We start from the raw sequence: 54,973 nt of genomic DNA, 5'->3' as shown, positions 1-54,973 counted from the left end.
CGAGGGTCGTCGAGATCGGGAGTTTCACGAAGATTGGTTCCCCTGGTGCGGCGTTCTTTCCAGCCCAGAATGGCTCTGGTTTGACCGAGATCAAGGTGAAACACCCTGCCCTTCCGCGATGGTGCGCGCCAAGGCCCGGACGGCGACGTTCGGGCGCCCGTCTGTCACGGCAGCATCACCCAGGGGATTTCCATGGCCTCAATCGGCGCATCTCCGGTCGCTCCCGGCAAGAGGATGACGCTCGGCGAAGGGGGAAGCGCGCTCGCGTTCGCGGCGCTCGCGCTTCTGTCCATCGTCGTCGCCGCCAAAGCCTACGAAGCGGCCTACGCCTTCCACGCCTACCTGTTCGCGGCGGGGTCCGTCGCGGCGGTGTTCGCGATCATGAACCGCTACAACGATCGCCCCGCGTCGCTGCCGCCGCAGGAGATCGCCGGCAAGCCCAACTACAACATGGGCCCCGTCAAGTTCGCCACCGTCGCCGCCATGGTCTGGGGCATCGCCGGCTTCACGGTCGGCGTGCTGATCGCGTTCCAGCTCGCCTTCCCCGCGCTGAACTTCGATCTGGCGTGGGTGAACTTCGGCCGGATGCGCCCGCTGCACACCTCCGCGGTGATCTTCGCCTTCGGCGGCAACGTGCTGCTCGCGACCTCGCTCTACGTGGTGCAGCGCACGAGCCGGGCGCGGCTCGCCGGCGACATCACCCCCTGGTTCGTGGTGATCGGCTACAACTTCTTCATCCTGATCGCCGGCACGGGCTACCTCCTCGGCATCACCCAGTCGAAGGAATACGCCGAGCCCGAGTGGTACGCCGACCTGTTCCTGACGGTCGTCTGGGTCGCCTACCTGCTGCTGTTCCTGCTGACGCTCAAGAAGCGCAAGGAGCCGCACATCTACGTGGCGAACTGGTTCTATCTCGCCTTCATCGTCACGATCGCCATCCTGCATCTGGGCAACAACGCCGTGCTGCCGGTGTCGCTGTTCTCGGCCAAGTCCTACCAGGTCTGGTCGGGCGTGCAGGACGCGATGGTGCAATGGTGGTACGGCCACAACGCGGTCGGCTTCTTCCTCACCGCCGGCTTCCTGGCGATCATGTACTACTTCGTGCCCAAGCGGGCCGAGCGGCCGGTCTATTCCTACCGGCTGTCGATCATCCACTTCTGGGCGCTGATCTTCCTCTACATCTGGGCCGGCCCGCACCACCTGCACTACACGGCGCTGCCGGACTGGACGCAGACGCTGGGCATGGTCTTCTCGATCATGCTGTGGATGCCCTCCTGGGGCGGCATGATCAACGGCCTGATGACGCTCTCGGGCGCCTGGGACAAGCTGCGTACCGATCCGGTCCTGCGTCTCATGGTCGTGTCCATCGCCTTCTACGGCATGTCGACCTTCGAGGGCCCGATGATGTCGATCAAGGTCGTGAACTCGCTCTCGCACTACACCGACTGGACCGTCGGCCACGTGCATTCGGGCGCGCTCGGCTGGGTCGCCTACATCTCCTTCGGCGCGATCTACTGCCTGGTGCCCTGGCTGTGGAACCGCGAGCGGCTCTACTCGCTCAAGCTGGTCAACTGGCACTTCTGGATCTCGACGCTCGGCATCGTGCTGTACATCTCGTCCATGTGGGTCGCCGGCATCATGCAGGGCCTCATGTGGCGCGCCTACACCGCGCTGGGCTTCCTCGAGTACTCGTTCATCGAGACCACCGAGGCGATGCATCCCTACTACGTGATCCGCGGCCTCGGAGGGCTTCTGTTCCTCGCCGGCGCCCTGATCATGGTCTACAACCTGGTCATGACCGTTCGCGCGGTGAAGCCGGTCGCAGAGGCCGAGCCGAAGTCGCCGCTGGTCGCGGCCGAGTAAGGGGGGGGGCGAACCATGTCTCTCTGGAACAAGCACGCGATCTTCGAGAAGAACTCGGTCGTCCTCGTGGCCGGCATCGTCGGCGTGGTCTCCATCGGAGGCCTCGTCGAGATCGCCCCGCTCTTCTACCTGCAGAACACGATCGAGAAGGTGGAGGGCATGCGGCCCTACAGCCCCCTCGAGCTGGCGGGGCGCAACATCTACGTCCGCGAGGGCTGCTACAATTGCCACAGCCAGATGGTGCGGCCGCTGCGCGACGAGGTGGAGCGCTACGGTCACTACTCGCTGGCGGCGGAATCCATGTACGACAAGCCCTTCCAGTGGGGCTCGAAGCGCACGGGGCCCGACCTCGCGCGCGTCGGCGGCAAGTATTCCGACGCCTGGCACGTGGCGCATCTCGTCGATCCGCGCTCCCTGGTGCCGTCCTCGATCATGCCGGGCTACCCCTTCCTGTTCGAGACGCCGCTCTCCTTCGCGACGATCGAGCAGGACCTGAAGGTGCAGGCCGCGATGGGCGTGCCCTACACGGAGGAGATGATCCTCAACGCCCGCTCCGACGTCGTCGCCCAGGCGACCACGGACGACCCGGGCCAGGCGGATCTGCTCGCGCGCTACCCCAAGGCCCAGGCCCGGTCCTTCTCGGGCCGCACCGACGGGGTCGTCACCGAGGGCGACGCCCTCGTCGCCTACCTGCAGACGCTGGGCACGCTGGTCGACTTCTCGACCTACGACGGCCAGGCGAACGTGCGCTGAGGAGGGGAGAGCATCATGTACGAGACACTCGCCTCCTTCGCCCAGACGGGCGGGCTCCTGATCTTCGTGTTCGGGTTCCTGCTCGTGCTCGTCTACGCGCTCCTGCCGTCCAACCGCTCGACCTTCGACAAGGCCGCGCGGACGCCCATCGAAGAGGATTGAGGCCATGGCCCAGAACAAGCAGGACATCGACAAGGTGACCGGTGTCTCGACGACCGGGCACGAATGGGACGGCATCCGGGAGCTCAACAACCCGCTCCCGCGCTGGTGGCTGTGGCTGTTCTACGTCACGATCGCCTTCTCGGTGATCTACGTGCTGCTCTATCCGGCGATCCCCCTCGTCAACACGGCGACGGGCGGCATCCTCGGCTGGAACTCGCGCTCCGCCGTCGTGAACGATCTCGAGCGGCTCGACGCCTCCCGCGGCGGCGACATCGCCGCGCTGCGCGACATCGAGCTCGCCTCGATCGAGGAGGACCCGCAGCTCCTCGCCTTCGCCCAGGCCTACGGCCGCGCGGCGTTCGGCGACAATTGCTCGGCCTGCCACGGCGCCGGCGGCGGCGGGGCGACGGGCTTTCCAAACCTCGTCGACGACGATTGGCTGTGGGGCGGCTCGATGGAGGCGATCCAGCACACGATCACCTACGGCATCCGCTCGACGCCGATGGACACCCGCATCGGCGACATGCCCGCCTTCGTCCGCGACGGCTGGTTCGGCCGCGAGGAGGCGCTCGTGCTCACCGACTACGTGCGCTCGCTCTCCGGCCTCGAGACCCCGGCGGGCTTCGACCCGGCGCAGGGCGCCGAGCTCTACGCGATGAACTGCGCCGCCTGCCACGGCGAGACCGGCGAGGGCATCCGGGAGATGGGCGCGCCGAACCTGACGGACGGCATCTGGCTCTACGGCTCGGACCGCGAGGTCGTCCTCGAGGGCCTGGTCAACGGCCGCGGCGGCATGATGCCTCATTTCGGCGAGCGCCTCGACGAGGCGACCGTGAAGGCGCTGGCGGTCTACGTCCACACGCTCGGCGGCGGCGAGTGAGCCGCGCCCGAAAGGCGGGATGAGACGGGAGACGGCGGGTCCTGCAGGGCCCGCCGTTTTCGTTCGCGCAGCCGCGCCGGCCGGCGCTACCGGACGAGCCGGACCGCGACGCCGGCACGCGCACGATCGCGGCAGCCGTGTCCTCGACGAGCATCTCCCCTCCCGTCGCCGGCCCTCGGCGGCCTCGGAAGTCCGCGGGCCGGCCGAGGCTGCCCCATGCCGTTGTCCTCTCACGCGCCGTCATGGTTCCGGCCCTCGATCGCGGCTCGTTGCGGCGACATGGCAGGCGAGCCCCGGAGGGCGGCTCCGGCGGATCCGGGGACTCACTCCTGCACCGGCACGAGCCACCCGTCCGAAGGCCCGCCCTCCTCCTCGCCGCCCTCGCTCGCCTCGGCGAGGGAGGCGACGCTGACGCTCTCGGGCTCGGCCCTCTCCTCGCGCAGCTTCGGCGCGCGCGGCTGCCAGCCCTTGAGATGCTGTCCCACCCGCTCGTAGAAGCTCGGCACCGCCGCCTCGAGCTCCGAGACGAACTTGTTGCGCTGGGCGAACCTCGCCGCGAGATCCCGGACCAGCAGGATTTCCATGGAGACGAGCTCCGGCGCATCGCGCCCGCCGGCGATCTCCTCCGCGTCCACGCGCGCCTCGGCGAGGCTCGCCTGCCGAGACGGGGCGCGACCGATGTAATGCAGGCGCACGTGGAGGCCGTCCGCCTCGCTCGCCTCGATCTGCCGCAGCAGCCAGCCGAGCCGCGCCTTGTTGCTCTTGCGATCCTCCGGCGCGCGCACCTTCATCGAGACGAGGAGGCTGCGCCCGCGCAGGTCGGCGCGGATCTCGATCGGCGCGGCCGCGTCGGGGACGAGCAGGCTGGCGCCCAGGCAGTGCTCCGCCGTGAGCCGCTCGGCGTCCGCCTTGACGCGCGCCTCCGGGTCTCCCCGGTGCGCGCGCGGGATGGCCGGGTGCACCTCCGTCGTGAGCTGGCGGCTGAGGATGAGGGAGAGATCGCGCACTTCCTGGTGCCAGGCGCCGACGACCTCGCGCACCGATTCGTCGCCGGCGGAGATCGGCGCGCCCGCCTGCGCCTTCGCCACCAGATCGGGCCAGGCGGGCGGCATGCGGTCGAAGCCCTTCACACCGGTGCTGGGATGAGCGAGGAAGCGGACGAGCTCGGACAGGACGAAGGCCTGATCCGTGTCCGCGACGCCCTCGCCGTCGATCAGCAGCGTCGCCTGGGTCAGCACGTTCATCCAGGACCAGTGGTAGACCGCCACCTTCCGGCGCGCGGCGGTCGAGAGCGCCACCGGGTGATGCGCCGGCAGCGCGGCGAACTGGTTCGAGAGCGTCACGACCGCGTCGAGGCCGTACCGGCGCGCCACCTCGCAATAAGTCTCGACCTGCGTCGCATCGAGATCGGCCGCGCCGACCTTGGCCTCGACGAGCGCCGTCCAGGTCCGCGATCCGATGCGCAGCACGAGCAGCCCGTCCGGGCGCGCGGCCTTCTCGCCGCGCCCCATCGGGAAGCTCACCTCCGTGTAGGCGGCGATCTGCGCGCGGCTGCCGACCCGTTGCCCGAGGCTGCCGAGCATCACGCGGCCGAATTCGGAGACGCTGGCGAGACAGGCGAGCAGAATCGAGGTGGCGCGCCCTTCCTTCGAGGTCTCCGCGAGCACGGGAAACAGCCGCGCCCGGTGACTTTCCTTGATGACGCTGTCGAGATCCGCCATTCCCGCCCCCTGCGTGCACGCACGGCACCTAGGGCGTCAGGATTGCAGATTCATCAGGTCGCGATCAAGTCGTGCGCAGGCGCGATCTCGCCGCAGCCGATCGCGCCGCCTCGGCGGCCGCACCGCGGTCGGTACGGCCGCGGCGCAGGCTCACTCCTCCAGATCCGTCTCCAGGATCGCCATCTGGAACTGATACGAGCGGTCTTCGTCCTCGTCGTCGAGGAAGAGTACGCCGATGAACTCGTCGCCGATATAGACCTCGGCCGAATCGTCCTTCTTCGGGCGGGCGCGGATGCTGATGGAATGGTTCGCGAAGGTGCGGCGCAGATAGCGCTCCACCTTGGCCAGCTCGGTCTTGTTCACCGGATTCCTTTCTCGTGTCGTCTGCGTCGTCGTCGCGGGCGCGACGACGAGGGCGAGGGCCCGGGATGCCACGGCGCGGACGCTACGGCAACCCGGCGGGCGCTCAGGCGGGCGAGAGGCTCTCGGCGAGGATCTGGTCCATCGTGCGCGCCGGCTCGGCGCAGCCGGCCTCGCCGACGACCTTGGCCGGGACGCCTGCGACGGTGGTCTTCGGCGGCACGTCCTTGAGCACGACGGAGCCCGCGGCGACGCGGGCGCAGCGCCCGACCTCGATGTTGCCGAGGATCTTCGCCCCCGCCCCGATCAGCACGCCGCGGCGGATCTTCGGATGGCGGTCGCCGCCCTCCTTGCCGGTGCCGCCGAGCGTCACCCCCTGGAGGAGCGACACCTCGTCCTCGATCACCGCCGTCGAGCCCACGACGAGCCCCGTCGCGTGATCGAGAAAAACGCCGCGCCCGACCCGCGCGGCCGGGTGGATGTCCGTCTGGAACACCTCGGAGGAGAGGCTCTGCAGGTAGAGCGCGAAATCGCCGCGGCCGTGGCTCCACAGCCAATGCGCCAGACGATGCGTCTGGATGGCGTGGAAGCCTTTGAAGTAGAGCATCGGCTCGATCACCCGGTTGCAGGCCGGGTCGCGGTCGGCCACCGCGAGGATGTCGGCGCGGAAGGCGTGGCCGATCTCCGGGTCCTGCCGCAACACCTCGCGATAGGTCTGCTCGATCAGCGTCGCCGAGACCGCCGGATGCGCGAGCCGCGCCGCGACGCGGTGGATCACCGCGTCCTCCAGAGAGGCGTGGTTGAGGATGTTCGTCAGGATGAAGTTGGTCAGCGAGGGCTCGGCTCGCACCACCGCCTCGGCCTCCCGCCGGGCGCGCGCCCAGACCGGATCCACCGTGCCCACGACGGGATCGATCTCGTTGGTCTTCTCGCGCAGCTGCGTCACGGGCTGGCTCATGGGTCGCACCCTCTCGATGGCGGTCCCCCAGAGATAGGAACCGCGCCGCCGGGGAGAACCCCGCACGGCGCGATCATGCCAAAGGCGGCGCGCTTCGTCGACCCGAGCGAGCCGATCCGCGCCGTCCCGGATCGCCTTGGGCGTCCGGGACGAGGGGAAGCGCACTTAACGATCGACGACGACCCTCAATCGTCGTCCTCCTGCTCCGCCGTCGACGACACCTGGCGCGACACGTACAGCTGGTCGCCCATCAGCTCCATGAGGTCGAACTGGGTCTCGACGAAGTCGATGTGCTCCTCCTCGTCCTTGAGGATCGAGCGGAACAGGTCGAAGGTGCCGAGGTCGCCGGCGTCGCGGGCCTCGCGGGCGGCCTTGTCGTAGTAGTCGCGCGCCTCGTTCTCCATGCGCAGCTGGGTATCGAACATCTCGCGGATGGTGCTGTCGGGCTTGATCGGATCGAGGTCGTGCACGTTGGCCTCGCCCTCGAGGAACAGCATGCGGTCGAGGAAGCGGTGGAAGTGGCCGCGCTCCTCCTCGACCTCCTCGGCCATGCGGTCGGCGAGCTGGTCGACGCCCCAGTCGCGAAGCTTGGCGGCCTGGAGCTCGTAGGTGTTGATGGTCGTCAGCTCCATCGTGATGGCGCGCTGCAGGTGGGTCAGGGAAACTTGGGGGCCCTTCATGAAGGTCTCTCCTCGCGTTCGTGTGGTTCGCGAGGGGAACCCGAGGCCGGCTCACGCGGTTCCGGGCGCCCCGGTGGGCGCGACGTCGCGCCCCGGCTCAGGCGCCCGCCCGCTCCTCCTCCCGCGCGCCCTCGGCGGGCGCGTCCCCGGCCTCGTCCGCCGCCGCGTCGCCCGCCTCGGCGGCCGGCGACTCCGCCCCGTCCTCGCCTGCTCCCTCAGCCTCCGCCTCCGCCTCGCCGAAGTCGAACTCCCCCTGGATCTCGCGCAGCTCGGCCTCCGCCGCCTGCGCGGCGTGGGCCTCCACCGCCTCCAGCGTCTCGGCGGCGTAGCCGTGCGAGACGGTGGGCACGGTCTCCACGATCTCCTCGCCGCGCGGATCGAGGGGCGCGGCGACCGGCGTGGTGCGGGGCAGCGTCTGGAACTTCATCTGCTGGTCGGCCGGCACCGGCGGGCGCGCCTTGAGGCGCCAGGCGGCGAAGCCGATGGAGACGACGCCGATCACGCCGGAGAAGACGAAGAGCCCGCTCGGGCCGACGGCGCTCATCACCGCCGCGGCCACCGGCGGGCCCACGGTCGCCCCCGCGGAATAGGTGAGGACGAGGCCGCCGGAGGCGCCCACGCGCTCCTCGCGCTCGAGGTGGTCGTTGGTGTGCGCGACGCAGAGCGGATAGATCGCGAAGCCGATCCCGCCGAACAGGGCGGCGACGACGAGCAGCACGGGAAAGCCGAGCGCCGGCAGGGGCAGCATCAGGAAGCTCACGACGGCGCCCGCGATCATGGTCCCCACGATGACGAGACGCCGGTCGTAGATGTCCGACAGGCGCCCCAGCGGCCATTGCAGCAGCACGCCGCCGAAGATGATGGCGGACATGAAGGTCGCCGTGTCGGAGAGGTCGAAGCCGAGGCCGGAGGCGTAGACCGGCGCGAGGCCGTAGACCGAGCCGAGGATCAGCCCCGAGGAGACGCAGCCGAAGATGCCGAGCGGCGAGGCGATCCACAGCCGCTTGAAGCTCAAGGACGACACGTTCGGGATCATCGGCGGGGCGCGCGGCGTCATGGCCACCGGCACCACGGCGAGAATCATCACGATGGCGATGAGGGTGAAGATCAGGTAGCCCGTCTCGTCGGGCACCGTCAGCACGAACTGCCCGCCGCCCTGCGCGAAATAGAGGCAGGTCATGTAGATCGCGAGGATGGTGCCCCGGTTCTCGGGCGTGGCCGAATCGTTCAGCCAGCTCTCGATGCACACGAACAGGCCCGCGGCGCAGAAGCCCTGCGTGAGCCGGTAGACCGCCCAGAGCGATTCGTCGACGACGAGCGGGTAGGCCAGCGTCGCCGCCGCCATCACCGCCGCGAACGCGGCGAAGGCGCGCACGTGGCCGACGCGCGTCACCACATGGAACGCGAACAGCGCCCCGAGCGTCAGGCCCAGGAAGTTCGCCGCCATCACGAGGCCGATGACGAGGGTGGACGCCTGCGCCTGCTCCAGGCGCACGCTGACCACCGTGCCCAGCGGGCCGGATCCCGCCATGAAGAGGATGACGGCGAGGAGAAGGGCGAGGACGGGCTGTACGGCGCGGGGCATGAGACCTTGGTCGAGTCTGGTGCGTGGAAAGGCGGTCCGGTTGTAAGCGGCCCCTATACGACGGGGCTGCGCGCACTATATCCTGTTATGAGGCGCCGAGATGACGGACGGGGATGAGCGCCCCGCGCGCGTCGCCCTCCGCGCATCGGGTACGTGTCTTGCTTGCTACGGCGAGCGCTCGCCGCGCACCGCGGCCAAATGATCGCATCCGGCTCAGCGCGGATAGGCGCGCCGAGCGGGACCCGTCAGACTGGCCTCGGCGCCTGCGAGAGGAGAGCGGTCGAACGATTAGAAGGGGATAGCGCCGCGTGCGACGCGATGCCCATCTGTCCGCCGACCGATTCTCCCGGCAACCTTCGACGCGGGTCGGGGGTTAAAGTCAAGATGATGCCAGGATGGGGCGAGCGATCATGTATCCGAACGACGACCTGTTCACCTCCTTCGCGCAGATGTACGACCAGCGGCGCGAGACCGAGATGTCCCTCATGGACTATCTCGAGGGATGCAAGTCGGACCCGATGATGTTCGCGAGCGCGCCCGAGCGCATCCTCGCGGCGATCGGCGAGCCGGAGATGGTGGACACGGCCAAGGATCCACGGCTGGGCCGGATCTTCATGAACCGGACGATCCGGGTGTATCCGGCCTTCGAGGAGTTCTACGGCATGGAGGAGACGATCGAGCGGATCGTCTCCTTCTTTCGTCATGCGGCCCAGGGGCTGGAGGAGCGCAAGCAGATCCTCTACCTGCTGGGCCCCGTGGGCGGCGGCAAGTCCTCCCTCGCCGAGCGCCTGAAGGCGTTGATGGAGGTGCACCCGATCTACGTCCTCAAGGCCGGGGGCGAGATGAGCCCGGTCTTCGAGAGCCCGCTCGGCCTGTTCGATCCCGAGCGCATGGGCGACATGATCGAGGACCGCTACGGCATCCCGCGCCGGCGGCTCACGGGGCTGCTCAGCCCCTGGGCGCTCAAGCGCCTCGACGAGTTCGGCGGCGACATCTCGCGCTTCAAGGTCGTGAAGGTGAACCCCTCGCGCCTGCGTCAGATCGGCATCGCCAAGACCGAGCCGGGCGACGAGAACAACCAGGACATCTCCTCGCTGGTCGGCAAGGTCGACATCCGCAAGCTCGAGACCCTCTCGCAGAACGATCCGGACGCCTATTCCTACTCGGGCGGCCTGAACCGCGCGAACCAGGGCGTGCTCGAGTTCGTCGAGATGTTCAAGGCGCCGATCAAGATGCTCCACCCGCTGCTGACGGCGACGCAGGAGGGCAACTACGTCGGCACCGAGAACATCGGCGCGATCCCCTATCAGGGCATCATCCTCGCTCACTCGAACGAGGCGGAGTGGCAGTCCTTCCGCTCCAACAAGAACAACGAGGCCTTCATCGACCGCATCTACGTGATCAAGGTGCCCTATTGCCTGCGGGTCACGGAGGAGCAGAAGATCTACGACAAGCTGATCCGCACGTCCGAGCTGGCCGACGCGCCCTGCGCGCCCGGTACGCTCGACATGCTGGCGCGGTTCGCGGTGCTCTCGCGGCTGCGCGAGCACGAGAACTCGAACGTCTATTCCAAGATGCGGGTCTACGACGGCGAGAGCCTCAAGGAGGTCGACCCGCGCGCCCGCTCCATCCAGGAATATCGCGACGCCGCCGGCGTCGACGAGGGCATGGACGGGATCTCGACGCGCTTCGCCTTCAAGGTGCTCGCCGCCACCTTCAACCACGACACGATCGAGATCGCGGCCGACCCCGTGCACCTGATGTACGTGCTCGAGCAGACCGTGCGGCGCGAGCAGCTGCCGGACGAGCAGGAGAAGCGCTACATCGAGTTCATCAAGGCCGAGCTGGGCCCGCGCTATGCCGAGTTCATCGGCAACGAGATCCAGAAGGCCTATCTCGAGAGCTACCACGATTATGGCCAGAACCTGTTCGACCGCTACGTGGACTACGCGGACGCGTGGATCGAGGACCAGGACTTCAAGGATCCCGACACCGGCCAGCTGCTCAACCGCGAGCTCCTGAACCAGGAGCTGACCAAGATCGAGAAGCCGGCCGGCATCGCCAACCCGAAGGATTTCCGCAACGAGGTGGTGAAGTTCGCCCTGCGCTCGCGGGCGAGCCACGGCGGCAGGAACCCGTCCTGGACCTCCTACGAGAAGATCCGCGAGGTCATCGAGCGGCGGATGTTCAGCCAGGTGGAGGAGCTCCTGCCGGTGATCAGCTTCGGGTCCAAGAAGGATTCCGATACCGAGAAGAAGCATTCCGACTTCGTCGACCGCATGACCGAGCGGGGCTATACCGAGCGGCAGGTGAGACGTCTGGTCGAATGGTACATGCGCGTGAAGCAGGCGGGCTGAGAGAGGCCCGCGGACGAGAGGCGCTTTGATGCATATCGTCGACCGCCGCCTCAATCCTGGCGGCAAGAGCCTCGCCAACCGGCAGCGCTTCCTGCGCCGTGCGAAAGCGTTGGTGAAGCGCGCGGTGCGCGACTCCTCCAAGGAGCGCAGCATCAAGGACCTCGAGGCCGGCGGGGAGGTGTCCATTCCCCTCGACGGAGTGCGGGAGCCGCGGCTGCGGCGCTCCTCGGAGGGCGGCGTGCGGGACTACCTGCTGCCGGGCAACAAGGACTACGTGGAGGGCGAGCGCATTCCGCGCCCGCCCCGGGGGGGCGGAGGCGGCGGCTCCCAGGGCTCCCCCGGCGGGGAGGGCGAGGACGACTTCCGCTTCGCGCTCTCCCACGAGGAGTTCGTCGATCTCTTCCTCGAGGACCTCGAGCTGCCCGATCTCGCCAAGCGCAAGCTCGCGACGACGGAGCAGCTGAGCTGGCGGCGCGCCGGCTTCTCGGTGACGGGCTCGCCGGCGAACCTCGCGCTGACGCGGACGATGCGCAACTCCCTGTCGCGGCGCATCGCCCTGCGCCGGCCGCGGCCCGACGCGATCGCCGCGCTCCAGGCCGAGATCGAGGAGCTCGAGCGCACCCACGACGACCCGATCCGGCTCGAGGAGGCGCGCGAGGAGCTCGCCCGGATGCGCAAGCGCACCAAGGCGATCCCCTGGATCGACCCGATCGACCTGCGCTACCGCCGCTCCGAGGCGACGCCCCGCCCCATCGCCCAGGCGGTGATGTTCTGCCTGATGGACGTCTCCGGCTCGATGACGGAGCACATGAAGGACCTGGCGAAGCGGTTCTTCACCCTGCTCTACCTCTTCCTCAAGCGCCGCTACAAGCACGTGGAGATCGTCTTCATCCGCCACACCCACGAGGCGTCGGAGGTGGACGAGGAGACCTTCTTCTACTCGCCCGAAACCGGCGGCACGGTGGTCTCCACCGCGCTCGAGGAAATGATCCGTGTGATGCACGAGCGCTACCGGCCGGAGGACTGGAACATCTACGCCGCCCAGGCCTCGGACGGCGACAACACCTCCTCCGACAACGCCAAGACGGCGGCGCTGCTCACGGACCAGATCCTGCCAGCCTGCCAGTACTTTGCCTATCTCGAGGTCGGCCGCGAGGACGACAGCCCGATGGGCTTCGGCTACCGCCAGAGCGACCTGTGGCGCACCTACGACCTCGCGCGCAGCGCGGGCGCGCAGATCGCCATGCGCAAGGTCCGCCATCGCAGGGACATCTATCCGGTCTTCCGCGAGCTCTTCGCCAAGAAGGGCGAGCAGAAGACCGCATGAGGACACGAACCGTCGTGGAGACACGCGCATGAGCCTCGCCGACCTGACGGCGCGCAAGACCGCCGGCCCCCTGCCCGAGGGGCTCCTGTTCGAAGGCGCGGACTGGGATTTCGGGACGATCCAGCGGGTCTTCGACGCGATCGAGGACATCGCGGTCGGCGAGCTCGGGCTGGACGTCTACCCCAACCAGATCGAGGTGATCACGGCCGAGCAGATGCTCGACGCCTATTCCTCCATCGGCATGCCGCTGTTCTACAAGCACTGGTCCTTCGGCAAGCATTTCGCCGCGCACGAGGCGAGCTATCGCAAGGGCATGCGCGGCCTCGCCTACGAGATCGTCATCAATTCCAACCCGTGCATCTCCTACGTCATGGAGGAGAACACGGCGACGATGCAGGCGCTGGTGATCGCCCACGCGGCGTTCGGGCACAACCACTTTTTCAAGAACAACTACCTGTTCAAGCAGTGGACCGACGCCGACGGCATCCTGGACTATCTCGAATTCGCCAAGGGCTTCATCTCGGACTGCGAGGAGCGCTACGGCCACGCGCAGGTGGAGATGGTGCTCGACGCCGCCCACGCGCTGATGGGCCAGGCGGTGCATCGCTATCCGCGCAAGATGCGCCCGGACCTGCGTTCCGAGGAGAAGCGCGAGCACGATCGCCGCCTCCACGAGGAGCGGATGTACAACGACCTCTGGCGCACCGTGCCCACCAAGGAGCGCGGCGCGCCGGACGACGGCGACCTCCTGCGCCGGCGCGCGCTGCTCCAGCTGCCGCAGGAGAACATCCTCTACTTCCTCGAGAAGACCGCCCCGAAGCTCGCCCCGTGGCAGCGCGAGGTGCTGCGCATCGTCCGCCTCATCGCGCAGTACTTCTACCCGCAGGGCCAGACCAAGGTCATGAACGAGGGCTGCGCCACCTACGTGCACTACAAGATCATGACCCGCCTGCACGAGACGGGGAAGATCTCCGACGGCGCCATGCTGGAATTTCTGCGCTCGCACACGAACGTGGTCTACCAGCCGCAATTCGACGAACCGCATTACGGCGGCATCAACCCCTACGCGCTCGGCTTCGCCATGATGCAGGACATCGAGCGCATCTGCGAGGACCCCTCCGACGAGGACCGGGAGTGGTTCCCCGACATCGCCGGCCGCGGCGACCACATGGCCGTCCTGCGCGACGTCTGGGCGAACTACCGTGACGAGAGCTTCATCCTGCAGTTCCTGTCGCCGCACCTGATGCGCCAGCTGAAGTTCTTCCACGTGGTCGACGACGAGGACGAGCCGGATCTCGAGGTGAAGGCGATCCACGACGAGCGCGGCTATCGCAAGCTGCGCCGCGCCCTGGCCCGCCAGTACGACATCGCCCACACCGACGCCGACATCCAGATCGTCGACGTCGACCTCGCCGGCGACCGGCGGCTGATCCTCCAGCATTCCATGCTCAACCGCATCACGCTGGAGGAAAGCGACACGCGCCGCACGCTCCAGCACCTCGCCGACCTCTGGGGCTACGACGTGCTGATGCGCGAGGTCGACCCGGAGACGGACATGGTCGTGCGCGAGCACACCGCGAGCGCGCGGCGCCGGCTCGTCTGAGCGCGCCGCGTTCGCGCGCGCGCCGCCTCGCGGGGCCGCCGCCCCGTATCCCGGCAATCCCTCGCGCGCCGAGCTCTCGCGCCGCGGCGCGGGGGCAGGCGCAGCCGTGGGATTGAAAAAGTTAAGTCATTCTGAACGGCGACTCTGGACAAATCCCGAGAGTGCGATTCTATTGTTAGCGATTCGGGTAGATGCGGCACGTCTCCCCGGACGAGACGTCAACGGAATTCGAGGGGGAGTCTGCATATGGCGGGTGCAGACACCGCGTGCGCGTCTGCGCGCGCTGGAACGATACTGGGCGTCGCGCGGTCGCTGGGGCATCCGGCGCTCGGGAGACTGGACAGGGCCGACCCCTGGCTGCGCCTGGCCGTCCCCATCCTGCTGACCCTCTTCCTGCTCGCGCTGGTCACCAGCGCCTGGATGCAGACGCGCGACGGGCGCGCGGAAGCCCTCGCCAAGGCCGCGACCGAGATCGACGTCGTCGGCAGCTTCGCCGCCCTCGACCTCGCCCGGCTCGGCGCCGACGTCGGCCCGGCGCGCCTCGACGGCGCGCTCGCCGCCGTCGCCCGGGACCTGCCCGAGGGCACCCTCTCCCGCGGCCGCGTGCTCTACGCAGCCGACGAGTCCGGCGCCGTGCTCGCCGCCCATCCGCCGCAGGCCGCCCTGCCGAGGACGCTGATCGACCTCCTCGGGGAAGCGCAGCCCCTCTCCGCCTTCGCCGATCGGGCCGGGGTGATGACCATCGCCCGGCCCGACGGCTCCGAGGCGATCGCCACCGTGCGCGTCGTCGAGGGCCCGGGGCTGCGGATCGCCCTCGTCCAGCCCGTGGAGTCCGTGCTCGCCCCGTGGCGGGCGCGCGCCAGCGGGCAGATGACGCTGCTCGCCGCCACCATCGTGGTGCTGATCGGGCTGGGCGCCGCCTATTTCCTCCAGGCGAACCGGGCGCGGGCCGCGGACCACGTCTGCGAGAAGGTCTCGCGGCGCATCGATTCCGCGCTCTCGCGGGGCCGCTGCGGCCTGTGGGACTGGGACATCGCCCGCGGGCGCATCTACTGGTCGGATTCGATGTACGAGCTCCTCGGTTTCAAGCGGGCCGACGAGTTCATGTCCTTCGGCGACGTCAACGCCATGGTCCATCCGGACGATTCGGACTTCTACGCGTTGGCCGACGAGCTCGCCGCCTCGCGGGCGAGCGTCGTCGACCACGAGTTCCGCATCAAGGACGTCGACGGCCAGTGGGTCTGGCTGCGCGCCCGCGCCGAGCTCGTGCAGGACAAGGACGACGACGGCTGCCACCTCGTGGGCATCGCGGTGGACATCACCGAGCAGCGCCGCCTCGCCGAGGCCACCGCGGCCGCCGACATGCGCCTGCGCGACGCGGTCGACGCCATCTCCGAGGCCTTCGTGCTCTGGGACGCCGACAACCGGCTCGTCCTGTGCAATTCGAAATTCCGCCGCCTGCACGACCTCTCGCCGGACGCCGCCGTTCCGGGGCGCTCCTACGCCGAGGTGATGCGCTCCGGGCGCCAGCCCATGGTCAATCAGGAATTCCTGCGCGAGGAACGCCCCGAGACCGGCGCGCGCACCTTCGAGGCCGAGCTCGCCGACGGGCGCTGGCTGCAGATCTCCGAGCGCCGCACCGACGACGGCGGCTACGTCTCGGTCGGCACCGACATCACCACCCTCAAGCGTCACGAGGAGCGCCTGCTCGAGAGCGAGCGGCGCCTCAAGCAGACGGTCGCCGACCTGCGCGTCTCGCGCCAGAAGCTCGAGGCCCAGGCCCAGCAGCTCGCCGATCTCGCCGAGCGCTATCTCGAGCAGAAGGCCGAAGCCGAGGGCGCGAGCCGGGCCAAGTCCGAGTTCCTCGCCAACATGAGCCACGAGCTGCGCACGCCGCTCAACGCCATCATCGGCTTCGCCGAGGTGATGGAGGCGGGCGTCTTCGGCGAGCTCGGCAGCCCGCGCTACACGGAGTACAGCCGCGACATCCGCTCGTCCGGCGAGTACCTGCTCTCGGTCATCAACGACATCCTCGACATGTCGCGGATCGAGGCCGGGCGGATCACGCTGGAGAAGCGCGAGGTGCATCTCGGCGAGGTGGTCACCCGCGCGACGCGCATGGTCGGCGAGCTCGCCCGCGCCAAGGGCCTCGCGCTCAGCGTGGACGAGCAGGCGGACGCGACGCTTCTCGCCGACGAGCGGGCGATCCAGCAGATCCTGGTCAATCTCCTGCAGAACGCCGTGAAGTTCACGCCCGAGAACGGCCGCATCGCCGTGCGCACCCGCCTCGTCGCGGGGGCGGTGAACATCTACGTGGAAGACACCGGCATCGGCATCCCGCGCGAGGCGATGAAGCGCATCGGGCGGCCCTTCGAGCAGGTCGAGACGGAATATTCCAAGACCTACCAGGGCTCGGGGCTGGGCCTCGCCATCGCCAAGTCGCTCGCCGAGCTGCACGGCGGCAGCCTGCGCATCCGCTCCCAGGTCGCGGTGGGAACGGTGGTGATGATCCACCTGCCGCTGCGCGGCGCCCAGGCGCTGTCGAACGCGGCCTGAGGGCCGGCCGCCCTCCCCGCTCGCTGGAGGGCAGGGAAAGCCACCCTGGCGCCGCGAGACGTGATAGGCTCCGCCATCCGCATTCGCCGCCGCATGGGAGCCCCCGATGGCCGTCGCCGAGCCGTTGCCGATGTCCGCCGACGCGTTCCTCGCCTGGATCGTGGGCGAGAGCGAGCGCTGGGAGCTCGTCGACGGCGTGCCGCTGCGGATGATGGCGGGGGCGAAGCGGAGCCACAATGTGGTCGCGAGCAACATTCTCGTCGCCCTCGCGCCTGCGGCGAAGCGGCGGGGCTGCCGCACCACCGCGAGCGACACCGCCGTGCGCACCGGGCCGGTGAACGTGCGCTTCCCGGACGTCGTGGTCGATTGCGGCCCGCCCGACCCCGCGGCCCGCGAGGCCGCGAGCCCCACCCTGGTCGTCGAGGTGGCCTCGCCCGGCACCTCCGTCGTAGACCTCACCGACAAGCTCGACGAATACCGCCGTCACGAGGCGATCCGCCTGATCCTGCTCGTCGAGCCGGACGTGGTCGCCGCCAAGCTCTACCGCCGCGACGCCGCCGGCGGCTGGACCATGGAACGCCACGACGACCCCGCCGCGCGCATCGCCCTCCCCGAGATCGGCGCGGAGCTGGCGCTGGGGGACGTGTACGACACGCTGGAGCCGGGGCGGCGGTGGCGGGTGGTGGGGGATGAGGGGGCGGGGTGATGCGGGGGCGATCTTCGGGCGTCCCGCGCTACGCATGGTGCGTCGCCCGATCTGGACACGCGTGAGCTGCACGCCTAGGCTCGACACCGCCATGCCCACGCTCGCCAAGGGCGCCAACGCCCCGCTTCCCGCCACGGCCGCGACGGTCCGCATCCGCTGGACCTCCGCCACGCTCGCCGATGTCGACGTGTCCGCATTCCTGCTCGCCTCCGGCGGCAGGGTGCGCGGGGACGACGACATGGTCTTCTACGGCCAGCCCGCCCCTGGCCGCGAGCGGGTGCGGCAGACCGCGCTGGCGCGATCCCTCGGCGCGGCGCGGGAGACGGTTTTCGCCGTCGACCTCGCCGGCATGGAACCCGAGGTCGAGACCGTCGCCTTCGCCGCCGTGGTTCCGGCGGAGGCGCCCGGCCGTCGGCTGGCCGATCTGGCCTCCCTCGAGGCGCTGGTCGAGGCCGAGGGAGCCACCCTGTCCTTCGCCGTCGATCTCGCCGGCGCGAGCGAGGCGGCGATGACGCTCGTCACGCTCTATCGACGCGACGGCGCGTGGAAGATCCGCGCCGTGGGACAGGGCTTCGACGGCGGGCTGAAGCCGCTGGCCGAGAGCTACGGCGTCGCGGTCGAGGACGAGCCCGCGGCGCCGCCGGCGCCGAGCCCGGAAGACACCCGCGTCGTCGACCTGCGCAAGCGCCTCGTCGATCTCGCGAAGCGTGATCCCGCGCTCGCGGCCTCTGCCGAGACGGCGCTCGTCAGCCTGGAGAAGCGCGGCGTCGCCGGCCTGCGCGGCAAGGTCGCCCTCGTCCTCGACATCTCCGGCTCGATGCGGGACATGTTCAAGGACGGGCGCGTCGGCGACCTCGTCCGCCGCGTGCTGGCAACCGCGCTGCCCATCGACGACGACGGCGAGATCGACGTCTTCCTCTTCGGCGTCGGCGCGCACGCCCACGGGCCGGTGACGGAGCGCAGCTACCGCCTCTTTCCCGAGGAATGCCAGCGCCGCTACGGCTTCGAGCCCGGCACCAAGTACGGCGAGGCGATCGAGCTCGTGCGCGCGACATACCGCCCGCGTTTCGGCGACGGCCTGCCGGTCTACGTCGTCTTCGTCACCGACGGCGGAACGCAGGACGTCCGCAAGTCCAAGGACGCCATCACCGCGGCGGCGGCCGAGCCGATCTTCTGGCAATTCGTCGCCATCGGCGAGCACGAGGGCAAGGCCCCCGCCAAGATCGGCCGCACGCTGCCGCGCGGCTTCGACTTCCTCGCCATGCTCGACACGATGCCCGGCCGCGTCGTCGACAATGCCGGCTTCTTCGCGGTCCCCGACCCCTCCGCGCCGACGGACGCGGAACTCTACGACATGATGTTCGAGGAATTCCCCGATTGGCTGCGCGAGGCGCGCCGCGCGGGGGTCCTGCGCGGCTAAGGCGCGGGGGCCGCACCGCGCCATCCCCGCAGGGGATGGAGTCGGCCCGCAGCGCCAGCGGGTGGGGAGAGCCGTTCGGCGAAGATTTTCCTTCCCTGTAGGGGAAGGTGGACGGGCGGCGCAGCCGACCGGACGGATGGGGCGCGGCGCGAAGCGGCGCGTTCGGCGAAGCCGAATCCCTCCGGTTCCGGCCGGCCGCCGCCGTCCCCTTCGGCTTCGCCGAACGCGCGTGCCGCGCGCCCCATCCGTCTCGCCGCTGCGCGGCGATCCACCTTCCCCTACAGGGAAGGAACCCGCGCGGTGGAGGGGTGACCCGCCGGCCGCGCGCGGTACGGGGCGCGCGCACGTTTCCGCCGAGGATACGCTTCAACGCCATGTCCGACCCTCCGGACGCGAAGGTGCGCGGATCGCCGAGGGCTGGGAAGGCCGGCAGAATGCGCGTTTCGCGGGGACTTTCCGTTCACCGTCGTGCGGGGCCAAGGAAACGTCGCGGCCCACCCCCGCCGCCCCCCGGTCATTCCCGGCCGGAGCGCGCTCGCGCGCGGAGGGATAAGGGGGGCCCAGCACGACTCGCCCGCCGCGAAAGCGGCGTCCGCATGGCGGCGACCAGCCGCCTGGTCGGCGGCCTATAGCGCGCCTTCGGCGCGACATTTTGCGCTGGGTTCCCTTCCCCTGCGCCGCTTCGCGGCTCCGGCCGGGAATGACAGCGGTGCGCGTCCCCCAACCGAGCGCCTATCCCCCCGCCGCCTCCAACTCCCCCGATACCGCGAGCCATTCCTCTTCCGCCGCGGCCAGAGCATGCGCCGCCTCGGCGCGCTTCCTGGCGAGGTCCGAGGCCTTCGCCGCGTCCTTCTGGAAGGCCGTGCCGTCGGCGAGCGCCGCGTCGATCTTCTCGATCAGGCCCGTCATCTTCTCGATGCGCGCCTCGAGCGCGTCGCGCTGCTTGCGCAGGGGTCCGAGCGCGACGCGGCGCTCGGCGGCGGCGCGGCGCTCGCCCTGGCGGGCGGCCTTCTCGGCGCGCTCGACGGCGTCGCGGGCGGGGTCGCGCGCGGGGTCGAGGCCGCCGGAGAGGACGAGGCGGCGATACTCGTCCATGTCCCCGTCGAAGGGCTTCACCGTGCCGTCGGCGACGACCCAGAGCCGATCGGCGCAGGCCTCGATCAGGAAGCGATCGTGGCTCACGAGAATGACCGCCCCCTCGTAGTCGTTGATCGCCTCGATCAGGGCCTGGCGCGATTCGATGTCGAGATGGTTCGTCGGCTCGTCGAGGATGAGGAGGTGCGGCCCGTCGAAGGCGGCGAGGCCGAGCAGCAGCCGCGCCTTCTCGCCGCCCGAGAGCTTCGCCACCGGCGTGTCCGCCTTCGCGCCGGAAAAGCCGAAGCGGGCGGCGCGGGCGCGGATCCTCGCCTCGGGCGCCTCGCGCATGCGCTCGGCGACGTGGCCGTAGGGCGTGTCCTGGAGGCGCAGCTCGTCGAGCTGATGCTGGGCGAAATAGGCGACGTCGAGCTTCGGCGAGGCGACGACCCGGCCGTCGAGCGGGTCGAGGCGGCGGCCGACGAGCTTGCAGAAGGTGGACTTGCCGTTGCCGTTGGCGCCGAGCAGCGCGATGCGGTCGTCGGGCAGGACGGTGAGGTCGAGGCGCTTGAGGACGACGCGCTCGCCGTAGCCGGCCTGCACCTTGTCGACGCGCACCAGCGGCGGGGAGAGGGGCTTGTCCGGGCTCGGCAGGTCGAAGGGAAGCGTCGTCTCCTCGATCACGCCGGCGATCGGCGTCATCTTCTCCAGGCGCTTGAGGCGCGACTGCGCCTGGCGCGCCTTCGAGGCCTTGGCGCGGAAGCGGTCGACGAAGGCCTGGAGGTGCTTGGCCTCCGCCTCCTGCTTCGCCTTCGCCTTGGCCTGGAGCGCGGCCTGCTCGGCGCGCTGGCGGGCGAAGGAGGTATAGCCGCCGCGATAGAGCGTGAGCTTCGCCTCGCCGAGGTAGAGGATATGGTCCACCGCCTCGTCGAGGAGCTCGCGGTCGTGGCTGATGACGAGCGCGGTGTGCGGGTAGCGCGCGAGGTAGTCGTAGAGCCAGAGCGTGCCCTCGAGATCGAGATAGTTCGTCGGCTCGTCGAGCAGCAGCAGGTCCGGCTCGGTGAAGAGCACGGCGGCGAGCGCGACGCGCATGCGCCAGCCGCCGGAGAAGTCCGCGCAGGGCCGCGCCTGGGCGGCCGAATCGAAGCCGAGCCCGTGCAGGATCGCGGCGGCGCGGGCGGGGGCGGCGTGGGCGCCGATGTCGGTGAGCCGCGTCTCGATCTCGGCCCGGCGCATGCCGTCGGCGTGCTCGGCCTCGGCGAGGAGGCGGGCGCGCTCGGTGTCGGCGGCGAGCACCACGTCGATCAGGCTCTCCGGCCCGCCGGGCGCCTCCTGCGCCACCGCGCCGATGCGCACGCCCTTGGGCATGCCGATCGTGCCGCTCTCGGGCGCGACCTCGCCCATCAGGATGCGGAACAGCGTGGTCTTGCCGGCGCCGTTGCGGCCGACGATGCCGACGCGCGCCCCGTCGGGCACGGCGAAGGAGGCCTTGTCGAGGAGGACGCGTTCGCCCAGCCGGTAGGTGAGATCGTTGACGTGCAGCATGGCGCCCTATCTCCCCCAGACCGCGCGTGTTGACAAGCGATGTGGAGAGTGGGGACAGGCGCGAGGAAACGTGACGACTGCCCTGAAACCGCCGCATTCGCGCCCTCGCGCGGCCACGAGGGGCCGGCTTTCATTCACAAGCTAACAAAGGTGATTCGCGTAGCCCCATGACCGACACCGCCCGCCACTTCTGCATCACCGCCATCATCGTCGCGCTGGCGACGCTCATCGCCGGTATCGCCGTCGCCGTCGACGCCATCGCGGCCTCGCGTCGCTGCGCGCCGCCGCCGGCCGTGTCCGTATCCTGCGCACCGCCGGCGCCGCTCGTCGAGATCGACCTCAAGCGGCCGTGATCGGTCGCACGGTGGCGCCGCCGCGCCCGGTCTCGCGGTGATAGAGAATCAGATCGAAGGACGGCGCCGTGCCCGCGAGCCGGGTGAGCAGCGCATGCGCCTGGCCGCGATGGTGTGTCTGGTGATTGAAGAAGTGGTCGAGCGCCGGGGCCAGCGGCTGGGTGACGACGGCCGGGCTCGAGTTCGTCCGGTAGCTGAACGGTCGATCGAGCGCCGCCGTGTCGAGACCCTCCACGAAGGCGACGATGCGCGCGTCCATGGCGTCGCGCGCGGCCCGCAGCGCGGGGAGCTCGTCGTGCGGCACGGCGTCGAGCGCGAGCTTCGGCGCGTCGTCGCCGGTGAAGCGCGCCATCCAGATCGTGTCCCCGACGAGGAGGTGGTTGAGCGTGCGATGCAGCGAGCCGAAGAAGGCGCCCTCGTCCGCGCGATAGAGCGCGTCGGGCAGTCCCGCCGCGGCGTCGTAGAGGCGCGCGTTGGCCCAGGCGTTGTAGCCGGCGAGATCGCGATAGCGCTGCATCGCGGACATGTTCTCTCTCCCGCTCGTGGTCCGCGCGACGCGGCCGCCTGCGGCGAGGCGTCGCCGGGGCCATGCATAAGCGCCCGTGGGCGCAGACCGCAAGCGTATGGCACGCCGAGCTCAGATGCGCTACACGCGGGGACGATCAGCCAAGCGGACACCGTAACCGCGCCGGTGAGCGCGCGGGTGGAAAGGGTTACATGGTCGCGCAGAACCTGGACTCGCAGAACCAGACACCGCGTGTCGCCGTCATCGGATGCGGTGCGTGGGGGCGCAACATCGCGCGCTGCTTCGCCACCCTCGGCACGCTCGAGGCCGTGGTCGACCCCAACGCGGAGACGGTCGAATCGCTGACCGCCCTGTTCGGCTGCCGCGGCGCGACGCTGGACGAGGTTCTCGCCGATGCGGGCATCGGCGCCGTCGCCATCGCGACGCCGCCCTCGATGCACCGCGCGGTGGCCGAGGCCGCCCTCGCCGCCGGCAAGCACGTCTACATCGAGAAGCCGCTGACGCTGAACTATCCCGACGCGCTCGCGGTCGCGGACGCCGCACGCCAGGCCGGCCGCACCCTGATGACCGGGCATATCCTCCAGTTCCACAACGGCTTTCGCGCGCTCAAGGAGCTCGTCGCCTCGGGCCGCCTCGGCGAGGTGCGCCGCGTCCACGCCAACCGGCTGAATCTCGGCGCGGTGCGCAAGGAGGAGGACGCGCTCTGGTGCCTCGCGCCCCACGACGTCTCGATGACGCTCGCGCTCATGGGCGGCGCGCCGGAGACCGTGGAGGCCTTCGGCGAGGGCCATCTGCGCAAGGAGACCGCGGACGCCGTGACCCTGCGGCTCGGCTTCGCCGGCGGGCCGCAGGCGATGATCCACGTGTCCTGGCTGCATCCCTTCAAGGAGCACCGCATCTCGGTCATCGGCTCGCAGGCCATGGCGGTGTTCGACGATTGCCTGCCCTGGGACCGGAAGGTCCAGATCTATCCCCACCAGGTCTCGCTGGACGGCGGCTCGCCCACCGTGGTGCGCGCCGATCCCGTGCCGGTCGAGGTCGAGCAGGCCGAGCCGCTGCTCGCCGAGTGCGCGCACTTCCTCGCATGCTGCGCCTCGGGCGAGGAGCCGATCACCGGGGCGACCGAGGCGCTCGCGGTGATGGACGTGCTCCACCGCGCCGCCCTCTCGATGACCGACCACCAGGTCCACACGCTTCCCGCCCGCGCCAGCGCCTGAGCAGCCCACCAGGGACACCCCAGGAACGATCCATGACGACCCCCATCCCCTTCATCGACCTGCCGGCGCAGCGCCGCCGGCTCGGGACGGCGCTCGACGAGGCGGTCGCGCGCGTCATGGACCATTGCGGCTTCATCCTGGGCCGCGAGGTGGACGCCTTCGAGGACGCGCTTCGCGCCTTCACCGGCGCGCGCCACGCCATCGGGGTGGCGAGCGGCACGGACGCGCTGGCGCTCGTGCTGATGGCCCGGGGCGTGCGCCCGGGCGACGCGATCCTGGTTCCCGCCTTCACCTTCGCGGCCACCGCCGAGGTGGTCGCCTGGCTCGGCGCGACGCCGATCTTCTGCGACGTCGAGGAGGCGAGCTTCAATCTCTCCCCCGAGAGCCTGGAGCGCGGGATCGAGACGGCGCGCGGCCTGAAGCTGCGACCCGTCGGGGTCATGGCGGTGGATCTCTACGGCCGCCCGGCGGACTACGACCGCATCGAGCCGATCTGCGCGCGCGAGGACCTGTGGCTCCTCACCGACGCCGCGCAGAGCTTCGGCGCCGAGTACAAGGGCCGCAAGGTCGGCACGATCGGCCTCGCCACCGCGACCTCGTTCTTCCCCTCGAAGCCGCTCGGCGCCTACGGCGACGCCGGCGCGGTCTTCACGGAGGACGACGATCTCGCCCGGCTCATGCGCTCCATGCGCATGCACGGCATGGGCAAGATCGCCTACGATCATGTCGAGATCGGAATGAACGGGCGCATCGACGCCCTGCAAGCGGCGATCCTCGTCGAGAAGCTGAAGATCTTCCCCGACGAGATCGCGGCCCGCCGCCGCGTCGCCGCGCGCTACAACGCGCTCCTCGGCGAGGTCGCGACCGTGCCGGCGATCGCGGAGGAGACGCCCTCGGTCTGGGCGCAGTACACGCTGCGCATCGCCCCGGAGCGGCGCGAGGCCTTCCGCGCCGCGCTGCAGGAGAAGGGCGTGCCGACCGCGATCCATTACCCGAAGCCCTTGAACCGCCAGCCGGCCTACGAGCGCTATCCGTCCGCCGGCAACGGCGTGCCGGTCTCCGAGCGGCTCTCGCAGGAAGTGGTGAGCCTGCCGATGCACCCCTATCTCGACGAGCCGACGCAGGACCGGATCGTGGACGCGGTGCGCACGGCGCTCCGCTGAGCCGCGGGATTCATGGTGAACGCCGCGGAGGGATCGCAGGCGGCGGCGGCAGCCCGGCCATCGCCGCGTCTCCCCGAGAGTGCCGTTGCGGCAAGGGCTTGCGCGCAGAGCGGCCGCGCTCGACCGTTTACGAGAATGGTGAATCGGGCACGGCGCTAAACCTTATCTTTACCATTTCGGTCAACCTTAACCCAAACTCGCTTTCATGCGTCGTTGAGGTGCGCCGATGTCTCAAGTTGCCCTGTCCGCGGGAATCCGCGACACCCTGCTGACGATCCAGAGGACCACGCGCTCGGCCACCGAGGCCGAGCAGCGGCTCGCGACCGGTCTCAAGGTGAACTCCGCGATCGACAACCCGCTCGCCTTCTTCACGGCGGCGGGCCTGCGCGATCGCTCGACCGACCTCGCGGGCCTGCAGGACCGCATGCAGCAGGCGACGAGAACGATCGCCGCGGCGAATACCGGCATCGAGGGCATGAAGAAGCTCCTCGAGACCGCGCAGGGCCTCGCCAACTCCGCGGCGGCCGAGCAGGACCAGACGGTCCGCCAGCAGCTGCAGCAGCAGTTCAACGACATCCTCGTCCAGGTCGACGACCTGATGGAGAATTCGGGCTACGGCGGCGTCAACCTGCTCAACGGCGGCACGCTGCGGGTGATGTTCGACCCGAACGACACCACGGCGTCCCTGGCGCTCACCGTGAACGGCGGCACGGCCCTCGACGTCGCGACGCTGGGCGTCGTCTCGACGGCGACCGGAGGCTGGACCAACGGCGCCTCCGACACCGTCGGCGACGCGGCGATCCAGACGCAGCTCACCCAGCTGCGCACGGCCATCACGTCGCTGCGCACCGAGGCGAGCCGGCTCGGCGCCAACAACGCGGTGATCACCACCCGCCAGGAATTCACCGAGAACATGATCAACACGCTGAAGGCCGGCGCAGACGACTGGACGCTCGCGGACCTGAACGAGGAGGGCGCCAAGCTCACCTCGCTCAACACCCGCAACCAGATCGCCCAGACGGCGCTGGCGCTGGCCGCCCAGCGCGATCAGTCGGTCCTGCGGCTGTTCGGCTGACGAAACCGGGCCGGCCGCGCCGGCGGGGAAGGAAGGCACGCTCCATGTCCAACGCGCCCACCGCTCTCGCCTTCCCGCGCCCGCTCGGCGACCCGGAGCTGGAGACGCTCTTCCAGAAGGCGCGCGCCCTGCGCGCGCCGGCGGACCCGGAGACCCCGGAGCCGGGCGAGGGCCGGATCTTCGTCTCGATCGCCGCCTTCCGCGACCCGGAATGCCAGAAGACGCTGGTCGAGCTGTTCGAGAAGGCGGCGCGGCCGGAGCGCATCTCCGTCGGCCTCGTCTGGCAGCACGACCCGGTGGAGGACGCCGCCTACTTCGATCTCCAGCCGGCCCGCCGCGACCAGGTCCGCGAGATGCGCCTCGACTGGCGCGACAGCCTCGGCGTCTGCTGGGCGCGCTTCCTGGCCCAGGCGATGTGGCGCGGCGAGGAGTTCTACCTCCAGATCGATTCGCACATGAAGTTCGAGGCCGGCTGGGACGAGATCCTGATCGAGGATCTGCGCGCCTGCCCCTCGGACAAGCCGCTTCTGACGATGACGCCGCCGCCCTATCTCACGCCGGGCGACACGCTGTCCGACCTCCACCCCGGCATCCTGCGCACGGACGGCTTCCTGGAGGACGGCTCGATCAGGTTCACGGGGCTGTGGCTGCAGGAGCCCCTGCAGCGGGCGGTGCGGCTTCCCTTCCTCCTCGCCGGCGCGCTGTTCGGCTACGGCCGCACCATCGCGGACGTGCCCTACGACCCCTATGCCTGCTTCTCCACCGAGGAGATCTCGTACGCTCTGCGGCTCTACACACACGGCTTCGACGTCTTCGCCGCCCCGCGGCGCACGATGTGGCACCAGTACAAGCGCGACAACCGCGTGAAGCGCGGCGCCGCGCCGGACGCGCGCTACACCCAGCGGATGGGTGCTTGGACGACGCGGGCCTTTCACCGCTTCAACCACTCGACCGGGCATACGCTGGTTCTCGACGCGCCGGTCCTCGTGGACCTCGACCTGTTCGGGCTGGGCGAGGCGCGCACGCTCGCGCAGTACGAAGCCTATACGGGCATCGATTTCCGCTTCAAGCGGGTGACCGAGGACTGCGTGCGCGCACGCTTCGTACCCGACGTCGAGACGATCGCCCAGTTCGAGGTCCCGGTCCTGGACGATCCGGCCGAGCGCCGCCCCGCCCTCGTCGAGGCCGAGGAGATGCTGCTGCGCGAGGCGCTCGCCGCCTGGGAGACGCCGCGTCTCGTCGAGGAGCTGGTGACGCTCATCATCGAGTTCGATCGCCATCGCGCCGCGCGCGTCGACGGCGCGCCGCAGGCGCGTCTCCAGCCGGACCGCGAAAAGCTGATCGCCGACTTCAGCACCTGGGACCGCTACGCGCTCGCCTGCACGCTCGCGAAGCTGTCCTACGCCGTGCACCTGATGAACGCGGTGAAAGCCGCCGCCGAGAGCGCCGGCGCGCCGCCGCGGGACGGCGTCGCCGCGGCCGGCTGAGGCCGGGCGGGAGGAACCATGAAGACGTGCGAGACGACCGACGCCGCGAGCGCCGCCGAGCGGGGCGCCCGCGCGGACGTGACCATCCTGGTCCCGACCTACGAACGGCCGACCTATCTCGAGACCTGCCTCAGGCACCACGTCCAGAACTTCGACGCGGCCGGGATCGACTACGAGATCCTGGTCTGCGACAACGCCTCCGGCCCAGAGGCGCAGGAGGTGATCGCCCGCTGGCGCGAGCGCAGCCCGCGCGTGCGCAGCGTGCGCCAGCCGCGCAACCTCGGCTATCTCGGCAACTTTCTCTACGGCCACCGCCACGCCGCGGGCCGCATCGTGGTGACGACCGGCGACGACGACCTGCTGATCCCCGAGACCGTCGCCTCCTACGTCGCCATGTTCCGCGACGACCCCGATCTCGTCATGATCCAGGCGCCGTGGTTCGTGATGAACGAGCGCGAGCGCAACAAGATCGTCGGAGCGAGCTGGTCCGTCGAGGCGCCCGTCGTCATCGAACGGGGCGACTTCCGGGCCGCCGCCGAGCTCGTCCTGACCCGGCGAATCTTTCCGGAGACCTTCGCCATCCGCCCGGAAGTCGTGAACGAGGTGATCGGCCCCGCCGATCAGACCGCCTATCATTTCTTCGTCACGCTCGCCCGTGCGGTGGAGGCGGGCAAGGTCGTGTTCTCCGACCGCCCGCACGCCATCGTCACCGGCGTCTCCCGCCACGGCAAGCACCAGGGCAACAGCGAGACCGCCACGGGCTGGGACATGTATCGCGGCGGGCTCGAGCACCTCGTCGGCCGGGCGCGGCAGGCGGATCCCGAGGCGGACTGGTCGGGCGTCGTCGCGAAGCTCGACGCCTTCGTGCTCGACCGCATGGCCATGGCGCTGCGCCTCCAGCTCGGCGCCCGCCACTGGGAGAAGGCCTGGCACCTCTACCGGCGGCTGCACGCCCACGGCGTCGACGCGCTCTCGACCGAGACCGCGCACGAGCTCCTCTCGCTCGCCGCGATGGATTCGGCCCTGCGCGAGGCCACCATGCTCGGAGCCGAGGAGGTCGTCCTCGCCGACGAGATCTTCTCCATCTACCTCAACGTGATCGATCTCGCGCGCCATAACGTGGCGCCGGTCTGCGCGGCGGACTGGGCCGGCGAGCGCAAGGGACGCACCGCCTTCATCGGGATGGCGCGCACGCGCACGCCCGCGGATCGTCCGGACGATCTCGTCATCGACCTCGCGGCCACGATGCGGCGGATATCCGCCTGAGCGCTTCAGCAATCGTTGACCCTCTTCGACGGGTCCGCCCTCCGGCGGACCCGTTTCGCGTTTCAACGGCCGCGTTAACGGGCGTTAGGCACGTTTCTGAACCGCCGCTTTACGGGTGATCGGTCAGAGTGCGTTCAAGGCCAGAACGGTCCTTACGACGACACAGAAGGAGATCGTCATGCAGATCGCGCTTTCTTCGGGCATCCGCAACACGCTGCTCACCATTCAGCAGACCACGCGGGCCGCCAACCAGTCCGAGCAGCGGCTCGCCACCGGCCTCAAGGTCAATTCCGCCACCGACAATCCGCTCGCCTTCTTCTCGGCCGCGGGCCTGCGCGATCGCGCTGGCGACCTCGCCGGCCTTCAGGACCAGATGCAGCAGGCGACCCGGACGATCTCGGCGGCGACCACCGGTATCGAGGGCATGAAGAAGCTCTTCGAGACCGCCCAGGGTATCGCCAACCAGGCCGCCGCCGAGCAGGACGCCACGGTGCGCGGCCAGCTGCAGACGCAGTTCAACGAGATCCTCACGCAGGTCGACGACCTGATGACGAACTCGGGCTACGGCGGCGTCAACCTGCTCAACGGCGGGACGCTCAACGTGCGCTTCGACGCGTCCGACACCTCCGCCTCGCTGGCGCTCTCGGTGAACGGCGGCACGGTGCTCGACGCCGCCACGCTCGGCGTCACCACCAACGCGGCCGGCGGCTGGACCAACGGCGCCTCCGACACCGTCGGCGACGCCAACATCCAGACGCAGCTCACCAACCTGCGCACGGCCATCACGTCGCTGCGCACCGAGGCGAGCCGTCTCGGCGCCAACAACGCCATCATCACCGCGCGCCAGGAGTTCACCGAGAACATGATCTCGACGCTCCGCGCCGGCGCGGACGACTGGACGCTCGCGGACCTGAACGAGGAAGGCGCCAAGCTGACCTCGCTCAACACCCGCAACCAGATCGCCCAGACGGCGCTGGCGCTGGCCTCCCAGCGCGACCAGTCGGTCCTGCGACTGTTCTGATCGCGCGTCGGGAGAGATCCCGCCACGACCATCTCAGCGCCGCGCCTCGAGAGGGGCGCGGCGCTTCTTCTTTAAAGGATCGTTTACCAAGAGCTCGTTAGGCTCGGCGCGAACAAGCCGGAGGAGCCGCCATGGCGCTGCGCATCGAGCTCAAGCCGCACGAGCGGATCATCATCGGGAAGGTCGCCCTCACCAACGGGCCGACGCGCACGACCTTCGTCGTCGACGGCCGCGCGCCGATCCTGCGCTGCAAGGACGTGATCACGCCCGAGGAGGCGGACACGGTCTGCAAGAAGCTCTACGTGCTGATCGAGCGCGTCTATCTCGAGGAGATCTCCTTCGAGGAGGCGGCGCCGCATTTCCACGCGCTCGCGGCCGAGATCGTCGGCGCCGCCCCGAGCACCAAGCGCTTCCTCGCGGCCATCGCCGAGCGCTTCGTGGCGGAGAACCTCTACGCGGCGCTCAAGCTCTGCCGCAAGCTGATCGCCTACGAGCGCTCGGTCATCGCCCATGCCCAGCAGGCCGCCTGACGAGCGACGCGCGCCTTTACGTCGGCAACCCAAACTTAATCCAGATCGGTCACGATCGGCGGGCCAGTCCAGTCGGGGGTAACGAGGATGCACAACGCCGCCCAGGCCTACGCCAGCACGGCGAAGACGGCGAAGGTCGACCAGCGCGAGCTGGAGGCCGATCTCTTCATGCGCGCCGCCGCGAAGCTGCAGGCCGCACGCGAGCGCTTCGCGGACGAGCAGCTCGTCGACGAGGCGCTCGAGTTCAACAAGCGGATCTGGGCCGTCTTCCTTCCCTCTATCGTCGACGCCTCGAACCCGCTGCCCGCCGAGCTGAAAGGCAACCTCGCCAGCCTCGGCATCTTCGTGTTCCGCCGCATGGACGAGATCTATGCGAAGCCGGCGGCCGAGCGCCTCGATATCCTGGTCTCGATCAACGCCGACATCGCGGCGGGCCTGCGCGGGCAGGCCGCGGCCTGACGCCGGCCCGACCGGCGTGCGCCAGCGCCCCGGAAGCCCTGGACTCCGGGGTCGGAAGGGACGCGCGCGGCCGGCTCAACGGCCGGGCTCGACCCCGCGCAGGTAGGCGCGCAGCTTGAGCAGGCTCTCGGCGGGAACCTGATCCACCACCTCTCCCGACTCCGTGTCGACCTTGCGCGTGACGACGGCGCGCGTCGCCTCGTCGATGTCGGTCCGACGGGCGAGCACGCGCTTGATCGCCGCGTCCAGAGCCGCACGCTCCTCCGCGCCCGGATTCATGTCGAGGCGCACGGCCTCGCTCTCCGCCACTTGCGTGACGGTCCGGGACGGGTCGAGCACCGTCGGCGCGGGCTTGGGCGCGGTCTGCGCGTCGGCGCGCTGCACCGCCGCCACCGCGGCGGGGTTCGACGCCTTCGCGGTCGGCGTCGCCGGTGTTTTCGGAACGCTGCCGAAATCCATGGGCAGGCCTCCTCGTCCACGGCCCTTCTGGCCGCGTGGGGACGATACCCGGCTTCGCTGAATCGACCGTTTAAGCAAAGGGTTAAATCCCGATGGCGCAAAACGCCTCGAATCGGGACGTCGCGGTGTCGAGGCTCGAGCGCCTACAACGACCTGGAGAGCACGAGCGAGCCGCCCGCCGGCGCGGCGGGGCGCCCTCCTCCGGCGCCGCCCGGACCGTAGCCTGCGGGTCGCGCGCCGCGGTCGAGCTCCGACGAGAGCGAGCGCACGAGCCCCTCGGAAACGGCGCGCGCCGTGGCGAGCACGATCTGGTTCGTCTCGATCACCCGCGAGAAGGCCGCGTGCTCGGCCTTGAGCCGCTCCAGCGCGTCCGGCGCGAAGCGCGCGAGCGCCACCGCGTTCGCCTTGAGCGCCTCGAGCCCCTGGAGATAGCGCGAGGTCAGCGCGCTCTTGCGCTCCTCCTGGGCGAGGCCGTCGCGGATGCGCCCGGCGCGCAGGTGCGCGGTCTCGACCTCGAGCACCTTCTCGAGATCCTTCATCACCCCGCTCACCTCGGCCACGAGGGCGGCGGCCGCCTCGCGCGTGGCGACGCGGGGCGTCTCGACGGGTGGCTTGCGTTCGTCGGCCCACATCAGGCGGCCTCCTGGAGCTTGAGGATCTCGGCATAGACCTGGTCGGCGAGCCCGATGCCTCCGCGCTCGGAGATCATGCCGGCATATTCCTTGACGAGCATCGAACGATACATGCCCGCGCCCGGCCCGGCCTCGCCGAAGAAGCCCGTGTCGCCGACGCTCTCGAACACGCGCCCGAGCATCTCCTCGAGCATCATCGCCTCGAAGTCGTTCGCCGTCTCGCGGGCGCGCGCGGCCGCTTCCGGCGAGGCGGCGCCGCGGGCGAGGCCGGTCCGCGCGGCCTCGAGGCGGGTCGAGAGGCTCTGGTCGGTGGCGGCGAAGGCGGTGAGGCTCGGGTTCATCACATCACCTCGATCTCGGCCTGGAGGGCGCCCGCCGCCTTGATCGCCTGGAGGATGGCGATGAGGTCGCGCGGGCCGACGCCGAGCGCGTTGAGCCCGTCGACGAGCTCGCGCAGGCTCACGCCGGTATCCACGATCGCGAGACGCTGGTCGCCGTCGGTCTCGACCTGAACGCCGGTGCGCGGCACGACGACCGTCTCGCCGAGCGAGAACGGATCGGGCTGGGCCACCTGCGGCTGCTCGGTGATGGTGACGGTGAGGTTGCCCTGCGCCACCGCCACGGTGGAGACGCGTACGTCGCGCCCCATGACGATGATGCCCGAGCGCTCGTCGATGACGACGCGGGCCGGCTGGTCCGGCTCGACGCGCAGCTGCTCGATGTCGGTGAGCAGCGAGACGATGTTGCCGGGATAGCCCTCCGGCACGCGGATGGCGACGGAGGAGGGGTTCAGCGGCTCGGCGACGGGCGCGCCCATGAAGGCGTCGATCGCCGCCGCGATCCGCCGGGCGGTGGTGAAGTCCGGGTTGCGCAGGGCGAGCCGCAGGCCGGTCTGGACGTCGAGCCGGAACTCGATCTCGCGCTCGATCAGGGCGCCGTTGGCGATGCGTCCCACCGTCGGCACGCCCTGGGTGATCGAGGCGGCGGCGCCCTGCGCGGCGAAGCCGGCGATGGCGACCGGCCCCTGCGCCACGGCGTAGACCTCCCCGTCGGCGCCGAGAAGCGGCGTGACCAGGAGCGTGCCGCCCTGCAGCGAGGACGCGTCGCCCAGCGCCGAGACGGTGACGTCGAGCCGCGTGCCTTGCGTCGAGAAGGCCGGCAGGTTCGCCGTCACCATCACCGCCGCGACGTTCGCCGTGCGCAGGTTCTGCCCGCGCGTGTTGACGCCGAGCCGCTCCAGCATGGCGGTGAGCGACTGGCGGGTGAAGGGCGAGTTGTTGAGCGTGTCGCCGGTGCCGTTGAGGCCGACCACGAGGCCGTAGCCGACGAGCTGGTTCTGGCGCACGCCCTCGATGTCGGCGAGGTCCTTGATCCGCGACAGCGAGGTGAGCGGGCGCGTGGCGTCGGCGAGGGCGGCCGGCGCCGGCAGCACGAGCGCGAGCGCCGCCGCCGCGGCGACGGCGAGGCTGACGAGACGGGTGACGAGACGCGCGCGCTTCATATCGGCTCCTCCGGAACGCGCTTCCCCGCTGCGAAGCGCGTGCCACCCGTGCCGCTTCCGTCGACGCGTTGCGAAGCAAGCCTTTCGGCGTGGAGCGCGCGGTCCGCCGACGCCGTCCGCCCGGCAGATCCCGCACTATGCCGGCAGGCTCTGCCGGGCCGTAAACTTTTCGTTAACCCTGTCCGGCGAGGATCGAGCCCGGTTTCGAGAACCGGGAAAAGGGGGTCCCATGCGTATCGAGAGCAAGCCGGGCGCCTCGATCGCGTCCATCGCGAACGCCCGGCGCCGCGCCGATGGCTCGGGCTTCTCCGTCAGCGAGAGCGCCGAGGGGGGCGCCGCCGCCGGACCGCGTGCGGCCTCCGTCGGACCGACGACGAGCCTCGACGCCATCCTCGCGCTCCAGGGCGAACCGGACCCCGAGGAGCGGCGCCGCCGCGCGGCCCAGCGCGGCCGGGAGCTGCTCGACGGGCTCGACCGGCTCAAGGCGGCGATCCTCTCCGGCCGGGTCGCCCCCGACGATCTCGCCCAAATCGCCCGGCGTCTCGGAGAGAGACGCGAGGCGACCGGCGATCCGCGCCTCGACGAGATCCTCGCCCAGATCGAGCTGCGCGCCGAGGTCGAGATCGCCAAGCTTTCGGCCCGCGAGGGTCGCGCGGCCGGCGACCGAGACTCCTGACCCCGGCGGCCGACTTTCGAGGCTCCAATCGGTTGAACGCCGCACGGCCAGGCATGCTGCACCGCAAACGGCCGGATTGCCGCCATTTTCCGTCCACTTTTCGCGATTGTCCCCGGGGACCCGCTCCGGTATAAGGAGCCGCGCCCGAGGGGCGGGTCCCGACGGCGCGGCGGCAGCGAGAAGGGCCAACATGTCGAATTCCATCATCGACCAGGGCTACCGTCCCACCGAGGACGAACCCTTCATGAACGAGCGCCAGCGCGAGTACTTCCGACGCAAGCTGCTCCAATGGAAGCAGGACATCATTCGCGAATCGAGCGAGACGCTCGCGACCCTCCAGAGCGAGAACGAGAACCACCCCGACATCGCCGACCGCGCCTCCTCGGAGACGGACCGCGCCATCGAGCTGCGCGCCCGGGATCGTCAGCGCAAGCTCATCGCCAAGATCGACGCGGCGCTCGCACGCATCGAGGACGGCTCCTACGGCTATTGCGAGGAGACGGGCGAGCCGATCTCGCTCAAGCGCCTCGAGGCCCGGCCCATCGCGACGCTCTCGCTCGAGGCCCAGGAACGCCACGAGCGCAACGAACGCGTCCACCGCGACGACTGACCCGATCTCGCGCCGCTTCGACAGCGGCGTTTTTTATGGCCTCCCACCGATCTCGGCGAGGCGGGGGGCTCGACCGGTGCGGAGCCCGCAGGCGCAGCGGGCGCCGTCCGGACGCCGCCCCGGACGAGAGGCGGCGCCGGTCCTCGATCGCGTCACTCGGCCGCTTCGACCTGCGGCCGCTCGCGCCCCTGGCGCTCGCGCTTGATCAGCTCGGCGGTCAGGAAAGCGATCTCCAGCGCCTGCTCGGCATTGAGCCGCGGATCGCAATAGGTGTGGTAGCGATCCGACAGGTCGGCATCGGTCAGAGCGCGCGCGCCGCCGGTGCATTCGGTGACGTTCTTGCCCGTCATCTCGAGGTGGATGCCGCCCGCATGCGTCCCCTCCGCCTGGTGCACGGCGAAGAAGTTGCGCACCTCCTGCATGATCTGGTCGAACGGCCGCGTCTTGTAGCCTGAGCCGGCCTTGACCGTGTTGCCGTGCATCGGGTCGCAGGACCACACGACGGAGCGGCCCTCGCGCTTGACGGCGCGCACGAGCGCCGGCAGGTGATCGAACACCTTGTCCGCGCCGAAGCGACAGATCAGCGTCAGCCGCCCGGGCTCGTCCGCCGGGTTCAGGAGGTCGATCAGGCGCAGCAGCTCGTCCGCCTTCAGCGAGGGGCCGCACTTGAGGCCGATCGGGTTCCTCACGCCGCGCGCGTATTCCACGTGCGCGTGGTCCGGCTGGCGGGTGCGGTCGCCGATCCAGATCATGTGCCCGGACGTGGCGTAATAGTCGCCCGAGGTCGAGTCGACGCGGGTCAGCGCCTGCTCGTAGCCGAGCAGCAGCGCCTCGTGGCTGGTGTAGAAATCGGTGTTCTTCACCTCGGGATGCCGGTCGGCCTCGATGCCGATCGCCTTCATGAAGGCGATCGCCTCGGTGATGCGCTCGGCGACGTCGGCATAGCGCGCGCTCTGGGGGCTGTCCTTGATGAAGCCGAGCATCCAGCGATGCGCGTTCTCGAGGTTGGCGAAGCCGCCGGTCGCGAAGGCGCGCAGCAGGTTCAGCGTCGCCGCCGACTGGCGGTAGGCGTCGAGCTGGCGCACCGGATCGGGCTTGCGGCCGTCGGGCGTGAAGGCGATGTCGTTGACGATGTCGCCGCGGTAGCTCGGCAGCGCCACGTCGCCGACGGTCTCGATGTCGGACGAGCGGGGCTTGGCGAACTGGCCGGCGATGCGCCCGACCTTCACCACCGGGCACGAGCCCGCGAAGGTGAGGACGACGGCCATCTGCAGGAAGACGCGGAAGAAATCGCGGATGTTGTCGGCGGAATGCTCGGCGAAGCTCTCGGCGCAATCGCCGCCCTGGAGCAGGAAAGCCTCCCCGCGGGCCACCGCCGCGAGGTTCTGCTTCAGCTTGCGCGCCTCGCCCGCGAAGACGAGCGGAGGAAAGCCCGCGAGCTGGCTCTCGACGGAAGCCAGCTGGTCGGCATCCTCATAGGCCGGAACCTGCTGAATGGGCTTGCCCCTCCAGCTGTCGGGCGTCCAGCGCTCGCTCATCGTCCTCACTCCTGAAAATCGCGCGCGTCGCGTCGTGTCTCGTCTGGCTCGGTTCTCCGCCGGGGCCGATCCCCGACGGAGCGGCCTTATACACGCACCCGCCCGCGGACGCGAGCGATTAACGCGCGATTGCCGTAGCCTGCGACGTCACGCAAGATCGTTGCGCGTGGGACGATGGAGGGAGGGCGCGGTTCTTTCCTTCTCCCTCGTGGAGAAGGTGCCTCCGAAGGGGGCGGATGAGGGGCGCGATGCAGCGCGAGACGGTTCGGAGGCGGGATCGACGCGGCTGTCGCCGTGCGGCATCGGCGTCGAGACAGACCTGCACGCCCCTCACCCCCGGCCCGTCTCCACGAGGGAGAGGGGAGTCCGTCGGCGCTCTACGCCTCGAGATCGCGATATGCCGACAAGTCCGGAGGGAGCCTCCCGCCTATCCCGCCGACGTCCCCTTCTTCACCTCGACGTGCGGCGTGCGCATCGTCACCAGCTCCTCCGCCGCCGTGGGGTGCACCGCGATGGTGCGGTCGAAGTCCGCCTTCGTCGCGCCCATCATCACGGCGATGCCGGCGAGCTGGATCATCTCGGCGGCGTCGCGGCCGAAGAGGTGGACGCCCATCACCACGTCGCTCGTCTTGTCGACGACGAGCTTCATGAAGACCGGGTCGTCGCGGCCCGACAGGGTGGCGCGCATGGAGCGGAAGGCCGTCTTGTAGATCACGACCTCGCCCGCACGCTGGCGCGCCAGCGTCTCCGAGCAGCCGACCGTGCCGATCTCGGGGGTCGAGAACACGGCGGTGGGGATGATCTCGTGGTCGACCATGGTCGGCTTGTCGCCGAACACCGTGTCGGCGAAGGCGTGCCCCTCGCGGATCGCGACCGGGGTGAGCGCCGCGCGGTTCGTCACGTCGCCCACCGCCCAGATCGAGGGGCAGAGCGTACGCGAATAGCCGTCGACGACGATCGCGCCGCCGTCGTCGAGCGCGACGCCGGTCGTCTCGAGCCCGAGATCGGCGGTGTTCGGCTTGCGGCCGGTGGCCACGAGCACCTGGTCGTAGGTCCCGCGCGAGCCGTCGGCGTAGGTCGCGGCGACGGCCCCGTCGGCGTCGCGCTCGAGCCGCTCGAGCGTCGTGCCGAACTTGAGCGCCACGCCCTTGCGCTCGTAGGCCGCGCCGAGCCGGTCGCGCAGCTCCTCGTCGAAGCCGCGCAGCAGCTTGTCGCCGCGCAGCGACATCGTCACCGTCGAGCCGAGCCCGGCGAAGATGCCCGCGAACTCGACGCCGATATAGCCGCCGCCGACGACGAGGATGCGCTTCGGCTGCTCCTTCAGGTCGAAGATCTCGTTCGAGGTGATGCCCAGCTCGCCGCCCGGGATCATCGGCTCGAGCGAGGGGCGCGCGCCCACGGCGATCAGGATGTGGCGGGCACGAAAGACCTCGCCGGTCGAGAGCAGGCGCACCGCGTGCGGTCCCTCCAGCACCGCGCGCCCGTCGAGCACCCGCACGCCCGCCTTCTCGAGATTGCCGCGATAGACGCCCTCGAGCCGGGCGATCTCCTTGTCCTTGTTGGCGATCAGCGTCGGCCAGTCGAACGCGGTCTCGCCGACGCTCCAGCCGTAGCCGGCGGCGTCGGCGAAGTCGTCCGTGAAGCGCGAGGCGAGAACCATCAGCTTCTTGGGAACGCAGCCGCGGATCACGCAGGTGCCGCCGTAGCGGAATTCCTCGGCGACGGCGACCCGCGCGCCGTAGCCGGCCGCGATGCGGGCGGCGCGCACGCCGCCGGAGCCGCCCCCGATCACGAACAGGTCGAGGTCGAAATCGTCGCTCATGGGGCTGCCTTCCCGGTTCGGGCGCGACGGCGCGCGCGGGTCACTGCTGCGTCTGGGCGCCGCCCTGCTGCGCCTGCGCCTCGCGACGCTCCACCATCTCCGCCTGGACCCGGATCTGCAGATACTCGTTGAGCTCGCGCGACCAGACCTGCATCTCCGAGATGAGCCCGTCGAGGATGGCGGGCTGGACCTCGACGTAGCGCTTGCCGGCTTCGGTGTCGAAGAACGCGGCGATCTGCGTCAGCTCCTGCTCCGACAGGCGCGCCGCGATGACGCGGGCGGCGCGGTTCACCATCGCGCGGCGCTGGAGATCCATCTCCGGCCGCAGGTCCTGGATCACCTCGGTGACGTCGTCCACGAGCGCGGGATTGCGGCCGTACTGGCGCAGCAGCGCCTCCTGCATCTGCGGGATCACCGCCTCGAAGGAGCGCGAAAGGCCCGAGGAGGTGACGACCTCGCGGGCGAGCGCGAGGTGGCTTTCGGAGAACTGCGCCTGCTGGGCGGGCGTCGTCTCGGTCTGGGCGCGAGCCCCGGTCGTCGCGCCGGCGCCGGCGATCAGCGCGAGGGCCAGCGTCGAGGCGGCGAAGAGGGTGCGAATCATGGTCGGTTCAGCTCCGATATTCTCTCGGATGGTCGGTATCAGACGTCGCCGAGCGTGACGAGGCCGTCCTCCGTGGCGAGGACGGCGCCGGTCGCGAGGCCGAGGAAGAGGCCGTGCTCGACCACGCCGGGGACGGTGGCGAGCGCCGCGGCGAGGGCGTCGGGGGCCTCGATCGTCCCGAGATGGGCGTCGAGGATGAAGTGGCCGCCGTCGGTGACGTATGGCGCATTGTCCGTGGCGCTTCTGAGGCGAAGCTCCCCGCTCGCCCCCGCGACCGCGATCGCCCGCGCGACGGCGCGACGCGTCGCCTCGAGCCCGAAGGGCGCCACCTCGATGGGAAGCGGGAAGCGGCCGAGGCGCGCCACGCGCTTCGAGCCGTCCGCGATGACGATCATGCGGCGCGAGGCCGCGGCGACGATCTTCTCGCGCAGGAGCGCGCCCCCTCCACCCTTGACCAGGTCGAGGGCGTCGTTGAGCTCGTCGGCGCCGTCGACCGTGAGGTCGAGCTCGGGAAACTCGTCGAGCGTCGCGAGGCGAATGCCCTCGGCCTGGGCCTGCGCACGGGTGGCCTCGGACGTCGGCACCGCGATCACGTCGAGCCCGCCGCGCACGCGATCCCCGAGGAGCGAGACGAAGTGCTTGGCCGTCGAGCCGGTCCCGAGCCCGAGCTTCATCCCGTCCTCGACGAGCGTCAACGCCCGGGCCGCGGCGGCCCGCTTGAGAGTGTCGGCGTTCACGGGCGTCCTCCCGTGAGCGCGAAGCGATGCTGTGCGACGGTCATGCCTCGGATCCCCGCGTCTCGAAGCGGGGTCCTTAACACGCGTCAGGCGTCTCGGGAAAGCGCGGGTGCGCGCCTCACTGCGTCGAGCCGGTCGTATCGGGCGTGGCGGGCGCCTCCGCCGTGGCGACGGGCGAGACCGTCTCGGGGGGCGTGCACACGACCTTCTCCTCGAAGACGTAGCACACGCTCATCTCGCCCGTGCGGTAGTCGACGCGGAAGACGCCGCCCTCGCGCTCGTGATGCGAGGAGACGAGGCCGTACTCGCCGGGCTCCTGCGCCTCGGCGCCCTCCCCCGGACCGAAGCACAGCGTCACGCCGACGGTGCCTTCCTTGAGCGCGTACTGGCAGGAGGAGACCTCGCCGGTGACGCGGTCGATGCGGTAGAGGCGGTTCAGGTCGGTCTGCGGCGCGGGCACGAACTCGAAGGCCGAGGCGCGAACCTCCGGCGCCGCGGCGAGCGCGCCGGCGAGGCCGAGGCAGGCGGCGGCGAGCGCGCGAAGGGTCGTCGGCATCATCATCCTCTCCCGATCGTCGGGAGCCCGCGCGAATCGCGGACGGCCCCCGTCGCCCAAGGTCCGCCGTCATGGTTGACGAGCGGTTAACGCCGACGCGACTGACGGGCGTCGCCGCGCGCGCTATACCCGGCGCGGAGAGCCTCACCGGAGCGAATCATGCCGAACAGCCCCCTCGTCGTCTTCGATCTCGACGGCACCCTGGCCGACACGGCCGAGGACCTGATCGCCATCCTCAACCAGCTGCTGGAGGAGGAGCGCATGGAGACGATGCCGACCTCGGAAGCCGGCGCGCTGATCGGGGCCGGCGCGCGCGCGCTGATCTCCCGCGGCTTCGCCCGCGCCGGGGCCGAGCTCGCGCCGGAGAAGCTGGAGGCGCTGTTCGAGGTCTTCCTCGAGCGCTACGCGGCGAACATCTGCACCGAGACGCGGCTCTATCCCGGCGCGCTCGAGGCCATGGACCGGCTTTCGGCCGAGGGCTACGGGCTCGCCGTGTGCACCAACAAGCCGGAGCGGCACTCGCTGCTTCTGCTGGAGGCGCTCGGCGTGCTCGGCCGCTTCCGCGCGATCGCCGGGCGGGACACCTTCCCCTTCTTCAAGCCGGACCCCCGCCACCTGACGCTGACGATCGATCGCGCGGGGGGCGACGCCGCCCGCAGCGTCATGATCGGCGACAGCCTCACCGACATCACGACCGCCAAGGCCGCCGGCGTGCCGGTGATCGCGGTGCCCTTCGGCTATACCGACCGGCCGGTGGCCGAGCTCGGTCCGGACCTGCTGATCGAGCATTTCGACGAGCTGGCCGACGCGGTGGCGCGGGTGATGGCGGGGCGTTGAGGAACCCGCATGCCGTCGCTCGTAGGGAAGCCTCGGAATGGTGGGCGCGACAGGGATTGAACCTGTGACCCTTCGCGTGTGAAGCGAATGCTCTCCCGCTGAGCTACGCGCCCGTTCCGAGGCGCGTTCAATAGGCTGCCGCGCGGGCGGCGTCAAGCGGGCCGCGGCGGGAAATCGCCGAGAAATCGCGCAGGAAAATTTCGCCTCCCGCGTCGAACGCGCAACACCCCATTCACGGGATTCTGATTATGGTCGGACCGCGGCATTTCGTAGGCTGTCGCGTGGCGCCGTTCGAGCCGGCGTCGCTCCGGCGCTGTCCGGACGCGGCGCGCGGGGCGGAACGGAGGCCGCGGGACGGGCGTATCGTCCGCAGTCGGTGACAGCGAAGGACCAGAGGCTCATGCGGTTCGTTCTCTCCTTGGCCATGACGTTCGCGCTCGCGCTCGGCGTCATCGCCCTCCAGCCGACGCGCGCGTCGGCCGAATGGCTCAACCCCGCGATCCTGAACGGCGACGTCGCTCCCGGCGGCGGCTTGTTCCAGGGCTCGCCGATCCCGCGGCGCGTCGTCGACTACGACACCCGCTACGCTCCGGGCACCATCGTGATCAGCCACAGCGAGCGTCGGCTCTATCTCGTCCAGGAGGGCGGCAAGGCGATCCGCTACGGCGTCGGCGTCGGCCGTCCGGGCTTCGGATGGCGCGGCTCCTATCGCATCACCCGCAAGGCCGAGTGGCCGGATTGGCGCCCGCCCGCGGCGATGCGCCGTCGCCAGCCCGAGCTTCCCGTCTTCATGGCCGGCGGCCCGGAGAACCCGCTGGGGGCCCGCGCGCTCTACATCGGCAACACGCTCTGGCGCATCCACGGCTCCAACGAGCCGCAGACCATCGGCCAGGCGGTCTCGTCCGGCTGCGTCCGGATGACCAACGACGACGTGATCGACCTGTACAACCGCATCCGCGTCGGCGCGCGGATCGTGATGACGAACTGATCGGTCCCGCACGACACGCATCCGGTCCGACCCGCCCGCCGCGCGTACCTCCAGCGCGGCGGGCGCGTTCGTTCTCGCGCCGGTGAGGCGCCCCCGCGCCCCCTCACCGCCGCCGCGCGGGCTCCCGCGAGAGGCCCTTGGCCGCGAGCTCGGAGAGATACTCGCTCCAGCGCTCGCCATGCTCCTCGCCGAGCCGGCGGAGGTAGTCCCAGCCGTAGATGCCGGTGTCGTGCATGTCGTCGAAGACGAGCTTGACGGCGTAGTTGCCCACCGGCTCGACGCCGATGATCATCACCTCCATCTTGCCCGGCACGGTCTTGCGCTCGGAGGGGGAGTGCCCCTGCACCTCCGCCGAGGGGCTCGTCACCCGCAGGTACTCCGCCGGCAGGGCGAACGTCGCGCCGTCGTCGAAGATCGCCGTCAGGGTGCGCCGGTCCTTCGAGACCCGCAGCTCCGTCGGCCAGGGGGTATTCGCCGCATTCGCCTTTTCCGTCGCGCCCATCCGTTCACGCCTTTCGCATCGCGCCGCGCGCATGCGTTGACGCCGCGCGGCTTCTCTTCCATCCTCGCGCGCCCATATAGCGCGGACGGGCCGCGCAGGCTAATGAAGGCGCACGGAACGCGCCTCGTGACGGGAGTGGAGAACGAGCGATGAGCGCAGGCGATCGGATCGAGCTGCCGGGAACGCCGCAGGACGGCGCCGCCGCGGGCGCGCCGATGATCGACCCCTTCGGGCGGGCGATTTCCTATCTGCGCGTCTCGGTCACGGATCGCTGCGATTTCCGCTGCGTCTACTGCATGTCCGAGGACATGACCTTCCTGCCCAAGCGCGACCTGCTCACCCTCGAGGAGCTCGACCGGCTGTGCACGGTCTTCGTCCGCCACGGGGTGCGCAAGCTGCGCATCACCGGCGGCGAGCCGCTCGTGCGCAGGGACATCATGACCCTCTTCCGCAGCCTCGGGCGCCACCTCGACAGCGGAGCGCTGGAGGAGCTGACGGTCACCACCAACGGCTCGCAGCTCGCCCGCCACGCGGCCGAGCTCGCCGCGGTCGGCGTGAAGCGCGTCAACGTCTCGATGGACACGCTCGACCCGGACAAGTTCCGCACGATCACGCGTTGGGGCGACCTCGGCAAGGTGATGGCCGGCCTCGACGCCGCCCAGGCGGCGGGCCTGTCGGTCAAGATCAACGCGGTGGCGCTCAAGGGCGTCAACGAGGACGAGATCGAGCCCATGCTGGACTGGGCGCACGGTCGCGGCATGGACCTGACGCTGATCGAGGTGATGCCGCTCGGCGAGATCGAGCCCGACCGCATCGACCAGTTCCTGCCGCTCTCGCAGGTGCGCGCCCGGCTGATGGACCGCTACACGCTCACCGACCTGCCCGATCGCACCGGCGGCCCGGCGCGCTACGTGAAGGTCGAGGAGACCGGCGGGCGGCTCGGCTTCATCACGCCGATGACCCATAATTTCTGCGAGAGCTGCAACCGCGTGCGCCTCACCTGCACGGGCACGCTCTACATGTGCCTCGGCCAGGAGGACGCCGCCGACCTGCGCACGCCGCTGCGCCGCTCGGAGAGCGACGAGCCCGTCGCCCAGGCCATCCGCGACGCCATCCTCCGCAAGCCCAAGGGCCACGACTTCGTCATCGACCGACGGGTGAACCGCCCGGCGGTGGGACGGCACATGAGCGTGACGGGGGGATGAGCCGAGCCGCGGCGGATCGCTCCGAGGCGGTCGCCGGCTACGAAGCGGCGGCGGCTGCGCTGATCGCGCGCTACGACACGATTTCGGCCGCGGAGCTCCATGCTCCGCACCTTCGGCATCTGCCCGCCGGGCCGGGTCGGCTCCTCGATGTCGGCGCGGGCACGGGACGGGACGCCGCCTTCTTCGCGGCGCGCGGCTGGACGGCGCTCGCCGTCGAGCCGGCGGCGGCGTTCCGGCGCGCCGGCGCGGCGCGCCACGTCGACGGTCCCGTCGCATGGGAGGACGACCTTCTGCCCGGGCTGCCGCGGGTCCTGGCGCGCGCAGAGACCTTCGACCTCGTCCTCGTCGTCGGCGTCTGGCAGCATCTGGCGCCGCGCGATCGCGGCCCGGCGATGGAGACTCTCGCACGCCTGCTCGCCCCGGATGGCGCGCTCCTGCTCGCGTTGCGGCACGGTCCGGCGCCCGCGGACCGCGCGACCTTTCCGATCGATCCGGCGGAGACGATCGCGTGCGCCGAAGCCGCGGGCCTGCGGGCGACCTATCGGGACGAGCGCCCTGCCTTGCAGGCCGACGCCCGCGCGGCCGGCGTGCGCTGGACCTGGCTCGTGCTGGGCACCGCGGCCCGGCCCGCCCCGCGCCGCCTCACTCGCCGATCGCCACCCTGAGCGAGTCCGCGCGCTCGTCCTCGGCCCGCTTGAGCAGCTGGCGGGCCTCGTCGGCCTCACGCTGGCGGTTCCACATGGCGGCGTAGACGCCCTCCGCGGACAGCAGCTGGGCGTGCGAGCCGCGCTCGACGATCTCGCCCTTGTCGAGCACGATGATCTCGTCGGCGCCGACGACCGTCGACAGCCGGTGGGCGATGACGAGGGTCGTGCGCCCGCGGCTCACCCGGTCGAGCGCGTCCTGGATCTCCTTCTCGGTGAAGGAATCGAGCGCCGAGGTCGCCTCGTCGAGGAGCAGGATCGGCGGGCTCTTGAGGATCGTGCGGGCGATGGCGACGCGCTGCTTCTCGCCGCCCGACAGCTTGAGGCCGCGCTCGCCCACCGGCGTGTCGTAGCCCTCGGGCAGGCTCTCGATGAACCGATCGATCTGGGCGAGGCGGGCGGCCTCGCGCACCTCCTCGTCGGTGGCGTCCCAGCGGCCGTAGCGGATGTTGTAGCCGATCGTGTCGTTGAACAGGACCGTGTCCTGCGGGACCATGCCGATCGCCGAGCGCAGGCTCTCCTGCGTGATTTCGGCGACGTCCTGCCCGTCGATCAGCACGCGCCCGCCCTGCGGCTCGTAGAACCGGAACAGGAGGCGCGAGATCGTGGACTTGCCGGCGCCGGAAGGGCCGACGATGGCGATGGTCCGGCCCGCGGGGACCTCGAAGGAGATGCCCTTCAGGATCGGCCGGTCCGGATTGTACGAAAAGCGCACGTCCTCGAAGGCGACGACGCCCTTCTCGACGCGCAGCGGCGTCGCGCCGGGGCGGTCCTGGATCTCCGGATCGCGGTCGAGGATGCCGAACATGTCGGAGATGTCGATGAGCGCCTGCTTGATCTCGCGATAGACCATGCCCATGAAGTTGAGCGGAATGAAGAGCTGGATCAGCATCGAGTTGACCAGCACGAAATCGCCGATCGTGGCGTTCCCCGCCATGATGTCCATCACGGCGAAGATCATCACCGTGGTCATGCCGATCGTGAAGATCGCCGCCTGGCCGGCGTTGAGGAAGGCGAGCGAGGTGTAGGTCTGCACCGAGGCGCGCTCGTAGCGCTCCATGGAGCGATCGTAGCGCTCCATCTCCCGCCGTTCCGCGCCGAAATACTTCACCGTCTCGAAATTGAGCAGCGCGTCGATGGCCTTGGTGTTGGCGTCCGTGTCGCTCTCGTTCATCCGCTTGCGGATGGCGATGCGCCATTTGGTGGCGTAGTAGGTGAAGGCGAGATAGGCCACCACCATCACCAGCACGACGGCCGAGTAGGAGAGGTCGAACTGCCAGGCCAGGATCCCGAGCACGAGCACGAGCTCGATGATCGTCGGGATCAGGGTGAGGATCATCAGCCGCGTCAGGTCCTCGATGCCCGACCGGCCGCGCTCCAGCACGCGGGTGAGGCCACCGGTCTTGCGCTCGAGGTGAAAGCGCAGCGACAGGTGATGCAGGTGCGAGAACAGCTGCGAGGCCATCTTGCGCACCGCATGCATCGCCACCTTGGCGAAGACGCCGTCGCGCAGCTGGGTCAGCGCCGCCATCAGGATGCGGGTGAGGCCGTAGAGCACGGTGAGCAGGATCGGCGCGCCGAACAGCCAGGCCCAGGCGGGGCCGAAGGGGATCTCGGTCGCGTCGGAGGCGCCGGTGACCGCCACCAGCGCGTCGGTCGCCCATTTGAAGGTGAACGGCGTGAGCATGGTCACGCCCTTGGCCGCGACGAGCAGGGCGAAGGCGAGGAAGATGCGCCGCTGCAGGTCGACGCGACCGTGCGGCCACAGATGCGGCCACAGGCGTCCGAAGGTTCCGATCAGGCTGGCTTCGTCCCCGCCGGCGACGGCGGGGCCTTGTGTTCTCGGGGGCATGCGGCGACTTCGAGAGGTGAAAAGGTGCCGCCCTTATATGGCGGCTCGCCCACGTAAATCACCCCCGCGGGCGCGCGCAGACGGGTTGCGCCCGACGCAAGCGCCCCTCGATCAGGGCGCGCAGGAGATCGCGACGTGACCGTCCTCGACGGCGCCGAAGCGCACGACGCGGGTGAAGCCGTGGGCCTCGCACCAGGACCGGGCGACCACCGCACCGCAGGCCTCGCCCTCCGCGAGGCAGCTCGTCGCGCCGTAGCCGTCGACCGCCGGAATGCGGAACTCGCCGGCATCCGCGGCGGCGCGCGAGGTGTCGGACGGGAGCAGCATGAACGAGAACGACAGCGCGGCCGAGAGGGCCGCGAACGCGAGAAGGGCAACCACGCGACGCATTCGACGACAATCCGATTCAGATTCGACGTAAGCCCGCACCCTATGCGCGCCGGCCTTTCCGATTGGTTGAGAACCGGGGGGCGTCCGTGTCGCGAAATCGAGCGGCGGCGGCGTCTTGACTGATTCCGCGGAAAAAGGCAATCAGGACCCATGCAGACGGCGCGCACCATCGCCATTTCCATTTGTCGCTAGCGTTCACCCGCTGGCCGGAGCCGTCACGTCCTCATCCGACATCTGACATCTCCTCGAGCCGGCGGGCGCGGAGGAGGTCGCATGACCGAAGAAAAGGTCGAGGATCGCGGGTCCGCCGGGAGCGGGCTCGTCCTGTACAGCACGCTGACGCGCGAGAAGGCGCCGTTCCGGCCGCTCGATCCCGCGCGGGTGCGGATGTACGTCTGCGGCCCCACGGTCTACGACTTCGCGCATATCGGCAACGCGCGCCCGCTGATCGTCTTCGACGTGCTGTTCCGGCTCCTGCGGCACCTCTACGGGCCGGAGCACGTCGTCTACGTGCGCAACATCACGGACGTCGACGACAAGATCAACGCCCGCGCCGCCCGCGACTTTCCCGGCCTGCCGCTCAACGACGCCATCCGCCGGGTGACGGAAGCGACCGAGGCGCGCTTCAAGGCGGACGCGGCCGCGCTCGGCAACCTGCCGCCGACCGTCGAGCCGCGCGCCACCGAGCACATCGCCGAGATGCGCGACATCATCGAGCGCCTCGTCGCCCGCGGCGTCGCCTATGTCGCGGACGGGCACGTGCTGTTCTCGGTTTCCGCCATGGACCGGTTGCCGAACGCGCCGCGCTACGGCTCGCTGGCGCGCCGCTCCCTCGACGAGATGCTCGCCGGCGCGCGGGTCGACGTCGCCTCCTACAAGCGCGACGAGATGGATTTCGTGCTCTGGAAGCCCTCCGCCGCGGACGAGCCGGGCTGGCCCTCGCCGGCCGGCATCGAGGGGCTCGGGCGGCCGGGCTGGCACATCGAGTGCTCGGCGATGGCGTGGAAGCACCTCGTCGCGCCCTTCGCGGGCGCGCTGGCCTGCGACGACCCGCAGGCCGAGATGTTCGACATCCACGGCGGCGGCATCGACCTCGTCTTCCCCCACCACGAGAACGAGATCGCCCAGACCTGCTGCGCCTTCGGCATCCCGCGCATGGCCAATGTCTGGATGCACAACGGCTTCCTGCAGGTCGAGGGAGAGAAGATGTCGAAGTCGCTCGGCAACTTCGTGACGATCGCCGACGTCCTGGCGGACTGGCCGGGCGAGGTCGCGCGCCTCGCCATGCTGAAGACGCATTACCGCCAGCCGATCGACTGGACGCATCGGGCGCTCGAGGAGGCCGAGCGCAACCTGCATCGCTGGTACGGCGAGGCCGGCGCGCCCGACGCCGCGCCGGACCCGGCGGTGGTCGCCGCGCTCTGCGACGACCTCAACACGCCCGCCGCCATCGCCGCGCTCCACCATTCCGAGCCCGGCGCGCGCGGCGCCGCGCTGGCGCTGATGGGCTTCTCCGGCGACCCCGCGGCGCTCGTCCGCTCGACGGCCGAGATCGACGTCGCCGCCGTCGAGGCCCTGATCGCCGAGCGCGCCGCCGCCCGCGCGGCGAAGAACTGGGCCGCGAGCGACCGCCTCCGCGACGTTCTCGCCGACATGGGCGTGACGGTGAAGGACTCGAAGGAGGGCACGACGTGGGAGCCGGCGCGATGAGGTCGATGGAGGGCTCGATGCAGGCTCTCTGGTACGTCGTGGAGAGCGACGCCACGGCCCTCCTTCCCTGTAGGGGAAGGTGGCGCGCCGCGCAGCGGCGTGACGGATGGGGCGCGGCGCGAAGCGACGCGTTCCGCGAAGCGGGAGCGCCGGCGGCGTCCGTCCCGACCGTCGATTTCGGCTTCGCCGAACGCGCGTGCCGCGCGCCCCATCCGTCTCGGCTTCGCCGAGACACCTTCCCCTACAGGGAAGGACAATCGCGTCCCGGCTTCGGCGCGAGGAGCCCCGCATGACCCGCCCCCCGCCCGTCGGCCTGCGGCCCTACCTGCCCGAGGACGCGCCCGTCTGCGCGCAGATCTTCCGCGACGCCATCGAGGCGCTCACCGGCGAGGATTACGACGTCGCGCAGCAGGAGGCCTGGGCCTCGACGGCCGACGACGTCGAGGCCTTCGCGGCGCGCCTCGGCAAGGCGCTGACCCTGGTCGCGGTGGAAGACGGCGAGGTCGTCGGCTTCGCCTCGCTCGAGGGCGGCGTGACCATCGACATGCTCTACGTCGCCCCGGACATGGCCGGGCGCGGGGTCGCGACGACGCTCTGCGACGCGCTGGAGAAGCTCGCCGCCGCGCGGGGCGCGAGGACTCTCGCCGTCCAGGCCTCCGACACCGCCCTGCCCTTCTTCATGGACCGCGGCTACGCTCCGCAGCAGCGCAACACCGTCCACCGTGCGGGCCAATGGCTCGCCAACACCACGATGACCAAGGCGATGGAGCCGCCGAAAGGCGGCGAGGAAACACCCCGGGGAAAACCGTCATGAGCGCGCGTATCCACCTGTTCGACACCACGCTTCGCGACGGCGCCCAAACCACGGGCGTCGACTTCTCGCTGGCGGACAAGATCGCCATCGCCGGCCATCTCGACGCGCTGGGCATCGACTACGTCGAGGGCGGCTATCCCGGCGCGAACCCGCTCGACACCGAGTTCTTCCGCGAGAAGCGCACACGAGCCGCCCGCTTCACCGCTTTCGGCATGACGAAGCGCGCCGGCCGCTCGGCCGCGAACGATCCCGGCGTCGCCGCGCTCCTCGACGCGGAGTGCGACGCGATCTGCTACGTCGCCAAGGCCTGGGACTATCACGTGCGCGTCGCCCTCGAGATCGAGCCCGAGGAGAACCTCGCCTCGATCCGCGAGAGCGTCGAGGCGGCGGTCGCCCGCGGGCGCGAGGCGATGGTCGATTGCGAGCATTTCTTCGACGGCTTCAAGGCGAACCCGGACTACGCCCTCGCCTGCGCCCGCACGGCCTACGAGGCCGGCGCGCGCTGGGTCGTGCTCTGCGACACCAACGGCGGCACGCTGCCCGGCGAGGTCGGCGCCATCGTGGCGCGCGTGGCGGAGGTGGTGCCGGGCGAAAGGCTCGGCATCCACGCCCACGACGATTGCGGCTGCGCCGTCGCCAACTCGCTCGCCGCGATCGAGGCGGGCGCGCGCCAGATCCAAGGCACCCTGAACGGGCTCGGAGAGCGCTGCGGCAACGCCAACCTCGTGACGCTCATCGGCACGCTGGCCTTGAAGCCCCATTTCGCCGGGCGCTACACGACCGGCGTCTCGCCCGAGGCGCTGGCGCGCCTCACGCCGGTGTCGCGGGCGATCGACGAGCTGCTCAACCGCCAGCCGAACCGCCACGCGCCGTATGTCGGCGCGAGCGCCTTCGCCACCAAGGCCGGCATCCACGCGTCCGCGGTGCTCAAGGACCCGAAGACCTACGAGCACGTCGAGCCGGAGCGTGTCGGCAACCTGCGCCGGGTGCTGGTCTCCGACCAGGGCGGCAAGTCGAACCTGCGCGCCGAGCTCGAGCGCATCGGCGTCGATCTCGGCAAGGACGACCCGCGGCTGAACCGCATGCTCTCCGTGCTCAAGGAGAAGGAGGCCCTCGGCTACGCCTACGAGGGCGCGGACGCCTCGTTCTATCTCCTCGTCAAGCGCGTGATGGGCGAGGTGCCGGCCTTCTTCGAGGTCGAGCGCTATTCGGTCAACGTCGAGCGGCGCTGGAACGCGCGCGGCGAGCTCACCACGGTGGCGGAGGCCATCGTCAAGGTGCGCGTCGGCGACGAGGTGCTGATCTCGGCGGCGGAGGGCAACGGCCCGGTCAACGCGCTCGACGTGGCGCTGCGCAAGGATCTCGGCCGCTACCAGGAGCGGATCGCCGGGCTCGAGCTCATCGACTTCAAGGTGCGCATCTTCCAGGGCGGCACCGACGCCGCCACCCGCGTGCTGGTGGAGTTCCGCGACGGCGCGGGGACGCGCTTCACCACGGTGGGCGTCTCGCCCAACATCATCGACGCCTCCTTCGAGGCGCTGACGGACGCGATCGACTACACGCTGCTCAGGTCGGGGGCGCGGGCTTGAACCCTCAATCCCCGCACAGCACCCGCGAATCCACGGCGTAGAGCCGGTCACGGCCCGCGACATGGGCGGTGAAGCCGCCGGCGAAGAGCGGGGCGAAGGCGGCGTCGCAGACGTTGAGGCCGCCCGCATAGGCCCCGAAGGCGGGCATGACGAGGCGGGCGCCGTCGGTGGCGAAGCAGCGGGCGCGCACCGCGCGGCCGCGCAGGCGCACCTTCGCCACGGGGTGGAGATGGCCCGCGATCTCCGGCGGCGCGCCGGCGCCGGGCTCGTGGCGCAGCGTCGTCCCGTCGAGATCGCAGGTCTCGGCGACCGCCCCGCCGACGGCGGCGGGAAGCGTCTCGTCGTGATTGCCGGTGAGCCAGAGCCAGTCCCGCCCCGCCTGCAGAGCGGCGAGCGCCGCGCGCTCCTCATCGCCCAGCCGATCCGGCCCGCCGACGTCGTGGAAGCTGTCGCCGAGCGCGATCACCCGCGCCGGGTCGTAAGCCGCGACCACGCGCGCGAGCCGCTCCAGGGTCTCGCGCGTGTCGTAGGGCGGCAGCAGGAAGCCGCGCCGGGCGCGCGAGGACCCCTTCTCCAGATGGAGGTCGGCGACGAGGAGCGCCCGATGGTCCGGCGCGTAGGCGACGCCCTCGCGGTCGAGCACGAGCGCCAAGGCGCCGACCGAGATCTCCGTCGGGCGCACGTCCCTGCCCTCGCTCGCCGCCAAAGCCGTCACCGCGCGCCTCCGTTCGCGTCCCGTTCTGCCTCTTCTCGCCGATTCGCTCGCCTCTGGCGAGGGGCGACCGTGTCGCGGGCCTCTCAGAGCCCGAGGCCGGTCTGGAACAGCCGCAGCGCCATCACCGCGAGGATGCCGATGATGATCCGCTCGAAGGCCTTGCGCGAAAGCTTGCCGGCGAGCCAGTTGCCGACACGCATACCGAGCGCGATCGGGACCAGCGCGACGAGCCCCTCGACGAGCCGGAAGGGCGTGAGCACGCCGGCGATCGCGAGCGAGGCCGACTGGACGAGCGCCCACGACAGGAACATCACCGACACGGCGAAGATGAAGGGCGGGCGCTCGAGCCGGAGCGCGTGCATGAACGTCACCGTCACCGGCGCGGAGATGCCCGTCGCGCCCTGCAGCACGCCGCCGACGAAGCCGACCCCCGGCGCGAGCCGGCGGCCGCGCTTGGGCGAAAGCGCGATGTGCGGCTTCGCGAGCGTGAGCACGATGTAGACCGTGACGAGGGTCGCGAGCGTCAGGGCCAGCGCCTCGGCGGGGAGCTCGGTCAGCGCCCAGGTTCCGAGCGCGATGCCGACGAGGCCGGAGACGACGAGCGGGGCGAGGAAGGGCTGATCGCCGCGCGCGTGCCGATAATGCCAGATCTGCCAGGCATTGGTGACGGCGAGCGGCGTCATCATGATCGCGAGCGCGTGCGGCACGCCGAGGAAGGCGGCGAGCACGGGGATGGCGACGATCGGCAGCCCGAGCCCGATGGCGCCCTTGACGGCGCCGCCGAGGCCCAGCGCGAGAAAGACGATCAGGAGGATCTCGAGGCTCACGTCCGGTCCGCTCCGGGGGAAAAGCCCCGTTTACGGCGCACGGGCGGCGGGCGGAAGGCGTCTTCGCGCGCATCCGCCCGGCGCTGCGCGCACGGCCCCGAAACGCGAGCCGCCCGCGCGAGAGGTCGCGCGGACGGCGGGCGTGTCGATCGTGGCGGGATCCCTCACTCGGGGATGAGCACCATGTCGATGACGTGGATGACGCCGTTGGAGGCCTCGATGTCGGCCTGAACGACCGTGGCGTCGTTCACCATCACCGAATCGCCGGTCGCGTCGACCGTCAGGGTCTGGCCCTGCACGGTCTCGGGGGAGACCTCCTGGCCGGCGATGTCGGTGGACATCACCTTGCCCGGGAGCACGTGGTAGGTCAGCACGGCGACGAGCTGGTCGCGGTTCTCCGGCTGGAGCAGGCTCTCGACCGTGCCCTCGGGGAGCGCCGCGAAGGCCTCGTCGGTGGGCGCGAACACGGTGAACGGGCCCTCGCCCTTGAGCGTGTCGACGAGCTCGGCCGCCTGCACGGCGGCGACGAGCGTCTCGAAACCGTCGGCCGCAACGGCGGTATCGACGATGTCCTGCGCCTTGGAGACCGAGACCGTCATGAACAGAGCCGCGACGGCAGCCGTCATCGTCTTGAGAAAACGCATGGCTTTCCTCATCTTTGTTGGCTAATCGGGAGATGTGGGGGATATTGTTCTTGTTTTGCGTCAGATACGCAGCGGCGGGGCGACCGGTTTAAACCTTTCGATCACATCGCGATCACGCGTGCGTGATCTGGCCGACTGCCTGGACGCGCCGGGCGTTCGCGCTAGGTCACGTCAATCCACGAAACTCGACGGGAGAAACGCCCATGTTCCGATCGCCCCTCGCCCTCCTCGGCGCGAGCGCCGCCCTCGCCCTGACCGCCGGCGCCGCCGACGCCCAGATCCGCGCCGAGACCGTCGTCTACGAGGTCGACGGCGCGTCCTACGAAGGCTTCGTCGCGGTGAACGAGGGCTACGAGGAGGCGCGCCCCCTCGTCGTCGTGATCCACGATTGGGACGGGCTCGGCGACTACGAGCGCCGCCGCGCCCAGATGCTGGCCGAGCTCGGCTTCGCGGCCTTCGCGGTGGATCTCTACGGCCAGGGCGTGCGGCCCGAGACGACGGAGGAGAAGCAGGCCCGCTCGGGCGCGCTCTACGAAGACCGCGAGGCCATGCGCGCGCGGCTCATGGCCGGGCTCGAGGCGGCGCGGGCCCAGGCAGGCGTCGACGGCGCGCGGGCCGCGGCGATCGGCTATTGCTTCGGTGGCGCGGCCGCGCTCGAGTTCGCCCGCGCGGGCGCGGATCTCGAGGGCTTCGTGAGCTTCCACGGCGGCCTCGAGACGCCGGAGGGCGCCTCCTGGGACGCGGTCGCCGGCGACATCCTCATCCTGCACGGCTCGAACGATCCCGTCGCGCCGATGACGCAGGTCGCCTCGCTGGCCGAGGCGATGGACGGGGCCGGAATCGACTACCGCATGGAGATCTACGGCGGGGCGAAGCACGCCTTCACGGTGTGGGGCACCCCGCAGAGCCAGGCCACGGGCTACGACCCGCAGGCCGATCTCCAGTCCTGGAACGAGATGCTGACGTTCCTCGACGAGCGGCTGCGCTGAGGCGGCTCACCCCGCCTTCCCCGCCCGGCGCGCCTCGAGCCGCCGGGCGATCTCCCAGCCGACCGCGCCCAGAACGGTGATCGCGATCATGACCAGCGCCAGCGCGTTGACCGCGGGGGTGAGGCCGGTGCGTACCTTGGTGGCGATGTAGACGGTCAGCGGCGTCTCGAAGCCGCGCACGAACAGCGTCGTATTGTAGTTCTCGATGCTCTGGAGCGTCGCGATCAGGGCCGCGGCGAGGAGCGCGGGCTTGAGGAAGGGCAGGATCACGCGCCGGAAGACCATGGGCTTCGAGGCGCCGAGCCCGAGCGCGGCCTCCTCCAGCGTGCGGTCGAAGCGCTGGAGGCGCGCGGCGACCATCAGCATGACGTAGGCCGAGATGAAGCTCGCCTGGGCGAGCACGATCAGCAGGAGCCCGCCGCCGACGCCGAGCGGGCGCCACAGGATCAGGGTCGCGATGCCGATGACGACGCCGGGCGTGAGCAGCGGCGAGACCATCAGCGCGTAGAGAAAGGAGCGCGCCCGCGCGTGCAGGCTCGTCAGCACGAGCGCGGCGGCCGTGCCGACCGGCACGGCGATGGCGACGACGCCGAGCGCGACGAGGGCGGAGGTCCCCAGCGCCCGCCACATGGCGGTATCGTCCGCCATCTCGGCGAACCAGTCGGTCGTCGTCCCGAGCCAGGGCGTGACGGTCGGGAAGCGGCTCGTGTTGAAGGCGGCGGCGCTCATCACCACGAGCGGCGCGAAGAGATAGACGAAGAAGGCGAGGAAATAGATCCAGAACAGGACCTTCGGGATCGCCTCCACCGCCCGCGCCGAGAGCGGCGGGCGCGCGGGGGCCGCCGGCGGGGGAAGCGCGACGGCGGTCGTCATGTCGCCGGCCTTCATTTCGCGACGTCCGTCAGGTTCACCCGCGCGATCCGCAGCGTGATCAGCACCACCGCGAGGCAGAGCACCAGCAGCACGAGCGCGTAGGCGGCGCCGCGGTTCCAGTCCCCGCCCTCGAAGAACCAGTTATAGATGATCTGCGTGAACCAGCGGCTGCCCGGCGCCCCGAGGAGCGCCGGCGCGACGTAGCTCCCGGCGGCGAGCATGAAGGTGAAGACGCAGCCCGTCGCGATGCCGGCCTTGGCGTGCGGGATCACGATGCGCGTATGGATTCGCCAGGTCGAGGCGCCGAGGTCCCGCGCCGCCTCGATCTGCGCCTTCTCCAGGCTCTCGATGGCGTTGTATATGGGGAAGAGCATGAACAGGATGTAGGCGTAGACCATCCCCGCCAGCACGCCCCCGTCGCCGTACCAGCGCATCGGCTCGTCGAGGATCCCCAGCTGCAGCAGCAGCGCGTTCAAGGGACCGCGGAAGGCGAGCAGGATGTACCAGGCGAGCGTGCGCAGCACCTCGTTGATCCAGAACGGGATGATCAGGGCG

General features: G+C 70.3%; 54 protein-coding genes and 1 tRNA gene (2 of these 55 running past the window's edge). 29 read left to right on the top strand and 26 right to left on the bottom strand.

The window, feature by feature from the left end; all coding sequences use genetic code 11:
- A protein-coding gene (locus ABL310_RS06510; RefSeq protein WP_349370881.1) for a branched-chain amino acid ABC transporter substrate-binding protein crosses the window boundary here: on the bottom strand, positions 1-28 show its 5' end (the start). Its footprint begins 1,238 nt before the window's first position; 28 of the gene's 1,266 nt are visible here — the first part of the coding sequence; its start codon is at positions 26-28; the stop codon falls past the left edge of the window.
- Between the two features lie 206 nt (positions 29-234).
- Between ABL310_RS06510 and ccoN the strand changes: the two genes are divergently transcribed.
- Genes ccoN through ccoP form a run of 4 tightly spaced genes read left to right on the top strand, consistent with a single transcriptional unit; the run spans position 235 to position 3,658 of the window.
- Positions 235-1,863 (top strand): cytochrome-c oxidase, cbb3-type subunit I, encoded by a 1,629-nt coding sequence (gene ccoN / locus ABL310_RS06505; RefSeq protein ID WP_374730374.1) that lies wholly within the window; start codon positions 235-237, stop codon positions 1,861-1,863.
- Between the two features lie 15 nt (positions 1,864-1,878).
- The gene (gene ccoO / locus ABL310_RS06500; RefSeq protein WP_349370879.1) at positions 1,879-2,616 is read left to right on the top strand and encodes a cytochrome-c oxidase, cbb3-type subunit II; all 738 of its coding nucleotides are present in this window, start codon (positions 1,879-1,881) and stop codon (positions 2,614-2,616) included.
- Between the two features lie 15 nt (positions 2,617-2,631).
- Positions 2,632-2,778 (top strand): cbb3-type cytochrome c oxidase subunit 3, encoded by a 147-nt coding sequence (locus ABL310_RS06495; RefSeq protein ID WP_349370878.1) that lies wholly within the window; start codon positions 2,632-2,634, stop codon positions 2,776-2,778.
- Between the two features lie 4 nt (positions 2,779-2,782).
- The gene (gene ccoP / locus ABL310_RS06490; RefSeq protein WP_349370877.1) at positions 2,783-3,658 is read left to right on the top strand and encodes a cytochrome-c oxidase, cbb3-type subunit III; all 876 of its coding nucleotides are present in this window, start codon (positions 2,783-2,785) and stop codon (positions 3,656-3,658) included.
- A gap of 323 nt (positions 3,659-3,981) precedes the next feature.
- Here the strand turns inward: ccoP and ABL310_RS06485 are convergent, their stop codons facing one another.
- The 5 genes from ABL310_RS06485 to ABL310_RS06465 all read right to left on the bottom strand — a co-directional run bounded on the left by ABL310_RS06485 (position 3,982) and on the right by ABL310_RS06465 (position 8,962).
- A complete protein-coding gene (locus ABL310_RS06485; RefSeq protein WP_349370876.1) occupies positions 3,982-5,379 on the bottom strand; it encodes a hypothetical protein in 1,398 nt (465 codons plus the stop codon).
- Between the two features lie 150 nt (positions 5,380-5,529).
- Positions 5,530-5,742 carry a DUF3126 family protein gene (locus ABL310_RS06480; protein WP_349370875.1) on the bottom strand — a complete coding sequence of 71 codons (213 nt, stop codon included), beginning with the start codon at positions 5,740-5,742 and terminating at the stop codon, positions 5,530-5,532.
- A 103-nt stretch (positions 5,743-5,845) separates the two neighbouring features.
- Positions 5,846-6,697, bottom strand: a complete 852-nt coding sequence (gene cysE, locus ABL310_RS06475) for a serine O-acetyltransferase (protein ID WP_349370874.1) — start codon at positions 6,695-6,697, stop codon at positions 5,846-5,848.
- A 185-nt stretch (positions 6,698-6,882) separates the two neighbouring features.
- Complete coding sequence (locus tag ABL310_RS06470) at positions 6,883-7,377, bottom strand: bacterioferritin (RefSeq protein WP_349370873.1); 495 nt, start codon at positions 7,375-7,377, stop codon at positions 6,883-6,885.
- A gap of 97 nt (positions 7,378-7,474) precedes the next feature.
- Positions 7,475-8,962, bottom strand: a complete 1,488-nt coding sequence (locus tag ABL310_RS06465) for an MFS transporter (protein WP_349370872.1) — start codon at positions 8,960-8,962, stop codon at positions 7,475-7,477.
- A 410-nt stretch (positions 8,963-9,372) separates the two neighbouring features.
- Between ABL310_RS06465 and ABL310_RS06460 the strand changes: the two genes are divergently transcribed.
- The 6 genes from ABL310_RS06460 (at position 9,373) to ABL310_RS06435 (ending at position 18,931) form a co-directional block, all read left to right on the top strand.
- Positions 9,373-11,319 carry a PrkA family serine protein kinase gene (locus ABL310_RS06460; protein WP_349370871.1) on the top strand — a complete coding sequence of 649 codons (1,947 nt, stop codon included), beginning with the start codon at positions 9,373-9,375 and terminating at the stop codon, positions 11,317-11,319.
- A 28-nt stretch (positions 11,320-11,347) separates the two neighbouring features.
- Positions 11,348-12,646: a YeaH/YhbH family protein gene (locus ABL310_RS06455; RefSeq protein WP_349370870.1), complete on the top strand. Its 1,299-nt coding sequence runs from the start codon at positions 11,348-11,350 to the stop codon at positions 12,644-12,646.
- A gap of 28 nt (positions 12,647-12,674) precedes the next feature.
- Positions 12,675-14,249 carry a SpoVR family protein gene (locus ABL310_RS06450; RefSeq protein ID WP_349370869.1) on the top strand — a complete coding sequence of 525 codons (1,575 nt, stop codon included), beginning with the start codon at positions 12,675-12,677 and terminating at the stop codon, positions 14,247-14,249.
- A 246-nt stretch (positions 14,250-14,495) separates the two neighbouring features.
- Positions 14,496-16,805: an ATP-binding protein gene (locus ABL310_RS06445; protein ID WP_349370868.1), complete on the top strand. Its 2,310-nt coding sequence runs from the start codon at positions 14,496-14,498 to the stop codon at positions 16,803-16,805.
- 106 nt (positions 16,806-16,911) lie between these two features.
- A complete protein-coding gene (locus ABL310_RS06440; RefSeq protein ID WP_349370867.1) occupies positions 16,912-17,511 on the top strand; it encodes a Uma2 family endonuclease in 600 nt (199 codons plus the stop codon).
- A 91-nt stretch (positions 17,512-17,602) separates the two neighbouring features.
- Positions 17,603-18,931: a VWA domain-containing protein gene (locus tag ABL310_RS06435; RefSeq protein WP_349370866.1), complete on the top strand. Its 1,329-nt coding sequence runs from the start codon at positions 17,603-17,605 to the stop codon at positions 18,929-18,931.
- 732 nt (positions 18,932-19,663) lie between these two features.
- On the opposite strand, the gene ABL310_RS06430 is transcribed toward ABL310_RS06435, so the two are convergent.
- A complete protein-coding gene (locus ABL310_RS06430; protein ID WP_349370865.1) occupies positions 19,664-21,550 on the bottom strand; it encodes an ABC-F family ATP-binding cassette domain-containing protein in 1,887 nt (628 codons plus the stop codon).
- 167 nt (positions 21,551-21,717) lie between these two features.
- On the opposite strand from ABL310_RS06430, the gene ABL310_RS06425 reads away from it, so the two are divergent.
- Positions 21,718-21,903, top strand: coding sequence for a hypothetical protein (locus ABL310_RS06425; protein WP_349370864.1), 186 nt, complete (start codon positions 21,718-21,720; stop codon positions 21,901-21,903).
- Here ABL310_RS06425 and ABL310_RS06420 read toward each other — a convergent pair.
- Positions 21,890-22,429 carry a DinB family protein gene (locus ABL310_RS06420; RefSeq protein WP_349370863.1) on the bottom strand — a complete coding sequence of 180 codons (540 nt, stop codon included), beginning with the start codon at positions 22,427-22,429 and terminating at the stop codon, positions 21,890-21,892. The two genes, ABL310_RS06425 and ABL310_RS06420, sit on opposite strands and share 14 nt — an antisense overlap.
- 191 nt (positions 22,430-22,620) lie before the next feature.
- On the opposite strand from ABL310_RS06420, the gene ABL310_RS06415 reads away from it, so the two are divergent.
- From ABL310_RS06415 to flaF, 8 genes are all read left to right on the top strand, one after another.
- On the top strand, positions 22,621-23,646 hold the full coding sequence (locus tag ABL310_RS06415) for a Gfo/Idh/MocA family oxidoreductase (protein ID WP_349370862.1): 1,026 nt from the start codon (positions 22,621-22,623) through the stop codon (positions 23,644-23,646).
- Positions 23,647-23,678: 32 nt separating this feature from the next.
- A complete protein-coding gene (locus tag ABL310_RS06410) occupies positions 23,679-24,809 on the top strand; it encodes a DegT/DnrJ/EryC1/StrS family aminotransferase (protein ID WP_349370861.1) in 1,131 nt (376 codons plus the stop codon).
- Positions 24,810-25,035: 226 nt separating this feature from the next.
- On the top strand, positions 25,036-25,884 hold the full coding sequence (locus ABL310_RS06405) for a flagellin (RefSeq protein ID WP_349370860.1): 849 nt from the start codon (positions 25,036-25,038) through the stop codon (positions 25,882-25,884).
- A gap of 44 nt (positions 25,885-25,928) precedes the next feature.
- Positions 25,929-27,371, top strand: a complete 1,443-nt coding sequence (locus ABL310_RS06400) for a GlcNAc-transferase family protein (protein WP_349370859.1) — start codon at positions 25,929-25,931, stop codon at positions 27,369-27,371.
- A gap of 18 nt (positions 27,372-27,389) precedes the next feature.
- The gene (locus ABL310_RS06395; RefSeq protein ID WP_349370858.1) at positions 27,390-28,637 is read left to right on the top strand and encodes a glycosyltransferase family 2 protein; all 1,248 of its coding nucleotides are present in this window, start codon (positions 27,390-27,392) and stop codon (positions 28,635-28,637) included.
- 178 nt (positions 28,638-28,815) lie between these two features.
- Positions 28,816-29,658, top strand: a complete 843-nt coding sequence (locus tag ABL310_RS06390; RefSeq protein WP_349370857.1) for a flagellin — start codon at positions 28,816-28,818, stop codon at positions 29,656-29,658.
- A gap of 131 nt (positions 29,659-29,789) precedes the next feature.
- Positions 29,790-30,188, top strand: a complete 399-nt coding sequence (locus tag ABL310_RS06385) for a flagellar biosynthesis repressor FlbT (protein ID WP_349370856.1) — start codon at positions 29,790-29,792, stop codon at positions 30,186-30,188.
- Positions 30,189-30,275: 87 nt separating this feature from the next.
- Positions 30,276-30,647, top strand: coding sequence for a flagellar biosynthesis regulator FlaF (flaF, locus tag ABL310_RS06380; RefSeq protein ID WP_349370855.1), 372 nt, complete (start codon positions 30,276-30,278; stop codon positions 30,645-30,647).
- A gap of 75 nt (positions 30,648-30,722) precedes the next feature.
- Here the strand turns inward: flaF and ABL310_RS06375 are convergent, their stop codons facing one another.
- From ABL310_RS06375 to ABL310_RS06360, 4 genes are all read right to left on the bottom strand, one after another.
- Entirely contained in the window at positions 30,723-31,106 is a 384-nt protein-coding gene (locus ABL310_RS06375) for a hypothetical protein (protein ID WP_349370854.1), read from the bottom strand.
- 143 nt (positions 31,107-31,249) lie between these two features.
- Positions 31,250-31,738 carry a hypothetical protein gene (locus ABL310_RS06370; RefSeq protein WP_349370853.1) on the bottom strand — a complete coding sequence of 163 codons (489 nt, stop codon included), beginning with the start codon at positions 31,736-31,738 and terminating at the stop codon, positions 31,250-31,252.
- Positions 31,738-32,079, bottom strand: a complete 342-nt coding sequence (locus ABL310_RS06365; protein WP_349370852.1) for a rod-binding protein — start codon at positions 32,077-32,079, stop codon at positions 31,738-31,740. Before ABL310_RS06365 ends, ABL310_RS06370 begins: the two co-directional genes overlap by 1 nt.
- On the bottom strand, positions 32,079-33,239 hold the full coding sequence (locus tag ABL310_RS06360) for a flagellar basal body P-ring protein FlgI (protein ID WP_349370851.1): 1,161 nt from the start codon (positions 33,237-33,239) through the stop codon (positions 32,079-32,081). The genes ABL310_RS06365 and ABL310_RS06360 overlap by 1 nt, the downstream gene beginning before the upstream one ends.
- Positions 33,240-33,468: 229 nt before the next feature.
- On the opposite strand from ABL310_RS06360, the gene ABL310_RS06355 reads away from it, so the two are divergent.
- Both ABL310_RS06355 and dksA read left to right on the top strand, forming a co-directional pair.
- A complete protein-coding gene (locus ABL310_RS06355) occupies positions 33,469-33,915 on the top strand; it encodes a flagellar assembly protein FliX (RefSeq protein WP_349370850.1) in 447 nt (148 codons plus the stop codon).
- Between the two features lie 190 nt (positions 33,916-34,105).
- Positions 34,106-34,525 (top strand): RNA polymerase-binding protein DksA, encoded by a 420-nt coding sequence (gene dksA, locus ABL310_RS06350; RefSeq protein ID WP_349370849.1) that lies wholly within the window; start codon positions 34,106-34,108, stop codon positions 34,523-34,525.
- Between the two features lie 152 nt (positions 34,526-34,677).
- Here dksA and ABL310_RS06345 read toward each other — a convergent pair whose 3' ends face one another.
- The 5 genes from ABL310_RS06345 to ABL310_RS06325 all read right to left on the bottom strand — a co-directional run bounded on the left by ABL310_RS06345 (position 34,678) and on the right by ABL310_RS06325 (position 39,782).
- Entirely contained in the window at positions 34,678-36,063 is a 1,386-nt protein-coding gene (locus tag ABL310_RS06345; RefSeq protein ID WP_349370848.1) for a class II 3-deoxy-7-phosphoheptulonate synthase, read from the bottom strand.
- A 427-nt stretch (positions 36,064-36,490) separates the two neighbouring features.
- Entirely contained in the window at positions 36,491-37,885 is a 1,395-nt protein-coding gene (gor, locus tag ABL310_RS06340; RefSeq protein WP_349370847.1) for a glutathione-disulfide reductase, read from the bottom strand.
- A 40-nt stretch (positions 37,886-37,925) separates the two neighbouring features.
- Positions 37,926-38,486, bottom strand: a complete 561-nt coding sequence (locus tag ABL310_RS06335) for a DUF2059 domain-containing protein (protein WP_349370846.1) — start codon at positions 38,484-38,486, stop codon at positions 37,926-37,928.
- A gap of 38 nt (positions 38,487-38,524) precedes the next feature.
- Positions 38,525-39,223, bottom strand: coding sequence for a ribose-5-phosphate isomerase RpiA (gene rpiA, locus ABL310_RS06330; protein WP_349370845.1), 699 nt, complete (start codon positions 39,221-39,223; stop codon positions 38,525-38,527).
- Positions 39,224-39,341: 118 nt separating this feature from the next.
- Positions 39,342-39,782, bottom strand: coding sequence for a hypothetical protein (locus ABL310_RS06325; RefSeq protein ID WP_349370844.1), 441 nt, complete (start codon positions 39,780-39,782; stop codon positions 39,342-39,344).
- A 156-nt stretch (positions 39,783-39,938) separates the two neighbouring features.
- Here ABL310_RS06325 and ABL310_RS06320 point away from each other — a divergent pair, with 156 nt between their 5' ends.
- Complete coding sequence (locus ABL310_RS06320; protein WP_349370843.1) at positions 39,939-40,616, top strand: HAD family hydrolase; 678 nt, start codon at positions 39,939-39,941, stop codon at positions 40,614-40,616.
- A gap of 38 nt (positions 40,617-40,654) precedes the next feature.
- Here the strand turns inward: ABL310_RS06320 and ABL310_RS06315 are convergent.
- Positions 40,655-40,729 (bottom strand) — tRNA-Val (locus ABL310_RS06315).
- Positions 40,730-41,016: 287 nt separating this feature from the next.
- Here ABL310_RS06315 and ABL310_RS06310 point away from each other — a divergent pair.
- Positions 41,017-41,604, top strand: coding sequence for a L,D-transpeptidase (locus ABL310_RS06310; RefSeq protein ID WP_349370842.1), 588 nt, complete (start codon positions 41,017-41,019; stop codon positions 41,602-41,604).
- A gap of 103 nt (positions 41,605-41,707) precedes the next feature.
- Here ABL310_RS06310 and ABL310_RS06305 read toward each other — a convergent pair whose 3' ends face one another.
- Positions 41,708-42,106 (bottom strand): DUF971 domain-containing protein, encoded by a 399-nt coding sequence (locus ABL310_RS06305; protein WP_349370841.1) that lies wholly within the window; start codon positions 42,104-42,106, stop codon positions 41,708-41,710.
- A 215-nt stretch (positions 42,107-42,321) separates the two neighbouring features.
- On the opposite strand from ABL310_RS06305, the gene moaA reads away from it, so the two are divergent.
- Both moaA and ABL310_RS06295 read left to right on the top strand, forming a co-directional pair.
- Positions 42,322-43,311: a GTP 3',8-cyclase MoaA gene (moaA, locus tag ABL310_RS06300; protein WP_349372007.1), complete on the top strand. Its 990-nt coding sequence runs from the start codon at positions 42,322-42,324 to the stop codon at positions 43,309-43,311.
- A complete protein-coding gene (locus ABL310_RS06295) occupies positions 43,308-43,976 on the top strand; it encodes a methyltransferase domain-containing protein (RefSeq protein WP_349370840.1) in 669 nt (222 codons plus the stop codon). Before moaA ends, ABL310_RS06295 begins: the two co-directional genes overlap by 4 nt.
- Here ABL310_RS06295 and ABL310_RS06290 read toward each other — a convergent pair.
- Together ABL310_RS06290 and ABL310_RS06285 are read right to left on the bottom strand one after the other, a co-directional pair.
- Positions 43,954-45,867 (bottom strand): ABC transporter ATP-binding protein/permease, encoded by a 1,914-nt coding sequence (locus tag ABL310_RS06290; protein WP_349370839.1) that lies wholly within the window; start codon positions 45,865-45,867, stop codon positions 43,954-43,956. The genes ABL310_RS06295 and ABL310_RS06290 overlap by 23 nt on opposite strands.
- A 111-nt stretch (positions 45,868-45,978) precedes the next feature.
- Positions 45,979-46,248 (bottom strand): hypothetical protein, encoded by a 270-nt coding sequence (locus ABL310_RS06285; RefSeq protein ID WP_349370838.1) that lies wholly within the window; start codon positions 46,246-46,248, stop codon positions 45,979-45,981.
- 282 nt (positions 46,249-46,530) lie between these two features.
- Between ABL310_RS06285 and cysS the strand changes: the two genes are divergently transcribed.
- The 3 genes from cysS to cimA all read left to right on the top strand — a co-directional run bounded on the left by cysS (position 46,531) and on the right by cimA (position 50,370).
- Positions 46,531-47,967, top strand: a complete 1,437-nt coding sequence (gene cysS / locus ABL310_RS06280; RefSeq protein WP_349370837.1) for a cysteine--tRNA ligase — start codon at positions 46,531-46,533, stop codon at positions 47,965-47,967.
- Positions 47,968-48,256: 289 nt separating this feature from the next.
- A complete protein-coding gene (locus ABL310_RS06275; protein WP_349370836.1) occupies positions 48,257-48,781 on the top strand; it encodes a GNAT family N-acetyltransferase in 525 nt (174 codons plus the stop codon).
- Positions 48,778-50,370: a citramalate synthase gene (cimA, locus tag ABL310_RS06270; protein WP_349370835.1), complete on the top strand. Its 1,593-nt coding sequence runs from the start codon at positions 48,778-48,780 to the stop codon at positions 50,368-50,370. The genes ABL310_RS06275 and cimA overlap by 4 nt, the downstream gene beginning before the upstream one ends.
- Before the next feature lie 4 nt (positions 50,371-50,374).
- Here cimA and pdeM read toward each other — a convergent pair whose 3' ends face one another.
- From pdeM to ABL310_RS06255, 3 genes are all read right to left on the bottom strand, one after another.
- Positions 50,375-51,085 (bottom strand): ligase-associated DNA damage response endonuclease PdeM, encoded by a 711-nt coding sequence (gene pdeM, locus ABL310_RS06265; protein ID WP_374730373.1) that lies wholly within the window; start codon positions 51,083-51,085, stop codon positions 50,375-50,377.
- An 83-nt stretch (positions 51,086-51,168) separates the two neighbouring features.
- Positions 51,169-51,912, bottom strand: coding sequence for a sulfite exporter TauE/SafE family protein (locus tag ABL310_RS06260; protein ID WP_349370834.1), 744 nt, complete (start codon positions 51,910-51,912; stop codon positions 51,169-51,171).
- A 164-nt stretch (positions 51,913-52,076) separates the two neighbouring features.
- Positions 52,077-52,511, bottom strand: a complete 435-nt coding sequence (locus tag ABL310_RS06255; RefSeq protein ID WP_374730399.1) for a fasciclin domain-containing protein — start codon at positions 52,509-52,511, stop codon at positions 52,077-52,079.
- 248 nt (positions 52,512-52,759) lie between these two features.
- Here ABL310_RS06255 and ABL310_RS06250 point away from each other — a divergent pair, with 248 nt between their 5' ends.
- On the top strand, positions 52,760-53,545 hold the full coding sequence (locus ABL310_RS06250; RefSeq protein ID WP_349370832.1) for a dienelactone hydrolase family protein: 786 nt from the start codon (positions 52,760-52,762) through the stop codon (positions 53,543-53,545).
- 6 nt (positions 53,546-53,551) lie between these two features.
- Here the strand turns inward: ABL310_RS06250 and ABL310_RS06245 are convergent, their stop codons facing one another.
- Complete coding sequence (locus tag ABL310_RS06245) at positions 53,552-54,418, bottom strand: ABC transporter permease subunit (protein ID WP_349370831.1); 867 nt, start codon at positions 54,416-54,418, stop codon at positions 53,552-53,554.
- A gap of 11 nt (positions 54,419-54,429) precedes the next feature.
- A protein-coding gene (locus tag ABL310_RS06240) for an ABC transporter permease (RefSeq protein WP_349370830.1) crosses the window boundary here: on the bottom strand, positions 54,430-54,973 show its 3' portion. 338 nt of this gene lie beyond the right edge of the window; only the last 544 of its 882 coding nucleotides appear in the window; its start codon lies beyond the right edge, outside the window; the stop codon is at positions 54,430-54,432.

This window comes from Salinarimonas sp. (assembly GCF_040111675.1).
Lineage (GTDB): Bacteria > Pseudomonadota > Alphaproteobacteria > Rhizobiales > Beijerinckiaceae > Salinarimonas.
This window is presented reverse-complemented; position numbering and strand designations above follow the sequence as displayed.

What these genes read in the sequence shown, in the direction of transcription:
- cimA (WP_349370835.1), top strand. Translation starts at nt 48,778, where the DNA reads ATGAGCGCGCGTATCCACCTGTTCGACACCACGCTTCGCGACGGCGCC.
- ABL310_RS06370 (WP_349370853.1), bottom strand. Translation starts at nt 31,738, where the DNA reads ATGTGGGCCGACGAACGCAAGCCACCCGTCGAGACGCCCCGCGTCGCC.
- cysE (WP_349370874.1), bottom strand. Translation starts at nt 6,697, where the DNA reads ATGAGCCAGCCCGTGACGCAGCTGCGCGAGAAGACCAACGAGATCGAT.
- ABL310_RS06355 (WP_349370850.1), top strand. Translation starts at nt 33,469, where the DNA reads ATGCGTATCGAGAGCAAGCCGGGCGCCTCGATCGCGTCCATCGCGAAC.
- ABL310_RS06425 (WP_349370864.1), top strand. Translation starts at nt 21,718, where the DNA reads ATGACCGACACCGCCCGCCACTTCTGCATCACCGCCATCATCGTCGCG.
- ABL310_RS06305 (WP_349370841.1), bottom strand. Translation starts at nt 42,106, where the DNA reads ATGGGCGCGACGGAAAAGGCGAATGCGGCGAATACCCCCTGGCCGACG.
- ABL310_RS06320 (WP_349370843.1), top strand. Translation starts at nt 39,939, where the DNA reads ATGCCGAACAGCCCCCTCGTCGTCTTCGATCTCGACGGCACCCTGGCC.
- ABL310_RS06415 (WP_349370862.1), top strand. Translation starts at nt 22,621, where the DNA reads ATGGTCGCGCAGAACCTGGACTCGCAGAACCAGACACCGCGTGTCGCC.
- ABL310_RS06440 (WP_349370867.1), top strand. Translation starts at nt 16,912, where the DNA reads ATGGCCGTCGCCGAGCCGTTGCCGATGTCCGCCGACGCGTTCCTCGCC.
- ABL310_RS06395 (WP_349370858.1), top strand. Translation starts at nt 27,390, where the DNA reads ATGAAGACGTGCGAGACGACCGACGCCGCGAGCGCCGCCGAGCGGGGC.
- ABL310_RS06290 (WP_349370839.1), bottom strand. Translation starts at nt 45,867, where the DNA reads ATGCCCCCGAGAACACAAGGCCCCGCCGTCGCCGGCGGGGACGAAGCC.
- ABL310_RS06250 (WP_349370832.1), top strand. Translation starts at nt 52,760, where the DNA reads ATGTTCCGATCGCCCCTCGCCCTCCTCGGCGCGAGCGCCGCCCTCGCC.
- ABL310_RS06295 (WP_349370840.1), top strand. Translation starts at nt 43,308, where the DNA reads ATGAGCCGAGCCGCGGCGGATCGCTCCGAGGCGGTCGCCGGCTACGAA.
- ABL310_RS06460 (WP_349370871.1), top strand. Translation starts at nt 9,373, where the DNA reads ATGTATCCGAACGACGACCTGTTCACCTCCTTCGCGCAGATGTACGAC.
- ABL310_RS06405 (WP_349370860.1), top strand. Translation starts at nt 25,036, where the DNA reads ATGTCTCAAGTTGCCCTGTCCGCGGGAATCCGCGACACCCTGCTGACG.
- ABL310_RS06325 (WP_349370844.1), bottom strand. Translation starts at nt 39,782, where the DNA reads ATGATGCCGACGACCCTTCGCGCGCTCGCCGCCGCCTGCCTCGGCCTC.
- ABL310_RS06470 (WP_349370873.1), bottom strand. Translation starts at nt 7,377, where the DNA reads ATGAAGGGCCCCCAAGTTTCCCTGACCCACCTGCAGCGCGCCATCACG.
- ABL310_RS06445 (WP_349370868.1), top strand. Translation starts at nt 14,496, where the DNA reads ATGGCGGGTGCAGACACCGCGTGCGCGTCTGCGCGCGCTGGAACGATA.
- ABL310_RS06310 (WP_349370842.1), top strand. Translation starts at nt 41,017, where the DNA reads ATGCGGTTCGTTCTCTCCTTGGCCATGACGTTCGCGCTCGCGCTCGGC.
- gor (WP_349370847.1), bottom strand. Translation starts at nt 37,885, where the DNA reads ATGAGCGACGATTTCGACCTCGACCTGTTCGTGATCGGGGGCGGCTCC.
- ABL310_RS06345 (WP_349370848.1), bottom strand. Translation starts at nt 36,063, where the DNA reads ATGAGCGAGCGCTGGACGCCCGACAGCTGGAGGGGCAAGCCCATTCAG.
- ABL310_RS06430 (WP_349370865.1), bottom strand. Translation starts at nt 21,550, where the DNA reads ATGCTGCACGTCAACGATCTCACCTACCGGCTGGGCGAACGCGTCCTC.
- dksA (WP_349370849.1), top strand. Translation starts at nt 34,106, where the DNA reads ATGTCGAATTCCATCATCGACCAGGGCTACCGTCCCACCGAGGACGAA.
- ABL310_RS06245 (WP_349370831.1), bottom strand. Translation starts at nt 54,418, where the DNA reads ATGACGACCGCCGTCGCGCTTCCCCCGCCGGCGGCCCCCGCGCGCCCG.
- ABL310_RS06410 (WP_349370861.1), top strand. Translation starts at nt 23,679, where the DNA reads ATGACGACCCCCATCCCCTTCATCGACCTGCCGGCGCAGCGCCGCCGG.
- ABL310_RS06400 (WP_349370859.1), top strand. Translation starts at nt 25,929, where the DNA reads ATGTCCAACGCGCCCACCGCTCTCGCCTTCCCGCGCCCGCTCGGCGAC.
- ABL310_RS06450 (WP_349370869.1), top strand. Translation starts at nt 12,675, where the DNA reads ATGAGCCTCGCCGACCTGACGGCGCGCAAGACCGCCGGCCCCCTGCCC.
- ccoN (WP_374730374.1), top strand. Translation starts at nt 235, where the DNA reads ATGACGCTCGGCGAAGGGGGAAGCGCGCTCGCGTTCGCGGCGCTCGCG.
- ABL310_RS06435 (WP_349370866.1), top strand. Translation starts at nt 17,603, where the DNA reads ATGCCCACGCTCGCCAAGGGCGCCAACGCCCCGCTTCCCGCCACGGCC.
- ABL310_RS06360 (WP_349370851.1), bottom strand. Translation starts at nt 33,239, where the DNA reads ATGAAGCGCGCGCGTCTCGTCACCCGTCTCGTCAGCCTCGCCGTCGCC.
- ABL310_RS06365 (WP_349370852.1), bottom strand. Translation starts at nt 32,079, where the DNA reads ATGAACCCGAGCCTCACCGCCTTCGCCGCCACCGACCAGAGCCTCTCG.
- ABL310_RS06485 (WP_349370876.1), bottom strand. Translation starts at nt 5,379, where the DNA reads ATGGCGGATCTCGACAGCGTCATCAAGGAAAGTCACCGGGCGCGGCTG.
- ABL310_RS06495 (WP_349370878.1), top strand. Translation starts at nt 2,632, where the DNA reads ATGTACGAGACACTCGCCTCCTTCGCCCAGACGGGCGGGCTCCTGATC.
- flaF (WP_349370855.1), top strand. Translation starts at nt 30,276, where the DNA reads ATGCACAACGCCGCCCAGGCCTACGCCAGCACGGCGAAGACGGCGAAG.
- ABL310_RS06385 (WP_349370856.1), top strand. Translation starts at nt 29,790, where the DNA reads ATGGCGCTGCGCATCGAGCTCAAGCCGCACGAGCGGATCATCATCGGG.
- ABL310_RS06255 (WP_374730399.1), bottom strand. Translation starts at nt 52,511, where the DNA reads ATGACGGTCTCGGTCTCCAAGGCGCAGGACATCGTCGATACCGCCGTT.
- ABL310_RS06375 (WP_349370854.1), bottom strand. Translation starts at nt 31,106, where the DNA reads ATGGATTTCGGCAGCGTTCCGAAAACACCGGCGACGCCGACCGCGAAG.
- ABL310_RS06275 (WP_349370836.1), top strand. Translation starts at nt 48,257, where the DNA reads ATGACCCGCCCCCCGCCCGTCGGCCTGCGGCCCTACCTGCCCGAGGAC.
- cysS (WP_349370837.1), top strand. Translation starts at nt 46,531, where the DNA reads ATGACCGAAGAAAAGGTCGAGGATCGCGGGTCCGCCGGGAGCGGGCTC.
- ABL310_RS06335 (WP_349370846.1), bottom strand. Translation starts at nt 38,486, where the DNA reads ATGATTCGCACCCTCTTCGCCGCCTCGACGCTGGCCCTCGCGCTGATC.
- ABL310_RS06455 (WP_349370870.1), top strand. Translation starts at nt 11,348, where the DNA reads ATGCATATCGTCGACCGCCGCCTCAATCCTGGCGGCAAGAGCCTCGCC.
- ABL310_RS06465 (WP_349370872.1), bottom strand. Translation starts at nt 8,962, where the DNA reads ATGCCCCGCGCCGTACAGCCCGTCCTCGCCCTTCTCCTCGCCGTCATC.
- moaA (WP_349372007.1), top strand. Translation starts at nt 42,322, where the DNA reads ATGATCGACCCCTTCGGGCGGGCGATTTCCTATCTGCGCGTCTCGGTC.
- ABL310_RS06390 (WP_349370857.1), top strand. Translation starts at nt 28,816, where the DNA reads ATGCAGATCGCGCTTTCTTCGGGCATCCGCAACACGCTGCTCACCATT.
- ccoO (WP_349370879.1), top strand. Translation starts at nt 1,879, where the DNA reads ATGTCTCTCTGGAACAAGCACGCGATCTTCGAGAAGAACTCGGTCGTC.
- ABL310_RS06420 (WP_349370863.1), bottom strand. Translation starts at nt 22,429, where the DNA reads ATGTCCGCGATGCAGCGCTATCGCGATCTCGCCGGCTACAACGCCTGG.
- ccoP (WP_349370877.1), top strand. Translation starts at nt 2,783, where the DNA reads ATGGCCCAGAACAAGCAGGACATCGACAAGGTGACCGGTGTCTCGACG.